This is a genomic window from Vibrio agarivorans (genome assembly GCF_030409635.1).
Lineage (GTDB): Bacteria > Pseudomonadota > Gammaproteobacteria > Enterobacterales > Vibrionaceae > Vibrio > Vibrio agarivorans.
This window is the reverse complement of record NZ_JAUFQF010000004.1, coordinates 1493866-1551536: the sequence shown is the minus strand read 5'-3', so window position 1 is coordinate 1551536 and position 57671 is coordinate 1493866. Positions and strand designations below refer to the sequence as shown.

39 protein-coding genes, 1 tRNA gene and 2 pseudogenes (2 of these 42 only partly in view) are annotated in these 57671 nt (G+C 47.2%); 21 read left to right on the top strand and 21 right to left on the bottom strand.

The window, feature by feature from the left end; all coding sequences use genetic code 11:
* The 6 genes from QWZ05_RS15680 to rlmE form a co-directional block, all read right to left on the bottom strand.
* Positions 1-77 (bottom strand) — tRNA-Leu (locus QWZ05_RS15680) (it extends 7 nt beyond the left edge of the window).
* A 25-nt stretch (positions 78-102) separates the two neighbouring features.
* Entirely contained in the window at positions 103-438 is a 336-nt protein-coding gene (gene secG, locus QWZ05_RS15675) for a preprotein translocase subunit SecG (RefSeq protein ID WP_290299344.1), read from the bottom strand.
* Positions 439-717: 279 nt separating this feature from the next.
* Positions 718-2058: a phosphoglucosamine mutase gene (gene glmM / locus QWZ05_RS15670; protein ID WP_289960583.1), complete on the bottom strand. Its 1341-nt coding sequence runs from the start codon at positions 2056-2058 to the stop codon at positions 718-720.
* Positions 2059-2110: 52 nt separating this feature from the next.
* A complete protein-coding gene (gene folP, locus QWZ05_RS15665; RefSeq protein ID WP_290299341.1) occupies positions 2111-2947 on the bottom strand; it encodes a dihydropteroate synthase in 837 nt (278 codons plus the stop codon).
* Between the two features lie 67 nt (positions 2948-3014).
* Positions 3015-4997 (bottom strand): ATP-dependent zinc metalloprotease FtsH, encoded by a 1983-nt coding sequence (ftsH, locus tag QWZ05_RS15660; protein WP_290299338.1) that lies wholly within the window; start codon positions 4995-4997, stop codon positions 3015-3017.
* A 108-nt stretch (positions 4998-5105) separates the two neighbouring features.
* Positions 5106-5735, bottom strand: coding sequence for a 23S rRNA (uridine(2552)-2'-O)-methyltransferase RlmE (gene rlmE, locus QWZ05_RS15655; RefSeq protein ID WP_264877962.1), 630 nt, complete (start codon positions 5733-5735; stop codon positions 5106-5108).
* Positions 5736-6002: 267 nt separating this feature from the next.
* On the opposite strand from rlmE, the gene yhbY reads away from it, so the two are divergent.
* Positions 6003-6299, top strand: coding sequence for a ribosome assembly RNA-binding protein YhbY (gene yhbY / locus QWZ05_RS15650; protein WP_264877961.1), 297 nt, complete (start codon positions 6003-6005; stop codon positions 6297-6299).
* Between the two features lie 98 nt (positions 6300-6397).
* Here yhbY and greA read toward each other — a convergent pair whose 3' ends face one another.
* Positions 6398-6871 (bottom strand): transcription elongation factor GreA, encoded by a 474-nt coding sequence (greA, locus tag QWZ05_RS15645; RefSeq protein ID WP_264877960.1) that lies wholly within the window; start codon positions 6869-6871, stop codon positions 6398-6400.
* Between the two features lie 553 nt (positions 6872-7424).
* Here greA and QWZ05_RS15640 point away from each other — a divergent pair.
* Together QWZ05_RS15640 and dacB are read left to right on the top strand one after the other, a co-directional pair.
* A complete protein-coding gene (locus QWZ05_RS15640; RefSeq protein ID WP_290299335.1) occupies positions 7425-8393 on the top strand; it encodes a porin in 969 nt (322 codons plus the stop codon).
* A gap of 141 nt (positions 8394-8534) precedes the next feature.
* The gene (gene dacB, locus QWZ05_RS15635; protein ID WP_264878221.1) at positions 8535-9974 is read left to right on the top strand and encodes a serine-type D-Ala-D-Ala carboxypeptidase; all 1440 of its coding nucleotides are present in this window, start codon (positions 8535-8537) and stop codon (positions 9972-9974) included.
* On the opposite strand, the gene QWZ05_RS15630 is transcribed toward dacB, so the two are convergent.
* Together QWZ05_RS15630 and tyrS are read right to left on the bottom strand one after the other, a co-directional pair.
* Positions 9953-10798, bottom strand: coding sequence for a magnesium transporter (locus tag QWZ05_RS15630; RefSeq protein ID WP_289962413.1), 846 nt, complete (start codon positions 10796-10798; stop codon positions 9953-9955). The two genes, dacB and QWZ05_RS15630, sit on opposite strands and share 22 nt — an antisense overlap.
* A gap of 416 nt (positions 10799-11214) precedes the next feature.
* On the bottom strand, positions 11215-12402 hold the full coding sequence (tyrS, locus tag QWZ05_RS15625) for a tyrosine--tRNA ligase (protein ID WP_264877958.1): 1188 nt from the start codon (positions 12400-12402) through the stop codon (positions 11215-11217).
* A 128-nt stretch (positions 12403-12530) separates the two neighbouring features.
* Between tyrS and shyC the strand changes: the two genes are divergently transcribed.
* Positions 12531-13820 (top strand): peptidoglycan DD-endopeptidase ShyC, encoded by a 1290-nt coding sequence (gene shyC / locus QWZ05_RS15620; RefSeq protein WP_290299332.1) that lies wholly within the window; start codon positions 12531-12533, stop codon positions 13818-13820.
* Positions 13821-13823: 3 nt separating this feature from the next.
* On the opposite strand, the gene QWZ05_RS15615 is transcribed toward shyC, so the two are convergent.
* From QWZ05_RS15615 to erpA, 3 genes are all read right to left on the bottom strand, one after another.
* On the bottom strand, positions 13824-16910 hold the full coding sequence (locus QWZ05_RS15615) for an efflux RND transporter permease subunit (protein ID WP_290299330.1): 3087 nt from the start codon (positions 16908-16910) through the stop codon (positions 13824-13826).
* 8 nt (positions 16911-16918) lie between these two features.
* Entirely contained in the window at positions 16919-18019 is a 1101-nt protein-coding gene (locus tag QWZ05_RS15610; RefSeq protein WP_290299328.1) for an efflux RND transporter periplasmic adaptor subunit, read from the bottom strand.
* A gap of 142 nt (positions 18020-18161) precedes the next feature.
* Positions 18162-18503, bottom strand: coding sequence for an iron-sulfur cluster insertion protein ErpA (erpA, locus tag QWZ05_RS15605; protein ID WP_164649076.1), 342 nt, complete (start codon positions 18501-18503; stop codon positions 18162-18164).
* 306 nt (positions 18504-18809) lie between these two features.
* On the opposite strand from erpA, the gene hemL reads away from it, so the two are divergent.
* The 14 genes from hemL (at position 18810) to QWZ05_RS15535 (ending at position 41452) form a co-directional block, all read left to right on the top strand.
* Positions 18810-20102 (top strand): glutamate-1-semialdehyde 2,1-aminomutase, encoded by a 1293-nt coding sequence (gene hemL, locus QWZ05_RS15600; protein WP_264877954.1) that lies wholly within the window; start codon positions 18810-18812, stop codon positions 20100-20102.
* Positions 20103-20437: 335 nt separating this feature from the next.
* The gene (locus tag QWZ05_RS15595) at positions 20438-21523 is read left to right on the top strand and encodes an AI-2E family transporter (RefSeq protein ID WP_264877953.1); all 1086 of its coding nucleotides are present in this window, start codon (positions 20438-20440) and stop codon (positions 21521-21523) included.
* Between the two features lie 79 nt (positions 21524-21602).
* Positions 21603-22625: a 16S rRNA (guanine(1207)-N(2))-methyltransferase RsmC gene (gene rsmC, locus QWZ05_RS15590; RefSeq protein WP_264877952.1), complete on the top strand. Its 1023-nt coding sequence runs from the start codon at positions 21603-21605 to the stop codon at positions 22623-22625.
* 287 nt (positions 22626-22912) lie between these two features.
* Positions 22913-26296, top strand: coding sequence for a response regulator (locus QWZ05_RS15585; protein WP_290299324.1), 3384 nt, complete (start codon positions 22913-22915; stop codon positions 26294-26296).
* 751 nt (positions 26297-27047) lie between these two features.
* Positions 27048-28730: an ABC transporter substrate-binding protein gene (locus QWZ05_RS15580; RefSeq protein WP_264877950.1), complete on the top strand. Its 1683-nt coding sequence runs from the start codon at positions 27048-27050 to the stop codon at positions 28728-28730.
* A gap of 159 nt (positions 28731-28889) precedes the next feature.
* Entirely contained in the window at positions 28890-29876 is a 987-nt protein-coding gene (locus QWZ05_RS15575) for an ABC transporter permease (protein WP_264877949.1), read from the top strand.
* Between the two features lie 2 nt (positions 29877-29878).
* Positions 29879-30904 carry an ABC transporter permease gene (locus tag QWZ05_RS15570; RefSeq protein ID WP_264877948.1) on the top strand — a complete coding sequence of 342 codons (1026 nt, stop codon included), beginning with the start codon at positions 29879-29881 and terminating at the stop codon, positions 30902-30904.
* A 2-nt stretch (positions 30905-30906) separates the two neighbouring features.
* Positions 30907-31890 (top strand): ABC transporter ATP-binding protein, encoded by a 984-nt coding sequence (locus tag QWZ05_RS15565; protein ID WP_290299320.1) that lies wholly within the window; start codon positions 30907-30909, stop codon positions 31888-31890.
* A 34-nt stretch (positions 31891-31924) separates the two neighbouring features.
* Positions 31925-32920: an ABC transporter ATP-binding protein gene (locus tag QWZ05_RS15560; protein ID WP_289960567.1), complete on the top strand. Its 996-nt coding sequence runs from the start codon at positions 31925-31927 to the stop codon at positions 32918-32920.
* Between the two features lie 52 nt (positions 32921-32972).
* Positions 32973-34685, top strand: a complete 1713-nt coding sequence (locus QWZ05_RS15555; protein WP_290299317.1) for a glycoside hydrolase family 9 protein — start codon at positions 32973-32975, stop codon at positions 34683-34685.
* Complete coding sequence (locus tag QWZ05_RS15550; protein ID WP_290299314.1) at positions 34685-35560, top strand: glucosamine kinase nucleotide-binding domain-containing protein; 876 nt, start codon at positions 34685-34687, stop codon at positions 35558-35560. Before QWZ05_RS15555 ends, QWZ05_RS15550 begins: the two co-directional genes overlap by 1 nt.
* 8 nt (positions 35561-35568) lie before the next feature.
* Positions 35569-37488, top strand: a complete 1920-nt coding sequence (locus QWZ05_RS15545; protein WP_290299313.1) for a beta-N-acetylhexosaminidase — start codon at positions 35569-35571, stop codon at positions 37486-37488.
* A gap of 91 nt (positions 37489-37579) precedes the next feature.
* Positions 37580-39985 carry a glycoside hydrolase family 94 protein gene (locus QWZ05_RS15540; RefSeq protein WP_290299311.1) on the top strand — a complete coding sequence of 802 codons (2406 nt, stop codon included), beginning with the start codon at positions 37580-37582 and terminating at the stop codon, positions 39983-39985.
* Between the two features lie 54 nt (positions 39986-40039).
* The gene (locus tag QWZ05_RS15535) at positions 40040-41452 is read left to right on the top strand and encodes a phosphoglucomutase/phosphomannomutase family protein (RefSeq protein ID WP_290299309.1); all 1413 of its coding nucleotides are present in this window, start codon (positions 40040-40042) and stop codon (positions 41450-41452) included.
* A 75-nt stretch (positions 41453-41527) separates the two neighbouring features.
* Here the strand turns inward: QWZ05_RS15535 and QWZ05_RS15530 are convergent, their stop codons facing one another.
* The 6 genes and pseudogenes from QWZ05_RS15530 to QWZ05_RS15505 all read right to left on the bottom strand — a co-directional run bounded on the left by QWZ05_RS15530 (position 41528) and on the right by QWZ05_RS15505 (position 47645).
* Complete coding sequence (locus tag QWZ05_RS15530; protein ID WP_290299307.1) at positions 41528-42568, bottom strand: ABC transporter ATP-binding protein; 1041 nt, start codon at positions 42566-42568, stop codon at positions 41528-41530.
* 18 nt (positions 42569-42586) lie between these two features.
* A pseudogene (locus QWZ05_RS15525) lies at positions 42587-44213 on the bottom strand (ABC transporter permease).
* Between the two features lie 86 nt (positions 44214-44299).
* Positions 44300-45313 (bottom strand): Fe(3+) ABC transporter substrate-binding protein, encoded by a 1014-nt coding sequence (locus QWZ05_RS15520; RefSeq protein ID WP_290299305.1) that lies wholly within the window; start codon positions 45311-45313, stop codon positions 44300-44302.
* A 168-nt stretch (positions 45314-45481) separates the two neighbouring features.
* The gene (locus QWZ05_RS15515; protein WP_264877938.1) at positions 45482-46711 is read right to left on the bottom strand and encodes an ammonium transporter; all 1230 of its coding nucleotides are present in this window, start codon (positions 46709-46711) and stop codon (positions 45482-45484) included.
* Positions 46712-46736: 25 nt separating this feature from the next.
* The gene (locus tag QWZ05_RS15510) at positions 46737-47075 is read right to left on the bottom strand and encodes a P-II family nitrogen regulator (RefSeq protein WP_164649095.1); all 339 of its coding nucleotides are present in this window, start codon (positions 47073-47075) and stop codon (positions 46737-46739) included.
* A 204-nt stretch (positions 47076-47279) separates the two neighbouring features.
* A complete protein-coding gene (locus QWZ05_RS15505) occupies positions 47280-47645 on the bottom strand; it encodes a YacL family protein (protein WP_264877937.1) in 366 nt (121 codons plus the stop codon).
* Between the two features lie 134 nt (positions 47646-47779).
* Between QWZ05_RS15505 and QWZ05_RS15500 the strand changes: the two genes are divergently transcribed.
* The 3 genes from QWZ05_RS15500 (at position 47780) to QWZ05_RS15490 (ending at position 51481) form a co-directional block, all read left to right on the top strand.
* Complete coding sequence (locus tag QWZ05_RS15500; protein WP_264877936.1) at positions 47780-48934, top strand: sugar diacid recognition domain-containing protein; 1155 nt, start codon at positions 47780-47782, stop codon at positions 48932-48934.
* Positions 48935-49061: 127 nt separating this feature from the next.
* Positions 49062-50327, top strand: coding sequence for a GntP family permease (locus QWZ05_RS15495; protein ID WP_290299302.1), 1266 nt, complete (start codon positions 49062-49064; stop codon positions 50325-50327).
* Positions 50328-50344: 17 nt separating this feature from the next.
* Entirely contained in the window at positions 50345-51481 is a 1137-nt protein-coding gene (locus QWZ05_RS15490) for a glycerate kinase (protein WP_290299300.1), read from the top strand.
* Positions 51482-51563: 82 nt separating this feature from the next.
* Here the strand turns inward: QWZ05_RS15490 and acnB are convergent.
* The 3 genes and pseudogenes from acnB to mrcB all read right to left on the bottom strand — a co-directional run.
* A pseudogene (gene acnB / locus QWZ05_RS15485) lies at positions 51564-54153 on the bottom strand (bifunctional aconitate hydratase 2/2-methylisocitrate dehydratase).
* Between the two features lie 245 nt (positions 54154-54398).
* The gene (locus QWZ05_RS15480) at positions 54399-56717 is read right to left on the bottom strand and encodes a patatin-like phospholipase family protein (RefSeq protein WP_290299299.1); all 2319 of its coding nucleotides are present in this window, start codon (positions 56715-56717) and stop codon (positions 54399-54401) included.
* Between the two features lie 49 nt (positions 56718-56766).
* Positions 56767-57671: the final stretch of a penicillin-binding protein 1B gene (gene mrcB / locus QWZ05_RS15475; RefSeq protein ID WP_390216782.1), read on the bottom strand. Its footprint extends 1513 nt past the window's final position; 905 of the gene's 2418 nt are visible here — the last part of the coding sequence; its start codon lies beyond the right edge, outside the window; its stop codon occupies positions 56767-56769.

Sequence of the window (57671 nt, the reverse complement as noted above, 5' to 3'; positions counted from 1 at the left end):
GAGAGAGGGACTCGAACCCTCACACCAAAGGCACCAGCACCTCATGCTGGCGTGTCTACCAATTTCACCATCTCGGCAAAGAGTTAATTAAAACTCAAATTCTTATTGTGGGATCTCATCACCGCTTTCAGCAGGAATATCACTCACAGCGTCACCAGCTTGTTGGATAACTTGACCTTGAGTTGGGTCAACCCAATCTGATTCAGGCTTATGCGTTGACATATTGCCTAGAACCAAGCTAATCACGAAAAATACTGTCGCACAAAGTGCTGTCATACGTGTTAGGAAGTTACCTGAACCTGAAGCACCAAACACTGTGTTTGAAGCACCAGAGCCAAAAGAAGCTCCCATATCTGCGCCTTTACCTTGTTGAATCAACACAAGGCCAATGACACCAAGCGCCGCCAACAGATAAATCACAAGTAGAACCTGAAACATATTTTCCACCTATGTCTAAATTGTTCAGCTAAATACGCTTTGTGTTCGAATCGAACGTCAGCGTCAATCAAGCGACCTCCTCATCGAAGGCGGAGGCAATACTAGCCGAACCTTTTTTCTCTGACAAGAGATATTTAACAAAAAAGCGGGATATTACCGTCAACCGCTCAAAAATACAGCCAAGCGCTCAAAATAACAACGGCGCAACTCTTATCTATGCAAAAGTGCACCGCAAATTATCATTAAACGCTTAATGACTAAGGCTTAAGTCACTCAGTTTTAGAAGCTCGCTTTTACTGCATCGGCGATCTTAGTCGCACTCGCTTGAACGAGGGCGGCATCTTCACCTTCTACCATCACTCGAATCAATGGCTCAGTGCCTGACTTACGCAGCAATACGCGACCTTTGTCGCCCAGCTCAGCTTCCACTTCTTTAGTCGCAGCCACAACCGCATCGGCTTCAAGTGGGTTTGAATCACCCGAGAAGCGCACGTTCTCTAACACTTGTGGGTATAGCGTCATACCTTGTGACAGTTCATTAAGTGACATTTCACTGCCCACAACCGAGGCCAATACTTGCAATGCAGCAACAATAGCATCACCCGTCGTCACTTTATCTAACAAGATAACATGGCCCGAGTTCTCTGCACCAATCTTCCAGCCTTTCGCTAGTAGTTGCTCCATTACGTAGCGATCGCCTACAGCGGCGCGAACAAATGGGATGCCTAGCTGTTTTAGGCCATTCTCCATACCAAGGTTGGTCATTAGCGTACCAACCACACCACCTTTTAGTTCACCACGGCGCAGAGCGTCACGAGCGATAATGTAGGCGATTTGGTCACCGTCGACCTTATTACCAAGATGATCAACCATGATGATACGGTCACCGTCACCATCAAAGGCCAAACCTAGGTGAGCTTGCTCTTCAACCACGCGTTTCTGAAGCGCACGTACATCCGTCGCACCCACTTCGTGGTTGATATTGGTGCCATTTGGCTCAACACCCATCGCAATCACTTCAGCGCCCAGCTCTGAAAATACTGCCGGGGCAATATGGTAGGTTGCGCCATGAGCGCAATCGACGACGATTTTCAGCGCTTTCAGACTAAGATCTGAAGGGAAGGTACTCTTACAAAACTCAATGTAACGACCTGCTGCATCATTAAGGCGTGTTGCTTTACCTAACAGAGACGATTCAACACATTCGATCTCTTTATCGAGTTCTGCTTCGATGGCGAGCTCAACATCATCAGGCAGTTTCGTACCTTCCGCTGAGAAGAACTTGATACCATTATCGTAGTATGGGTTATGCGAGGCAGAAATCACAATCCCTGCTTCTGCACGGAAAGTTTGAGTCAAATAAGCCACTGCCGGTGTTGGCATAGGGCCAGTAAAGGTTGCCTTCAAGCCAGCAGCAGCAAGACCTGCTTCTAGTGCCGATTCCAACATGTAGCCAGAGATACGGGTATCTTTACCAATAATGACTTTTTTCGTGCCTTGTTTAGCAAGTACACGACCTGCTGCCCAGCCAAGCTTGAGTACAAAATCAGGGGTGATAGGGTATTGCCCCACTTTGCCACGCACACCATCTGTACCGAAATAACGTCTTGAATTAGACATATGTATAAACCTTCGTTGTTTTTATCTGTTGTTACGACTAAACGATACGCGTTTAGTTCGCATTTTGCTCTAACATAGCGACAATCTTCATTGCCTCTATGGTTTCATTCACATCGTGCACTCGAATAATCTGTGCACCTTTCATGGCGGCTATTGTGGCACAAACCACGCTACCGTTCACACTCTCTGCCGGGGTCTTATCCAATAATTTGAAAATCATCGACTTACGCGACATCCCCGCCAATATAGGTAAACCAAGTTGATGAAATTTATCCAGTTGCGCTAGAAGCTGATAATTATGCTCTAGCGTTTTTCCAAAGCCAAAGCCTGGGTCCAAGATAAGCTTATCTTTCGTCAGCCCAACGGCTTCACAGGCCGCAACTCGCTCATTGAGAAACGCCTGCACATCATCAAGTAGGTCATCATATTGAGGCGCGTGTTGCATCGTTCTTGGTTGTCCCTGCATGTGCATCAGACACACTGGTACCTGATATTCAGCGGCTATCTCTAGTGCCCCTGGCTCTTGCAGTGCACGCACGTCATTAATCAAGTCTGCGCCACTGTCTAATGCCTGCTTCATGACTTCTGCTTTGCTAGTATCAATCGAGATCCAGACGTCAGGAAAGCGTTCACGAATCGCTTCAATCGCCGGAATCACACGTTGCAGTTCATCTTGCAACGAGACCTCTGGCGCGCCTGGGCGGGTTGATTCACCACCGATATCAATAATGCTGACGCCCACATCAATCATCGACTGTGCTTGAGTTAAGGCGGCATCTAAAGAGTTGAATTGACCACCATCAGAGAAAGAGTCTGGGGTGACGTTGAGGATGCCCATCACGCGTGGTGTAGATAGGTCTAACTGCTTGTTTTTAGAATGGATAAACATAATCACTAAATAGACAAAAACCCCGAACAAGTTCGGGGTTTATTAGATAGATTAACCTGAGAGAGGCTTATTCACCATCTTGGTCGCTCGAAGGCTCTTTTGATGGTTCTTGAGACTTAGGTTTAGACTCTGCATCAGCGTCAGCGTCAGCTTCTTGCTTCTTCTCTTCCGCTTTCGCTTTCGCTTTCGCTTCTTGAGGTTTTGCTTCAGGCGCTGCTTTAACTTGATCGCCCCAACCTGCTGGCTCACGGATATCGTCTTTACGTTCCATTAGGTCGTCAATCTGACCCGCATCAATGGTTTCGTATTTCATCAATGCATCTTTCATTGAATGCATGATATCCATGTTCTCTTCAAGGATCTTTTTAGCACGCTCATAGTTGCGGTCGATGATTTGACGAACTTCGTTGTCAATCAGTTTCGCGGTGTCGTCAGACATGTGTTTAGTCTGAGTTACGCTACGACCAAGGAACACCTCACCTTCTTCCTCTGCGTATAGCAGTGGACCAAGTTTTTCAGAGAAGCCCCATTGAGTCACCATCTTACGTGCGATATCAGTTGCACGTTCGATGTCGTTCGATGCACCCGTCGATACCTTGTCAGCACCGTAGATTAGCTCTTCCGCTAGACGACCACCGTACAAGCTAGAGATCATTGACTCTAGGTGCTGGCGAGACATACTTACGCGGTCTTGCTCAGGTAGGTACATAGTGACACCCAATGCACGGCCACGTGGAATGATAGACACCTTGTACACCGGATCGTGCTCTGGCACTAAACGACCCACAATCGCGTGACCCGCTTCGTGGTATGCCGTTGACTCTTTCGTATCTTCCGACATCACCATTGAGCGGCGCTCTGCACCCATCATGATTTTGTCTTTTGCCAGTTCAAACTCGACCATAGACACATTACGCTTGTTACCGCGAGCAGCAAATAGAGCAGCTTCGTTAACAAGGTTAGCTAAGTCTGCACCAGAGAAGCCTGGTGTACCACGTGCAATCAGTGATGGTTCAACATCACCCGCTAGCGGCACTTTACGCATGTGTACTTTAAGGATCTGCTCACGACCACGAACGTCTGGTAGACCAACCACAACTTGACGGTCAAAACGACCAGGACGAAGAAGTGCAGGGTCAAGAACGTCAGGACGGTTAGTTGCTGCAATAACGATGATACCTTCGTTACCTTCAAAACCATCCATTTCAACCAGCATTTGGTTCAGTGTTTGCTCACGCTCATCGTGACCACCACCAACACCCGCGCCACGTTGGCGACCTACGGCATCGATTTCATCGATAAAGATGATACACGGAGCGGCTTTCTTCGCTTGCTCGAACATGTCACGAACACGCGATGCGCCCACACCGACAAACATTTCTACGAAGTCAGAGCCTGAAATAGTAAAGAACGGTACTTTCGCTTCACCAGCAATCGCTTTTGCAAGCAGCGTCTTACCTGTACCAGGAGGACCGACTAGCAGCACACCTGTTGGGATTTTACCGCCTAGCTTTTGGAATCGGCTTGGATCACGTAGGTAATCCACCAACTCTTTCACGTCTTCTTTTGCTTCGTCACAGCCAGCTACGTCAGAGAAAAGCGTTTTGATTTGCTCTTCACTCATCATACGCGCTTTGCTCTTACCGAAGGACATCGCGCCCTTGCCGCCGCCACCTTGCATCTGACGCATGAAGAAAATCCATACACCAATCAGCAAGATCATCGGGAACCACGAGATGAAGATTGAACCTAGTAGGCTCTGCTCTTCCGGTGGTGTACCTTGAACTTTAACGTTCTGGTTAATCAAATCGTCTAAGACTTTTTGGTCGTAGACCGGCATGTAGGTTACGAAACGGGAGCCGCCACCTCTGCGAGTGAAAGTGATTTCACTATCTTTGAAGGTCGCTTCTTGAATCTGGCCTTGGCCAACTTCCTGTACAAACGTGGTGTAATCCACTGTTCTGCCACTACTTTCCCCAGGGCCAAAGCTCTGGAATACTGACATTAAAACAACAGCGATGACTAGCCACAGAATTAAATTTTTTGCCATGTCACTCAAGGTGTCAGCCTCTCGATAACTAATTGTAATTAAAGGTAGGGTACTACAGTTTATTGGCTGTAGCTATACTGTTAACTTTTGCTGAATGCAGCAAAATAGTTAACCTTTGTAACCAGTGGCTACGATAAAGACTTCACGAGAACGTGCTCGAGAAGAGTCAGGTTTTCTCACTTTAACGGTGGTGAACATTTCACGTACATCCTTGACGTATTGATCAAACCCTTCGCCTTGGAAGACTTTAACCACAAAGCTACCATTAGTCGCTAGAACTTGTCGACACATATCCAGTGCCAGCTCTACCAAATACATAGCGCGTGGTTGGTCTACCGAGTTATTACCCGCAATATTTGGCGCCATATCAGACATTACTACGTCAACCATAGAAGGTTGGATTCTTTCGAGTAACGCTTCTAGTACCGCATCATCACGGAAATCGCCTTGTAGGAAGCTCACCCCAGCAATCGGATCCATCGGTAACAAATCACAAGCAATCACTTGCCCTTGCTCGCCGAGAATTTTTGCCGCGTATTGTGACCAACCTCCGGGTGCCGCACCAAGGTCGACAACTGTCATACCTGGTTTTAGCAGTTTATCTTTTGTTTGGATCTCTTCCATCTTGAAGTAGGCACGAGAACGGTAACCCTTTTTTCTCGCTTCATTTGCATACTTGTCGTCGAAGTGTTCCTTCAACCAACGACCAGAACTGGCCGAATGTTTTTGTTTACTCATTCTAATCCCAATAAGCCACAAATAGGAGCTATTGCTTTAATAGGCCTAACCTATCTCCCAAATAAATCGAAACGCCGCGATAGGTCATTTCTCCTCCTCACTTAAGTAGCATAGGCTAACTCTGTGATTATTGGGAAAAAATGAAAATAATTTTCGCTGACGCTTCCACTATGAGGGGGATATTGCTTAATAAATTATAGTCTTCCACCATAGATGGCGGTAAAATAGGTGTTTTCAACCCTTATAGTAAAGAAAATTGGCCGCGTAATGAACCTAAGCACAAAACAAAAGCAGCATCTAAAAGGCCTAGCACACTCTCTAAAACCAGTAGTGCTACTTGGCGCAAATGGACTGACAGAGGCTGTTCTAGCGGAAATTGAAATCGCTCTAAATCACCACGAGCTGATTAAGGTAAAAGTTGCATCGGAAGACCGTGAAACGAAAAACCTAATCATTGACGCTATCGTGCGTGAAACTGGTGCTGAAAAAGTACAAACGATCGGTAAGACGCTAGTTCTGTACCGTCAAACTGAAGAGCGCAAAATCGAAATTCCACGCAAGTAACTCATACTCTGTATCGACTTATTCTGTGTAGATATCGAATAAAAAAGGTCGCAGCTGCGACCTTTTTTTGTAGCCATTACTCGGCACAATCGAACAGTTTATAGATACTCTACGCTGTCGATTTCAAAATCTTTAGCACCACCTGGTGTGGTGATCATCACTTCGTCGCCTTCCATCTTACCGATTAGACCACGTGCGATTGGTGAGCTGACAGAAATGCGGCCTGCTTTAATGTCCGCTTCATCATCACCAACGATTTGGTATGTTTTCTCTTCTTCAGTATCAACGTCAATAAGCGTGACCGTTGAGCCGAAGATAACTTTACCCGTGTTATCCATTTGCGTCACATCAATGATCTGCGCAACTGAAAGCTTGTATTCGATATCACGGATTTGTGCTTCACAGATTCCCTGCTCTTCACGAGCCGCGTGGTATTCTGCATTCTCTTTCAGGTCACCTAGCTCGCGTGCCTCTGCAATTGCTTCAGAGATCTGTGGGCGAAGTTTAAGTAGACGATCAAGCTCTTGGCGCAGCAAATCTGCACCGCGAACAGTCATTGGAACCTTTTCCATTGTAATTACCCCTAAGCCAAAGCTGTCTTTGGACAAAAAAACACCCCCCAGCGGTATAACTAGGTTGTGTGTTGAATTTGGTTGATGGAATGAGTGTAAACAAACTCTCGCCGTAAATCACCTAAATTGATCAAACTCGCGAGGTGATTTGCTATCTATGCGATGTGATCTTGATTCCATGCAAAAAAACCACGCCCAGCAATATGCATCAAAACACACAAAATGAAACTAAATCAGAACTTTGTGGTCACGTTTTAGCTCCTTTTTACTTTTCAGGCATAAAGTCATATTTAACAGTAACTTGAGCTTTTTTTACAATAAATAAAACAGCGTTCAAAACTGAAATTTATATCATTTTACTAGCGATTTTACTATTGAACAGTGTACAAATAGGTCTCCAAACGGCGTTTTCATATTTATGCAATGAATTTGACACAATTCTGACATAACTCGCTTGAATGGAGATGGGTATGCAACCATGCTTACCCCTGCGAAGGGTGACCCTTCGCACAATAATTACATGATTTATGGACAGTAAATTAGGACTTATAAGATGAACAAAACTCTGATTACTCTAGCAGTTTCGGCTGCAGCAGTGGCTACTGGCGCTAACGCAGCTAACGTATACAGCAGCGAAGGCACTGAACTAAACATCGGCGGTCGCGCGGAATTCCGTGGTGACTTTATTGGCAACGGCGGTGAAGAAATTGACGGTACTATGGCAGACAATAGTCGCTTCCGTCTAAACGTTGGCGGTGAAACTCAAATCGCTAATGGCCTATCAGGCTTTGGCTTCTATGAAGCAGAGCAGACAACAAGCGATAACGAATTCAAACAACGTTACCTATTTGCAGGCCTTAAAGGTGACTTCGGCGCAATCTCATTTGGTCGCCAAGATACTGCTGCTGTGCAAATCTCACAAATGTCTGACGTAACAACCTTTACAGGTGCTCAGAAGACATTTATCGGTGCTTCAGATGAGCAACAAAAGAACTCTATTGTTTACTCTGGTGACTTCGATGCACTAACTGTAAAAGCGAGTGCTATCCTAGGTGAAGAAAAAGACACTAACGGCTACGGTATCTCTGCTATTTATAACTTACCAATGGGTCTTGGTCTTGGTCTTGGTTACTCTGCTGGTGATAACGGCGAAGGTAATGGTTCAGGTGATGCAATCATTGCTGGTGTAAACTATACGTATGAGTCTCTATACCTTGCAGGTACTTACACTACAGGTGAAGTAGATGATAAAGATGGTTCTGACTTCAATGGTGTCGAACTTTCTGCTGTGTACGGCTTTGGTAATGGCTTCTCTATCATGGGTGCCTACCAGCTTACCGACCAAAAAGTGAACGGCAAAAAAGAAGACAAGAGTGACTTCTTTGAAATCACCGGTGATTACGCGTTCAACAAAAACCTTAACGCGTACGTTGCATACCTTATCAACAACATCGATAAAGACTCGCCATACGCTGTTGATGCAGAAGACACACTACGTTTAGGTCTAAAATACTCTTTCTAAGAGCTAGTTTAACCTAACGCATTGATGAAGCTAGGCTACGGTCTAGCTTCTTTTTTATATGCAATCTCACACCGCATGACAAAACACGCTATGATAAACGGGCATCAATAATTTTGCTCATGGAAGAACGATATGGCCCAAATGCGATTTACTACTCGCTGCACAATTCTTAGCATTCTATCAGCGGCATCATTTATATCTCCGCTTACCCATGCTCTTCCACCCGTTGAAGCTCTGCCCTCTGGCAGCCGTGTCTCCACTCAAGTAGAAAGCCTCACCACCAACCAGTCGGTGCAAAGCTATGGCGATACCGAACAACTATTTCCCCCAGCTAGCACACTTAAAGTCGTAACTGCTCTGGCAGCGAAACTGGAACTGCCTGAAACTTTCCGCTTCGAGACTCAGATAAACCAAAGCAACAAAGACTGGGTTATCAAATTTAGTGGCGATCCGCTACTGAAAAACCAACACCTCTCGGCGATGTTCAAACAGATCAAGGCCGATGGTATTAGCGAAATCAAAGGGGATATTTGGTTAGATAACAGCGTGTTTAGTGGCTATGAGCGCGCCGTCGGTTGGCCTTGGGATAATCTTGGCGTGTGCTATAGCGCCCCTTCAAGCGCGATTAGCATAGACAAAAACTGTGTTCAGGCCTCTATCTATACCAACAACAATGGCTCAACGCGTGTTTACGTACCTGAGCATCAGCCTATCTATGTTGAGACCCGTGCAAGAACCGTCACTAAAGTAGAAAAAGAGAGTTCGCAGTGCACCCTTGAGCTCACGACAGGCGATGATAATCACTTCGTGATCGATGGTTGTTTGTTAGCGCGTGAAAAACCTTTACCACTGCGCTTTGCGGTGCAAGATACTTCTTTATATGTCTCACGCGTGATTCAACGCCTACTCACCCAGCAGGGTATTCGTTTTGATGGCCAAGTCCGAGTCGGCGCAAAACCCAATAGCGGCAAATTAAAACTGCTGGCGACTCATCAATCCCCGAGCCTAGATGAGATGCTTGAGAAGATGCTCAAGTCATCCAATAACTTGATTGCTGATAATCTCACCAAAACACTCGGCCACCATTTCTATCTGCAACCGGGCAGCTTCGCCAATGGCACTGCAGCAATTAAGCAGATTATCTTTGCTAACACGGGAATCGATTTGAGTCGCGCGCAATTCGCCGATGGCTCAGGGTTATCACGCAATAACCGTATGACTAATCACAGTATGAGCCAAGTCTTGCGCTATGTGTGGGAGAATGAAAATCAACTTGGGTTGATCGATATTATGCCTACAGCGGGTGAATCAGGCACATTGCAATATCGTCGCAGCATGCGCAAATCACCGGTGAAAGGCAATATTATTGCGAAGAGTGGCTCGGTGTACGGCTCTTACAATATGGCGGGTTATGGCTTAGATGCCCAAGGCAAACCACAAACCCTGTTTGTCCAATTTGTCGCTGATTATTATCCTAATAAAAAGCGCGACAGCCAACCGACTGTCGCGCCTATTACGCAATTTGAAACTCAGTTCTATCAACAGATAGTCGAATTTTCTCAGGCAATACCTAAGAAGTGATTGACCACTGTAAAGTAGATCCACATCCCTGAAATATCGACGATCGAAGCCAATACTGGGCTGACTAGCACTGCCGGATCAAGCTTAAACGCACGAGCAAGAATCGGCAGTAAACCACCTAAGATGGTCGAGATCGTTACCTGAATAAACAGCGCTACCGCAATCGCTAGAGCGATAGTATTCAGATCAAAGCCCCCTGTTGAGCTACTGTCACTGAACACAAGAATACGCCCAACGATCACCAGCGCGATCACTGCGGCAATACAGATTGCAACGCGACTCTCTTTCCACAACACATCGACCCACTGACGCTTTTTCAGCTCGCCGGTTGCCAGCGCCCTGATCACCAAGGTCGCCGCCTGCGTACCGGTGTTACCCCCCGCAGCCGCAATCACTGGCATATAGATAGCGAGTAGCACCAGCTGACTTAACGTGTCTTCATATTGAGCAATGATCAAGCCCGATACGATACCCAGCAGTGCTAACGCCACAATCCAGCCGATACGCTGCTTGAAGTGGCCAAACACCGAGGTTGATAGGTAGCTGTTTGCTGGTTCAACTTCAGAGTGGATTAATCCCAAATGGTGCGCAAAGTGACGCGCCAGTTTGTCATATCCATCGATATCTAGTTGATTAATTAAATCTTGTACATGGCCTAACGAGCAGTAGTGCAAAATAGCCACCGCTTCTTCCATAGGCATTACAGTCAGCAGTTCAACCTGTTTCTCTTGGTTGTACTGTAAAAAGGCATTCCTTGCCGCCCCGATCTCTTCACGAGAATAACGTGGCGCTTGCTCCAAAGTAGTATTGCTCATTACCGTCATGGCGAATCTCCCGATTGGCAACAGGTAACGACCATCAAAGACAAACGCGCCTTTATGCCACATAGCCAAACGCTAAACGTGACAAAGCGAATATCTTTAACTAGATAAACAGGAGAAAAATAAGAGAGGGACTTTTAGAAAATGTCTTACAAAAGTGAGTTCTCTACCACAATGGTAGAGACAGAGATCGCCAATACCGAAGCGGGTTATCTTTCTCCCTTCATACTAGGAGGATGGTCGGTATTGTTCATAGTTATCTCCAAAATTACTGCAACGATTGCAGCGGGCGGGAGTATATCAATTGACGCCGTGAATTTATATGACAAACCAGTTACAGGTCACAAAAAAAGTGGGTCAAAATGTTTCCATCTTGACCCACTCATTGATAATTCAGCCGTTAAGCTCTATTTACTGCATTACTTAATAGTAATACGAGCAAATTTACGCTTACCGACTTGGATTACGTAGGTGCCAGCTTCCGGTGCGAATTTCGCATCAGCAACTTTCTCACCGTCAATTTTCGCAGCGCCCTGCTTGACCATGCGCATCGCTTCTGAGGTTGAAGCACATAGGCCCGCCCCTTTCAGGATGTTGCTCATTGGTAGGCCAGCATCGAAATCGAACTCCGGCATTTCATCTGGAATCTGGTTTTTTGCAAAACGGTTCACAAACTCTTGCTCAGCTGCATCTGCATCTGCTTCTGAATGGAAGCGTGCGATGATCTCTTTCGCTAGTAGCACTTTCACGTCACGAGGGTTTTTACCCGCTTCAACGCCCGCTTTAAACTCTGCAATTTGTTCAAGAGGACGGAATGACAGTAGCTCGTAGTAGCTCCACATTAGGTCATCAGAGATCGACATGATTTTACCGAACATTTCGCTCGGTGCTTCGCTGACACCAATGTAGTTGTGTGCCGACTTCGACATCTTCTTCACGCCATCAAGGCCAACAAGAAGTGGCATCGTCAATACAACCTGTGGTTTTTGACCGTTGGCTTTTTGCAATTCACGACCCATCAACAGGTTGAACTTCTGGTCAGTACCGCCCAACTCAACGTCGGTTTCCATTGCTACTGAGTCATAACCTTGTAGGAGTGGGTACATAAACTCATGGATAGCGATAGGTTGGTTGTTGCCGTAACGCTTCTTAAAGTCATCACGCTCAAGCATACGAGCCACAGTTTGGCTTGCTGCAAGACGAATCATGCCTTCTGCACCAAGTTCAGATAACCACTCTGAGTTAAATTGAATCTTAGTCTTGGCAGGATCAAGGATCTTAAATACCTGCTCTTTATACGTTTCAGCGTTACGCAGCACGTCTTCACGAGTTAGTGGTGGACGAGTTGTGTTTTTACCTGTTGGATCCCCTACCATGCCTGTGAAGTCACCAATTAGGAACGTCACATCATGACCCAGTTCTTGGAAAGCACGTAGCTTGTTCAAGATAACTGTGTGGCCTAGGTGGATATCCGGCGCCGTAGGATCGGCACCCAGTTTGATGCGAAGAGGACGACCCTCTTTCAGTTTTGCGATCAGTTCTTCTTCAGGAATCAGTTCGTCAACACCGCGCTTAATCTCGGCTAGTGCAGCTTCAATGCTCGCCATTCTTGTTCACTCCCACAGATTTGGCAAAATTTAATAATCTGACAGTGTACTTGAATAGCACCAACTTTTGAAACCAGTTAGACTGTTGTTACAACAAAAAAACTCAACGACCAGCAATCACGCGTATTATGTTGTCTATTTTCAAACGCCTACCATGGCTACATCGTCTTCTTATTGGCTTATCGTCAGCGCTAATCACCTTTGCGCTGTTCTTTCTTCCTGAGCCGCATACACTCATCGATGAAAGTAACAACTATGAGATTGGGAAACCTTACGCTCTCACGGTTGAGCCTCGCCTACTGTCACCAGAACTGACATTACCAGACAGTGTTGGCCTCAATTGGAAAAGCCATACCGTCGGCAACGGTGAAAGTGCCGCTATTCTATTTCAGCGACTTGGACTCTCTTCCCGCCAACTCTATCAACTCACATCCACCAATAAAGAGATTGAAAACCAGCTATCAAGGCTAAAACCGGGTGATGTGTTGGAGTTTGGTTTCGACGTAGAGGGAGAGCTGATTGAACTGCGCAGGCCACAAAGTGCTTTTGAGACATTTGTCGTTACTAAAACGGCACAGGGTTTTCAATCACAATTGGCCAAAAAGAAAGTGGCCTATCAATACAACTATGCCGAGGCGAGCATCTCATCAAACTTTTGGAATGCTGGGCGCTCTGCTGGCTTAACCGCGAATCAAATCATGGAGCTTGCAGGTATTTTCGGTTGGGATATCGACTTTGCTCTCGACATTCGTAAAGACGACCATTTCCAATTGCTCTATCAAGAGCAGGTCGTGGAGGGCGAAGTAATTGCTCGTGGTAAAATCATCGCGGCAACCTTCAAGAACCAAGGTGACACCTTTACCGCAATCCTCGACGACAAAACTGGAAACTACTTTGACCAAAATGGTCGTGCGATGAAAAAAGCCTTCTTGCGCTCACCACTCGATTTCCGCCGAGTCACCTCTAACTTCAACCCTACTCGTCGCCACCCAGTTACTGGGAAAGTGCGAGCGCACCGAGGCACTGACTATGCAGCACCGGTTGGCACCCCTATTTGGGCTGCGGGCGATGGCGTGGTGGAGAAGTCCGGCTATAACAAGTTCAACGGCAACTACGTTTTTATTCGTCACAGCAATACGTACATGACCAAATATCTGCACCTACAGAAACGTAAAGTCAAAACCGGACAGCGCGTTAAACAAGGGCAGACAATTGGTACGCTCGGTGGCACGGGCCGAGTGACTGGCCCACACCTACACTACGAATTTTTGGTCAATGGGGTCCATAAGAACCCCCGCACCGTCAAACTGCCACAATCTAAGTCATTATCAGGCGGTGCGAAAACCACCTTTATTGCCAACGCAGAAAACAAGCTGGCGAAGCTAGAGCGCTATAGCGACCTGCTTTACACCAATTAATTGTTAATCACTTTTGTGCTTGCGCCCTATCATTAGTAGACAAGGCGTGAGCACGAGGGTTAATACTGTTGCAAAAGCCAGTCCACCAGCTACCGCAGTGGCAAGCTGTGACCACCACTGCGTGCTTGGCGCACCAAACTCAATCTTCTGGTTCATCAAGTCGATATTCATCTCCAATACCATAGGTAACAGGCCAAGAATTGTGGTCACGGTTGTTAGCAGAACAGGACGTAGACGCTGTACGCCCGTACGGAGTATCGCTTCGTGTTTATCTAAACCTCGCTTGAGGAGTTGGTTATAGGTGTCAATCAACACGATATTGTTGTTCACCACAATCCCGGCCAGCGCAATGACCCCAATCCCCGACATGATGATGCCAAACGGCTTTTGGAAAATCAGCAGACCCGCAAACACGCCCACGGTCGAGAACAGCACCGCACTCAATATCAAGAAGGCTTGATAGAAGCTATTGAACTGAGTAATCAATATCAATGCCATTACCGCCAAAGCGACAATAAAGGCGGACTGCAAGAAAGCAGATGAGTTCTCTTGCTCTTCATTCTGACCACGTATTTTAAACTCTACGCCCTCCGGTAGCGGCAACTGTGCGATCGCCTTCTGAATCTTTGGTAGTTCTAGGGCGAGGTTAAACCCTTCACGCATATCCGCTTGAACGTTAATCACCCGTTCACCGTCAATACGTGTAATCGTATCCTGCTTGTGGTCTGGTGTAATCTGAGCAAAGTTGGTGATCGGTACTAAACCCGCTGGCGTTTTGACTCGCAGCTCATCAAAACGGCCGATATCTCGCTTCTCTTCAGGGTAGCGAACCAAGATATCCACTTCTTCATCTGCATCGTCAGGTAAGTACTCACCAATCTTTAGACCATTGGTAACAAACTGCACGGTGTTACCCACTAATGTCGCATCAGCAGCAAAACGCGCAGCATCGTCACGCTGAATATCTATCTGCCAGTCAATACCCGGCTTACTCGAGGTATCACTGATATTGGTGAACGCGTTATAGCCATCAGCCCATGCACGTACCTGTTTTGCGGCTCCATCTAACACTGAGTTATCATTTGATGTCATCTCAATGACCAAATCATGCTCGACTGGCGGGCCGGCATCAGGGAACTTAAACTCGATTTCTACCCCAGAGAAGTTGGCCGTCGTTTCCTCAAGCTCTTCAATAATCGCTTTCACTGAGCGGCGATATTGCCAATCAACAGGGGTTATCTGTATTTGACCAATCTCATCATCGCCACCCGTGCGTGTGTACACACTCTCAAACTCATCATGACCTAATACCACTTGTTCAATGTCTGTCATGATGCTGTCTTTCTCGTAAATCGACAGATCGCCATAGGAGCGCACTTTTACCGTGAAAAATGGCGGGTCAACCTCTGGAAAGAACTCTGCCCCAAGCCCTGCTTTGTTGTAAGCAAAGCCAACGCCCACGGCCATTAATATCGCAGCCAACAGAATTTTAAGTGGATGATGAATCGCTACGGCGAGCGTATGGTAATAAAGCTTGGTGATGCCCGTTGCTTTCGAGAAGTCGCCCTCGTGCAGCGCCACCATTTTCTCTCGATTCGCCTCACTGACCTGCTGCGGCTTACCTATTAAGCCGCCTAATACAGGCACAAACAGCATGGCCATAATCAAGGAAGCCGTCAGTGTCGCAATCAGCGTTAAGGGCAAATACTTCATAAACTCGCCAGTCACATCTGGCCAAAACAATAATGGCGCAAATGCGGCGAGGGTTGTTGCGGTTGAAGCAGTAATCGGCCAAGCCATGCGCCTTGCAGCATCGCGATAAGCTTGCTTTCTTGGCGTGCCCTCTTGCATGCGTCGGTCAGCAAACTCTGTCACCACTATCGCACCATCCACCAGCATACCGACAGCCATGATCAAAGCGAACAACACGATAATATTGACGGTGAGCCCAAACACCGATAACACCAACAGTCCAGTTAAGAAAGAGCCCGGTATCGAGATCCCCACCAACAGTGCGGTTCTGACACCTAAGATGGCGATAATTACAATCACCACTAAGATTACGGCAGATAAGATGTTGTTTTGTAGATCATTGAGCATCATTTCAACATCTTCAGATTGGTCGCCTGTGTACTTAACCAAAAGGTTACTCGGCCAATCTTCTCGCTGTTGTGCCCCCGCCATTACAGCCTTAACTAACTCAACGGTTTCAATGATGTTTTCACCCGCGCGTTTTTTAATATCAATAACAACCGCTGACTTACCATCCATTCGTGCGAAAGACTCAGGGTCTCGAAACGCACGGCGCACCGTTGCGACATCACCGAAGGTAATCACCTGCTTGCCATCAACTTTCACCGGTAGCTCTAGCACATCTTTAAGCGAGGAGAACACCGATGGGACTTTTACAGAAAAGCGGCCATACCCGGTATCGACAAACCCTGCCGCCACCACACGGTTGTTCAGTGCGATCAGGTTATAGATATCCCCCTGATCCAATCCGTAGCTTTCCATCAAAAGAGGATCGACAATGATCTCAACAATGTCTTCACGATCACCGGCAATATCGACCTCTAGAATTTGACGATAGCTCTCCAGCTTGTCTCTAAGCTGCCGTGCAATCTGGACAATGGTGCGTTCAGGCACAGTGCCATAGAGAACTACGGATAACACTGGCTCTTCTGACGCCAAGGTCACTTCATTCACCGTCGGCTCATCACTGTCAGACGGTAGTTTGGGTTTCGCTTGGTCGACAGCATCACGTACATCTGCCATCGCCTTGGCAAGGTCGACGCCCACACTGAACTCAAGCATCACAGAAGCGTGTCCTTCTGCCGCCGTTGAGGTCATCTCTTTGACCCCTTCAATTGAGCGTAACTCTTGCTCTATAGGGCGAACCAGTAGGCGTTCGGCATCACCTGGCGAGATGCCTTGATGCCCAACAGAGACATAGATAATCGGGATAGTAATGTCTGGGCTCGACTCTTTGGGAATCGTGATATAGGTCAGCGTGCCTGCAATCAGGATCAAGACCAATAGCGTCAACATCGTGCGCGAGCGAGACAACGCTGCGTCAATAATAGACAACATAACGCCTCCTAGTTCGCAGCTTGAGTAGCAATCACTTGATCACCATCACGCACAAAGCCTTGTCCGGTAGTGATGATGTTGACGTGTTCGCCTAACCCCGACAGCCACACCCCATCTTGCTCAGCTTTGACCAATTGAATCGGCACAAACTTAACGCGATCCTCAATTAAGGTTTTTACACCCAGGTTGCCGCTCTCATCCAAAGCGAGCATTGCTGGGGTCACTTTGACCGCTTGAGTTTCTTTCAAGGCAAGCTCGACTTCAGAGCTTATCCCCGCCGGAATACGTTGGTTTGGGTTATCAATTTCTATTTCAATTGGGAAAGTATTGGTGCTAAGCGACGAGACTCGTGAGATATATCGTACCGTTCCTGTCACACGAGCATCATTCATAAATCGAATCTTGGCTTGCTGTCCAACTTCCAAGTCTTGTACATGTCGTTCACTGACATCGGCTTCGATAACAACTTTTTCTAAATCAATAAGATGCGCGATTGGATCGCCAATACCCACATAGTCACCACGTTCGATGTGCAGGTCATCAACAATGCCATTAAATGGTGCTAACACTCGGGTGTTGCGCAAAGAAAGACGCACCGCACTAACCATTGCTTTCGCTTCCGCCAATGCAGCTTGTGCTGAAGCAAACGCGACTTCCCCCTGCAGCCCTTTATTCTTAAGAGACTGCGCGGCATTGTACTCTTTTTCGCGCACTTTCAGCATAGCGCTGGCACGTGCCATCTGAATGTCCAAGTCGCCTTTGTCTATCTGGGCTATTACCTGCCCTTTTTCAACACGGTCTCCCTTCACCACCGACAGCGAAGTGATTTTTCCCGCATGTTCTGCTCCAAGATTCGCGGCTTTATTTGGCGCAGTTCGTCCATAGAGATCAATACTTTTGAAGGTATTTTCAGCGTGAAAAGATTCAACCACCACTTTCGCGAGAGGGATCGTTTGGGCTTTATTGTCACTGGGTGCAGAGTCTGCTTGTACAGGCCCCATAGCTAGCCACAAAGTGAGGGATATAAGAAGAAATACGGAGATAATCCAAGGTCGCTGGGTAAGCAACGTACCTAGATGCCCCAAGCCAACACAGGGGAGCTTAGACATACAAAATCCTTTTGTTTTCACTTGCGTAATGGATGACGCTTGTTCCGCGCCTTTAGAAAGCCTTTTCCATCCAACCTGTTACGCAAGTGTGGTGCAGTTGGTTTACACCAACTGCTACATCCATTTGTTTTAATTTAAATAATTAAACGCTAAATGATGCGCCACAGCCACATGTTGTGGTTGCGTTTGGGTTGTCAACGAAGAAGCGGCTACCTTCAAGACCTTCAGTGTAATCTACAACACCACCAACAAGGTACTGCAGACTCATCGGATCAACGACCAAGGTCACGCCACAATTTTCAATCGTGGTGTCGCCTTCATTGACCGCTTCATCAAAGGTAAAACCGTATTGAAAGCCACTACAACCACCACCGGTGATATAGACACGCAACTTCAATTCTGGGTTTTCTTCTTCTGCAATCAGAGTTTTCACTCGTGTTGCTGCCGCTTCAGAAAACGACAATGGAATTTTTACTTCGCTCACAACTACTCTCCCGTAGAGCAGGTTTCGCTATCTTCTCACACTCTGATTATCAAGTTTGCGAGAGTACACTCAATGTGTAGAGCGGAACCTAACTATTGTATTTTTCGCGATTATCTAATACCTGACTGTTCCATTCAAGTATTCTGCTGATAAGAGTACTTATCAAACTCTAACGCTATCAATTCAGCACCAACCAAAAGCCTGCGTGATGAGCGCTCTGATTGTCGATAGAAATTCGCCAACAAGCCTATATTGGGGTTACAATGCGCGCTAACTTGGTCCAAGTAATCAGAAGAGGATAGTCGAATGACCAAATCAGCAGAGCTATACGAAAAAGCTCAACAAACCATTCCTGGTGGCGTGAACTCACCAGTACGAGCTTTCAACGGTGTAGGTGGCTCACCGATCTTTATTGAACGCGCCGATGGCCCGTTGATTTTTGATGCTGATGGCAAAGCGTACATCGACTACGTTGGCTCTTGGGGCCCAATGATTCTTGGTCATAACCATACTGCGATTCGTGATGCAGTGATCACAGCAGCTCAGCGCGGCCTTAGCTTTGGTGCGCCGACTGCAACTGAAATTGAGATGGCAGAGCTTGTGAGTGAACTTGTTCCATCAATGGAACAAGTTCGTATGGTGAGCTCTGGTACAGAAGCCACAATGAGCGCAATTCGTCTTGCGCGTGGCTTTACTGGTCGCGACAAGATCATGAAATTTGAGGGTTGCTACCACGGACACGCTGATAGCCTGCTCGTTAAAGCAGGCTCTGGTGCACTGACTCTTGGTCAACCAAGCTCACCGGGCGTGCCTGCTGATTTTGCAAAGTACACACTAACGGCGACATTTAACGACCTAGACTCTGTGCGCGAGCTATTTGCTGCGAACAAAGGTGAGATCGCATGTATCATCGTTGAACCTGTCGCTGGCAACATGAACTGCATCCCACCTGTTGAAGGCTTCCATGAAGGCCTGCGCGAGATCTGTGATCAAGAAGGCGCATTGCTTATCTTTGATGAAGTCATGACTGGCTTCCGTGTTGCTTTGGGTGGCGCACAAGCACACTACAACATCAAACCAGACCTCACTACGTTAGGTAAAGTCATTGGTGGCGGCATGCCAGTCGGTGCTTTTGGTGGCCGTAAAGACGTAATGCAGTACATCGCACCAACCGGTCCTGTTTACCAAGCGGGTACACTATCAGGCAACCCAGTAGCTATGGCCGCAGGTTTGGCTGCCTTGAATATTCTGCGCGAAGAGGGCAATGAAGAGCGCCTAGCGAAGAAAACTAAGCAGCTGGCTGATGGCTTCAAAGCTTTGGCTGACAAACATGGTATCCCACTGCAAGTAAATCAAGTCGGTGGTATGTTCGGCTTCTTCTTTACAGAACAAGAGCAAATCACTTGCTACGATGATGTGACTAAGTGTGATATTGAGCGCTTTAAGCGCTTCTTCCATCTTATGCTTGAGCATGGCGTCTACCTAGCACCATCAGCATTTGAAGCAAGCTTTACCTCACTCGCTCACTCGGGCAAAGAGATTGAAGCTACACTGGAAGCCGCTGATCACTGTTTTGCTCTACTCACTCAAGAGAAGTAACGCCAAACGCAACAGCTTTAAGTATTCACAAGGCCTGCAAATATGCAGGCCTTGTTCGTTTCTGAATAGACCTTGTTAGGCTCACTTTTAAAGCACTATGACTGTCTATTTCTAGTCACTATTTTTACTGCCAATAAATGAGCACTAGCAGTAAAAGTGCGCCCACAGTCAGAGAAAACCAAGGTATTGCTTTGCGTTTCTTAGTCTCACAACAACTTTCTTTTTGATTACAACAACCCATACATTGATAACCCTCTGTTTTGCATCCATTATATAGCCAAGTCGTTTATAAAAGCTGGAAGCTTGTTCCGGCAAACACAGTTGGAACACCTAGTATGCTAGATAACGTCAAAATCACTACCAGTCATAGAGTCTTAATTATCTCCTTACTCGCGGCAGCTTTTGCCTGCTACCTGCTCGTTGAACCTTACATCAATTCCATCGTGATGGCATTTATCATCTCGCTACTGATGTTTCCGATCCACGAGTGGTTTGAGAACAAACTGCCCAAAGCGCCTAACTTTGCCGCCTTTCTCTCTTGTACCGTTTTGACCTTTATTATCGTCATCCCTTTGCTTTTTGTATTCGCTGCCATTGTCCAGCAGGGTTCAAACTTTTCGCAAAATGCCTACCACTGGGTAACGCATGGTGGCATTCAAGAGTTGTTTAATCACCCTTGGGTGGTCAAGGGCTTGGCGTTTGTAAACAGCTACCTGCCATTTGATGATATTGACCCGCAAGGGATCGCACAAAAAGCGGCGCAGCTGGCTTCAACACTGGGCACTAACCTGGTCTCCATTAGTGCCAAGATACTCGGCAATGCCACCAACTTCTTGATGGAGTTTTTCCTGATGCTGTTTGTGCTGTTCTTCTTATTGCGAGATCACGACAAACTCATCACTGCAATGCGCCATATTCTGCCTTTCTCACGCAGCCAAGAAGACAAGCTTTTAGAAGAGATTGAAAAAGTATCTAAATCGGCGGTGATGGGATCATTTTTAACCGCTATCGCTCAAGGTATCGCAGGCGGATTTGGTATGTGGCTCGCAGGCTTCCCGGGATTATTCTGGGGTACCATGATGGGCTTTGCTTCATTTATCCCAGTGGTGGGTACCGCCCTTATCTGGATTCCAGCCACTGCCTATTTGTTCCTAACTGGTGAAATCACTTGGGCTATTTTCTTAGCGGTATGGAGTATTGCGATTGTCGGCTCTATCGACAACATCCTTCGCCCACTGCTGATGCAAGGCAGTGCAGGAATGAACACCCTGATGATATTCTTCTCGCTGTTGGGGGGTATCCATCTATTTGGTTTGATAGGCCTTATTTATGGTCCATTAATCTTCGCGATTACCATTACGCTGTTTAATCTGTATGAAGAAGAGTTCAAGAGCTTCCTTGACTACCAAGACCATAATTAATCAGATTTTCTGTTCGTGACTTCAAGCAGGCGGCGGGTTGTGAGACAATCAGCCGTCTTTTTATTTTGATAGGTTTGCTATGTCTGCTTATATTGCACCAAGCCAAGTAGCTCAGCGTCAGCTAGAGTATTTTTCTGGAAAACATGTTCTCGTGGCAGGGGAAGTGGAAGATCTATTCCCTGTTGAGCTGCAGCAATATTGTGAATCTGTCTCGGTATTTACCACGCACTACGGCTACTACCGTAAAATCAAACAGTACGACACGATCCAAAGTCAGTTTGCTGCTGAATTTACCTTAGAGACACCAGCGGATTTAATTCTGCTCTATTGGCCAAAAGCCAAAGCTGAAGCAGAGTTCTTACTCAATATGCTGCTGTCTAAGCTAGGCAAAGACACAGAAATTGTCGTGGTCGGAGAAAACCGCTCGGGTGTAAAAAGCATCGAAAAAATGTTCAAGCCCTTTGGGCCTATTACCAAGTATGACTCAGCACGCCGCTGTTCATTCTATTGGGGACAATGCCAAGAAGCGCCAGAACACTTTGAGCTTCAAGACTGGTTTAAGCAATACCAAGTGACTTATCAGAATCAGCCTCTCACCATCTGCAGTCTGCCGGGCGTGTTCAGTCACGGGGAATTTGATATTGGCAGCCGCCTACTGCTCGATAATCTGCCTAAGTTGTCTGGTCGCGTTCTCGATTTTGGATGTGGCGCAGGTGTGCTAGGCGCTGTTATGGCGACCCTAAACCCGGGAATTGAGCTATCGATGTGTGACATCAGCGCACTCGCTATCGCCTCATCTCAAGAAACCTTGATAGCCAATGGCCTCGACGGGAAGGTATTTGCCTCTGATGTTTATAGCGATATTGATGGAAAATTGGATTACCTCGTCACCAATCCACCGTTCCACTCAGGATTAGACACCAGCTATAGTGCGACAGAAACCCTTCTGGCAGAGGCACCTAAGCATCTAAACCACCAAGGACAGATGTTTGTCGTGGCAAATAGCTTTTTGAAGTATATCCCAATCATCGAACAAGCCTTTGGCCAATGCCAAACGCTCGACAAGACCAATAAGTTCGCCATTTATCAAGCACACAAGTAACACTCCCTTCTTTTTATAAGCGCAGTTAATCAAAACTGCGCTATCCAACACGCTTTACCAATAACTTACTTGCCAAAGAAAATAAACTCGTTAATTTTGTCAAAATAGTTGCTTAGATCGCAATATTCCCCCCACTGATGAACGCTGTTTCCCCAAGTCGCTTTCAGTGTTTTTGCACATCTGCAACTCCTAGCTAGGTATTATGAATAACGGTTTTTCTTCTACAACTGAAAAATCAAACAACAATCAATACCAGCTCAAGCAATTAATAAATAAGGTATAATTTTATGTTTGGGTTGTATAAAAAACAAAAATATAAGCGATTGCAAAATACTCTCATGCTCGCTTTTCTTACTTTGAGTATCATTCCACTCACCGGGATTGCACTATTTTTCCTGCAATCTCACACCAGCGATTTACGCGATCAAAGCACCTCTCACCTCGTTTCAATTCGCGACACAAAAAAACAACAGGTGATCAATTACTTTGCAGCTAAAGAATCCGAAGTCATGGGTTTTGTTCGCTCAGAGCTGGCCTATGCCAGTGGTGGCCGTTTTTATGGGTTGGTCAATGCATTCCAAAACCTCGGTCTTACTACCGAAGAAGCGCAAGAACATGCACAGCAACGTTACATTCAAGGCTCAGGTGACCAAATAAAAACCTCTATGTTGCCAGATTCTCCCGCATTTAATGGCAGCGAGCGCTACCGCCTTTTACACAAACGTTATCACTGGGCCTACCTCGAACTGCAAAAGCGCTCTGATTTTGACGATATATTGCTGGTTGACCGAGAGGGTAACGTCACCTATTCCATCTATAAAAACTCCGACTACGGCACCAACCTGCTCACAGGGCGATACCGAGATGAAAACTTAGGACAAACTTTCAAACAGCTCAGAGATCTGGTGACAGAGCAACGTCAAACCAATGAAGACTTTACTCCGGTCGTTGTTTCCGACTTTTCAGAGCATGATGGTCAACTCTATGCTTGGTTTGGCGCCCCCATTGTTCAACAAGGCTACTTGCACAGTTACGCTCTATTCCGACTACCCAACAATGCCATCACCAAGTTGATGGCAAATCAAAGCAACGAAAAAGCGGTAAAAACCCTAATTGTGGGTGAAGATTACCTCAGCCGAACCATGGCCTATTCGCAAGACGATATTCAAAACAGTTTGCAGGTCATTTCATACGCGCTCGAAGGGTTAACGAATGTTGGTAGTTATCAAAATGCGCTAAGCCAGAATATGCTCGCCGCCTACACGCCTGTTGAAATTGAGAATACCCATTGGGCTATTGTCGTGGAGCTTGCAGAAAGTGAAGCCTTTGCCGGTGTTCATCAACTAGAGAAAGTCTTTGTTGTCGTGATGCTCATAGCCATCTTGCTCGTCGTCATTGCCTCTCACTACCTCTCAAACTTCATCACCTCACCACTTCTCAAGTTGACTTGGGCAGCAGAGAAAGCCTCGGCCGGCGATCTTGATGAAGCCATGCTCAATACTGAGCGCAAGGATGAAATTGGTCGTCTAGCGGTGAGCTTTGAGCGAATGCGTCGCTCTATCCGAGAAAAGATACAGCTCATTAAAAGCCAGAACGTCGAGCTTGAAGAGAATCTTTCGATCATCAAAAAGCAGAACGAAGACCTTCAGCTAGCCAACAAACTAAAAGATGAGTTTCTCGCAACCACTTCACATGAATTACGCACTCCACTACACGGCATGGTCGGTATCGCTGAGGCCTTAATATCGGGTGCCAATGGCCCTATTTCTGCCGATCATCGTTATCAGCTTGATATTATCGTGAGCAGTGGCCAACGATTATCAAACCTTGTCGATGATCTACTGGACTATCATAAGATGCGCTACGGCACCTTGGATATTCAAACCAGCGCAGTGAACCTCGCCAGTGCAACTCGATTGGTACTGGAGTTATCGAACCATTTGTTAGGCAACAAACCGATTCGTATCATCAACCAAGTTGACGAAGAGTTATGGATTGATGCTGATCCACAAAGACTTGAGCAAGTCCTATACAACCTTGTCGGTAATGCGATCAAATACACCAGCGAGGGGAAAATCGTCATCTCAGCAAACGAAGTCGATGGTAATGTAAGAGTGCAAGTCGTTGATACTGGACAAGGGATCCCGAGTGAGCAACTTGAACATATTTTTGAGCCGCTAACGCAAGCAGGCAAAGATTCGACCCACTACCGACAAGGTGCTGGGCTTGGGCTTTCAATTAGTCGTCAACTGGTTGAGTTGATGCGCGGTGCACTGTTTGTAAGTAGCCAACCGATGGTAGGCACAACCATGAGCTTTACACTGCCCAAAGCCGTACCATCGCAAATAGAAGAAGCCATCCAACAACCTGTGCAACCGCATTTTGATATACCAACGGTAATCGATTTAGAGCAAGAGTCACCAAGCCTACCTATCAATGGTGATAGCCCACTGATATTGATCGCCGATGACGAACCAGTCAATGTACGCGTGCTTGATAGCTTCTTGCGTCTAGAGGGCTATCAAGTGATCACTGCTAAAGATGGTCAGCAAGCATTGGCAATGGTGGAACAACATCAACCTGACCTGTTACTGCTCGACATCATGATGCCAGAGCTCAATGGCTATGAAGTATGTACCGAACTGCGTCAAAACTACGATCATGCTCAGCTGCCAATTATCATGCTCACCGCACTAAACCAAACAGATGACAAGTTGAAAGGCTTTGAAGTGGGTGCCAACGACTTTTTGTCTAAACCATTCAACAAACCTGAGCTCGCGGCACGTATAGTTGCCCATCTTCAAGCAAGCAAGGCTGAAGAGCGCCGACAAGAAAACACTCAGTTGCAACAAGAGTTAAAATTGCGCCTTGTTGCAGAAGCGAATCTACTTGAAACACAAGGGCGCTTGCTTGAGCAACTGGAGTGCGCACCTGAGGCTATCCTTTGCATCAAAGAAGATATGAAGGTCAAATTTGCCAATGAGGCAGCGTCAAGGCTTTTCAAACGCAGCCATGAGCAGCTGCTACGTTCGAGCGCAGATGACTTCATTGCGCCAAAATACCTGCACATTGATCAACCGAGATATTGTGGTGACATTGATATTTTTGTCGAAGATACTCGTCAGTCAATCTCTAGTGACATTTTATCTTTACCCGAAGGTTCTGGCTTACGCACTATGTACATTTTAAATGTGGGTGGTGGCGTCAATACTCATCGTATCCACAACCTTGAATCTGCAGTTGAAGCACTCGCAAGCTATGCCTTTGAAGGCGATAAAGAGAAGCTTCAACAACTGCACGCTTTAGGTGGCGAGTTTACAGAGCTTGCAGCAAAAGCTGTAAAAGAGAACAAGAGCAAGCAAGAGATCATGCGAGAAGTGCTTGTGGAAGCTATGACCAATGGTCTGGACTACTGGGAGAGTGCAACCGGTCAGTCAAAGTTCACCTTTGCCGAAGAGAGTGGGCTTTGGCGTGTCTACCTTGATAGAAGCACCCTACAAACTCGCACACTCGACAAATACTTACGTATCGAGACCCTACCTAAAACGCCACGTTGGCGCACGGTATTAAACTCACTCGATTACATTCTCGACCACTGTGCCGCAGAGACGCCGCAGCGACTCCATATCATCGCGCTTCGAGACAAGCTTCAGCACCTAATTGCTAGCTAGCGTTTACGCCCACAATCATCCATCAAGAGCCCTCCTGGGCTCTTTTTTTGTCACGTCCACTTTAAGATTTAGTCTAGTACCCCTCACTTAAGTACCCGTTTAACGGCCACGACAAGGGCAACAATCACCTGCTTTGTATCACTCGGAGGAGAGGCTAGCTATAGGGCGTCGCTAGCTTTATTTCCACTAAAAAATAAAGCTATTTTAACAGCTCATTGCGTAAAGATAGCCAAATCAAACTCTGTATCAGTCATACTAAAACCTCCAATAAAGATGTTTATTTAACCTATTTGAGAGTTCAATCACAACAAAACGCCAGTATCAAATTCACGTTAAAAAATATCTTGTGACCACTAGAGTGACGAAGATCTTGATTTTCACCATGATCAACAAAGCTAAGTATACCGTTGAGCACACAAGTAAGTGAGTACTAACATAAGTAGCCCTAAAGCAACTAAATTGCGAGTCATATCGCAGCCCTTAGGTATAACAAAAAATAGACAACTAACACATAATAAACGTAATTAACGTGGCATTTTTACGTTTTAACGTTTTTAACGGGAATTCAAATTGCCTATTATCCAGAAACGGTGTTTTCTTACCTTACCTAAGCCCTACAGGCCACTCGAAGTAACGTTGAAATTACCGACAGTGTTACCCCCCCATCGAGGTAGGTCTTAGTGAGAAAGGCTCAGTAGAGTGCTTCTCTTATTCCACATAGTGAAACTAAAGCAAATAGTAAGGAACAGCTATGCTTACCAATATTAAAAAAACAGCACTGGCTACCGCGATTATCGCCACTGCAACAGCAGGATTTACCTCAGTTGCAGCAGCGGCAGAGCGCAGCGAGTTGACCGTCCACCCTAAAGAGTTTACGACGTTTGTTCGTAACTTTAACCCATACCTGGGCGCGACTAACCTACATACAACCACCGACTTCATGTACGAACCGTTGGTTGTATTTAACGAAATGCACGGTAACAAGCCGGTGTTCCGTTTAGCAGAAAACTTCACCATGTCAGACGATCTAATGACCGTTACTTTTGACATTCGCAAAGGCGTGAAGTGGTCTGACGGCGAAACATTTAACGCTGATGACGTAGTGTTCTCTTTCGAGCTAGTAAAAGCCAAGCCAGAGCTTGACCAAAGCGGTATCAACTCTTGGGTAACCAGTGTTGAGAAAGTAAACGACTACCAAGTTCGCTTTAAACTCACTGAAGCTAACTCAAATGTTCCTTACGAGATTGCGAAAGTTCCAGTTGTGCCACAACACGTTTGGAGCAAGGTTGACGACCCATCGACTTTCACCAACGAAAACCCTGTAGGTTCTGGACCATTTACCGTAGTTGATACGTTTACACCACAGCTTTACATCCAATGTCGTAACCCGAACTACTGGGACAACGACAACCTAGACGTTGACTGCCTGCGTGTTCCACAGATCGCCAACAACGATCAGTTCCTAGGTAAAATTGTTAACGGCGAGATGGACTGGACGTCTTCATTTGTTCCAGACATCGACCGCACTTACGCCGCTGCGAGCCCGAACCACCAATACTGGTACCCACCAGCAGGTACGCAAGCGTTTGTCGTAAACTACAAAAACCCAGACCCAGCAAAACAAGAAGCACTAAACAATGTCGACTTCCGTCGTGCATTCTCTATGGCGCTTGACCGTCAAACGATCATTGACATCGCGTTTTACGGTGGCGGTACTGTCAACGACTTCGCTTCTGGTCTTGGCTATGCATTTGAAGCTTGGTCTGACGAAGCAACGCACAAAAAATATCAGAAGTTCAACAGCTACGATGCGGATGGCGCCAAAGCATTACTGGCTAAAGCGGGCTTTAAAGACACCAACAAAGATGGCTTTGTAGAAACACCATCAGGTAAGAAGTTTGAGCTACTGATTCAATCGCCAAACGGTTGGACTGACTTTAACAACACAGTGCAACTCGCGGTTGAGCAACTACAAGAAGTGGGCATTGCTGCTCGTGCACGTACACCTGATTTCTCAGTCTACAACCAGTCTATGCTTGAAGGTTCTTACGACGTTGCATACACCAACTACTTCCATGGTGCCGATCCTTACACTTACTGGAACAGTGGTTACAACTCAACACTGCAATCTGGTGATGGTATGCCTCGTTTCGCGATGCACTTCTACAAGAACGATCAGCTAGATAGCCTACTGGATAGCTTCTATAAAACAGCGAACAAAGATGAGCAGCTAGAGATCGCTCATGGTATCCAGAAGATCATCGCTGCTGACCAAGTAACCATCCCAGTGCTATCGGGTGCGTACATGTTCCAATACAACACAACTCGCTTCACGGGTTGGTGGAACGAAGAAAATCCACAAGGCCGTCCAAACATTTGGGCTGGCATCCCTGAGCGTCTACTGCATGTACTGGACCTAAAACCAGTTAAGTAACGTTCTTTTTCTTGCGGCACACTCCCGTGTGCCGCCTTTAAACCTCTTTTAATAGTTTTATTCATGGCGCTAAGCGTCAGGGGTTTGTTCGCTCAAAATTTCGCTAGGAGCGACCTGAATCCAGAAACAGGAATTATCTGGGTGAGTAAGGTGTGAGTTATGGGTTACTTTTTAAGACGTCTAACGTTCTATTTGATTGCGCTGCTGGTTGCAGCCACGTTGAACTTTATTATTCCACGAGCAATGCCGGGTGATCCGGTCACCATGATGTTTGCTCATACTACGGTGCAAGTGACACCTGAACGTATTGCCGCAATGAAGGAGCTACTTGGCTTCGTTGATGGTGGTTTACTGGTTCAGTACTTCACTTACATGAAAAATATTCTTACCTGGGAGCTAGGAACGTCGATTCAGTTCTACCCGCTTTCAGTTAACGCACTCCTTGGCAGCGCTTTCGGTTGGTCTCTCTTCCTAGCGGGCACAGCAGTGGTACTTTCTTTCTCTATCGGTTCGATTCTGGGCATTTTTGCTGCGTGGAAGCGCGGCAGTAAATACGATGCTTTCGTCACGCCGGGCATGCTGATTCTTCAAGCAGTACCCCAAGTCGTTATCGCGATGTTAGCCCTCTTTACCTTTGCTATCGGACTGAAGTGGTTCCCAACCGGGTATGCCTATACCGCAGGTACGATCCCTGACTGGACAAGCTGGGCATTCATTAAAGATGTCGCTTATCACGCTGTTCTTCCTCTCTTTTGTGCCTCTATCGTGCAAATTGGCGGCTTCCTTGTGAACATGCGTAACAACATGATCAACCTGCTCGCCGAAGACTACATCACGATGGCAAAGGGCAAAGGCTTAAGCGAAAACCGCGTGGTCTTTAACTATGCGGCGCGTAATGCGTTGCTACCAAGTGTGACCGCACTATCTATGTCGCTAGGTATGGCGATTGGCGGTCAGCTTATTATCGAAATCATCTTCAACTACCCAGGTCTTGGGTCCGTGCTGTTCAATGCGATCAATGCTCGTGACTACCAAGTGCTTCAGGGCCAACTGCTTATTATGACTATGTTCATGCTGTTCTTTAACCTTGTGGCCGACATGCTGTATGTCGTGCTGGACCCTCGCCTACGTAAGGGAGGTAAATAATCATGAAAGAACTTGCGAAACTGATTTGGCGAAACCCAATGGCACTGACAGGTGTGATTATTCTTAGTATCTTCATTTTTATCGCTGTGTTTGCTCCCCTACTGACCCAGCATGCCCCCGACAAGCGCACAGGTAAGCCGCATGAGTACCCAGCTTTTGTGGTGAAAGCGGCACAAGACAATCCAACAGGTTGGGTTGCAGAAAACTTAGCCACGGACCGCCGCACTCTTGCGATGTCGAAAAAAGCGGACCATAGCCTTGGCACCACTCGTATGGGGCGTGACGTCTGGTCTCAGGTTGCGCATGGTGCGCGAGTGTCTCTTGCTGTCGGCTTTGGCGCAGGGATTACAGTATGTATTCTTGCCACCATCATCGGTGTCTCAGCGGGTTACTTCGGTGGACGTGTCGATGATGTTCTTACCGCAGCAATGAACATCATGCTGGTGATTCCACAGTTCCCGCTATTGTTCGTCGTTGCAGCCTTTATCGGTGAGGCTGGGCCACTAACCATCACGCTTGTGATCGGCTTGATGTCCTGGGCCTGGGGCGCGAGGGTGATACGCTCTCAAACGCTTGCTCTGCGCGAAAAAGAGTTTGTAAAAGCCGCTGAAGTGCTCGGTGAATCCTCTTGGCGCATCATCTTTGTGGAGATTCTACCAAACCTAATCTCGATTGTTGGAGCAAGCTTCATTGGCTCTGTTATGTACGCCATCATGATGGAAGCAACACTATCGTTCTTGGGTCTTGGCAACCCAAATACCATCAGCTGGGGCATCATGCTCTACAACGTTCAGACCTCTTCTTCAATGCTGATTGGCGCGTGGTGGGAGCTACTAGCACCTTGTGTCGCACTAACACTACTTGTAACCAGTCTTGCTCTGCTTAACTTTGCCGTCGATGAAATTGCTAACCCGCAACTTCGCTCGCACAAAGGAATGAAGCGCTGGAAGAAACTTGCAAAGCAAGACAAAGAAGAACGTGAGCCAGAGTTGGCTCCACAGAATGCACTTTGGAGCGGAGATAAATAATCATGACAGCACCACTCATTTCTATCCGCAACCTTTGCGTAGATTACATTACCGATGCAGGTGACGTACGTGCCTGCAACAATGTCAGCTTTGATATTGCCCCCGGCGAGGTCTTTGGTCTTGCTGGTGAGTCTGGGTGTGGTAAATCCACTGTCGCATTCTCACTCATGCGCCTGCATAAGCCACCCGCGTTTATTACCGGTGGAGAGGTCATCTTCAACGGTGAAGATATCTTAAAGTACAGCGATGAACGTATGCAGTCGTTCCGTTGGAGTGAGATGTCTATGGTGTTCCAAAGTGCGATGAACGCATTGAACCCAGTATTAACCATGGAAGAACAGTTCTGTGACGTCATTATGCGTCACACCAATATGACTCGTGAGCAAGCTAAGCGTCGTGCAGAAGGACTATTGGAAATCGTTGATATCCACCCTAGCCGCCTGAACGACTATCCTCACCAATTCTCTGGTGGCATGCGTCAGCGCCTAGTTATTGCCATTGCTCTCGCACTGAACCCAAAAATGATCATCATGGATGAGCCTACTACCGCGCTAGATGTGGTGGTTCAACGTGAGATCCTGCAAAAAATCTATGCCCTTAAAGAAGAGTTTGGCTTCTCAATTTTGTTCATTACTCATGACCTCTCACTGATGGTGGAGTTTTCTGATCGTATCGGCATCATGTATTCCGGCGAGTTGATTGAAGTCGCGCCTTCGAAACAGATTCTTGAAAGTCCATACCACCCTTATACCAAAGGCTTGGGCAGTTCATTCCCTCCTTTGACTGGGCCAAAAACCAAACTGGCGGGAATTCCTGGCAACCCTTTAAACCTATTGGAAATTCCACAAGGTTGCCGTTTCCAAGCTCGTTGTGAGCGTGTTCACGAGGCTTGCTCTCGCGTTCCAACCCACCTACGTCAAATTGAGCCAGGCCGGTTATCTAACTGCCATCTGTATGGTGAGCCTATCGCTCAAGCACAGGTTTAAGTCTCAGCAGTAATTGAAGATTTTGGAGAAAACAATGAGTACACAATTTGGCGAACTGTTGATTGAAGGCAAAAACCTCGTAAAAGACTTTCCAATCAACAGTAATGCTCTCAATCAACCGATGATGCGCGCAATTAACGACGTGTCGTTCAAAATGTACAAAAGTCGTGGTCTATCTGTGGTGGGCGAATCTGGTTCAGGGAAATCTACCACTGCCAAGATGATTGCGAAAATGTACGCCCCATCGGGTGGCGCGATCGAATACAAAGGTCGCGACATTCAAGATATCAAGTCCAAATCAGACATGATGACTTATCGCGAAGGCGTTCAGATGGTATGGCAAGACCCATTTGGTTCGCTGAATCCTACCCACACGATTTTCCACCACATTGCACGTCCACTGCTGATCCACAAAAAGATCACATCTGGCAATAAGAAAGAGTTGGAAGAGCGGGTCTACGACTTACTCGATCAAGTCGGTCTTATTCCACCAAAAGAGACAGCGGCCAAATACCCTCACCAACTGTCGGGTGGCCAGCGTCAACGCGTTAACTTAGCGCGCAATATTGCCGTTGGTGCGGAAGTCGTACTCGCCGATGAGCCAACTTCCATGCTCGACGTCTCGATTCGTGCTGGGGTTTTAAACCTCATGGAGGAGATGAAGTTTGAAAAGCAGATGTCTCTTCTATACATCACGCATGACATCGCAACCGCTCGTTACATCGCAGAGGACCTCGCGGTGATGTACGTCGGCCATATGGTGGAGTGGGGAGATACGGAAGAAATTATCCATGACCCACAACACCCTTACACCAAGCTATTAGTGTCTGCTGTGCCTGATCCAAGCAAATCGATTCACCAAAAGCTTGAAGGCAACAAAGGGGAAATTCCACTGTGGACGCCTGAATCTGCAGGCTGCCCGTTTGCGGGTCGATGCACCCATGCTTCCGATAGATGCCGTGAAAAGCTGCCTGAAGTAACACAATTATCTGACAACCACTTTGTGCGTTGTTACCTATACGAAAACTAACCCAATAAGGGAGGGTGCCCCCTCCCGCCTTTCATTACCTCGGAGAGGGTAAATGCAGTTACTTATTAATCATATTGGATACGCGCCAGAGAGCCCAAAGCATGCGGTTGTCATGCTTGAGAGTAGCGATGCTATTGAGGTTGTAGAGCTTGTCTGTGCAAAGACGAATCAGGTCATGGCACGTATATCAACTGCGTCAGCGGTTCAATGCGATAACTGGCATCAGGGTCGCTTCGCCGATATCGACTTCTCACATTTTACTCAAACAGGCGAATACTATCTGCAAGCAGGTCAGTGTCAGTCGGCACGTTTTTCTATCGCTCAAGGCTTAGTGTTTAAGCGCACGTTTTCAGATCTGCTGCACTACTTTAAATCACAGCGCTGCTCAGGAAGGTTCGACCAACAAGACCACTCCATCCCTCTTCTCTCCACGCAAGAGACATTGGATGTGCATGGCGGTTGGTATGATGCCTCGGGCGATGTGAGTAAGTACCTTAGCCACCTCTCTTATGCAAACTTCCTCAACCCTCAGCAAACCCCGATGGTGGTTTGGAACATGCTAAAAGCGGCAGCGCTGTTAGAAGATAATCCCGACTTTGCCAACTTTAGCGCCACAAGACTGCTTGATGAGGCCCTGTTTGGCGCCGACTTCTTGTATCGCATGCAGCACCCTGATGGTTTCTTCTGTATGACAGTCTTTGACAAGTGGAGTAAAGAGAGTAATCAGCGTGAAATTTGCGCCTATGCCACCCAAGAGGGGCTCAAGTCTGCGCAATACCAAGCCGGTTTTCGACAAGGGGCAGGAATCAGCATTGCCGCTCTCGCGCTAGCATCTCTCATGCAACAAACTGGCGATTACACCAGTGAAGACTACCTAGTGGCGGCAGAGCAAGGTTACCATCACCTGAAAACGCATAACTTACAATACCTTGATGATGGCTGTGAGAACATCATTGATGAGTACTGTGCTCTGCTTGCCACGACTGAGCTCTACAAAGCGACAGATATCGATTTTTACCTCAATGAAGCACGCTACTGGGCACAAGCACTGATGGAGCGCCAACAGTCCGATCAAGACGTAAAGCATTTTTGGGCAGCAAATGATGATGGCTCTCGACCTTACTACCATGCCTCTGAAGCTGGCCTGCCAGTCATCGCTTTGGTGGAGTTCCTATCGATTGAATCAGGCTCCGAACTCGCCAAGCAGGTCAAGAATGTGATTCGCAACGCCTGTCAGTTTGAACTGAATATCACCCACAAGGTAGCAAACCCTTTCGGCTACCCTCGCCAGTATGTCAAAGGGGTCAATGAAGATAAGCGTGACGCCTTCTTCATCGCCCACGACAACGAATCCGGCTACTGGTGGCAAGGAGAAAATGCCCGTCTCGCATCACTCGCGTCGATGGCATGGCTGGCTCAACCCTATATTGACGACGAGTCGCTATTACAAGGGTTAGAGCACTATGCGCAACACGCCATGAACTGGATTTTAGGCTTGAACCCTTATGACATGTGCATGCTTGATGGTCATGGCCACAACAACCCCGACTACCTTCCTCACCTCGGCTTTTTTAATGCCCGCGGCGGTGTGTGCAACGGGATCACGGCAGGGTTTGAAGATGAGCATGATATCGCGTTTAACCCAGAACCACACAAAGATGACATGTTGCAAAACTGGCGCTGGGGTGAGCAGTGGATCCCGCATGCAGGATGGTTCTTACTCGCGATTAGCGCGCAGCAAACACTCTCTCAAGGAGCCAAGTAATGAACGAATATTTCGTTGGAATCGATGGCGGCGGCACCTCTTGTCGCGCAAGAATTCGTGACCACCAAGGTCGTCTGATTGGTGAATCAAAAACCGGTAGCGCCAACATCTTACTCGGTGCAGAAGTGGCAATGGGAGCGGTAGTTGAAGCGATTGTTCAGGCAGCTGAACAAGGTGGATTGGGCATTGATGACTATCACCATATGCACGTTGGGCTTGCTCTTGCGGGAGCCGAGCAGCGCTGCGCATGGTCTGCATTAAAGAGCCTACCTCACCCATTCAAATCAATCACATTAAACACCGACGCTTACGGTGCCTGTATCGGTGCACACAATGGCGATGATGGCGCGATTATGATTGCTGGAACGGGTTCATGTGGCTTACTCCTTCTCAATGGCGAACAACATGTTGTTGGTGGACGAGAGTTCCCTATCTCAGACCAAGGCAGTGGCGCAGTGATGGGCTTGCACCTTATCCAGCAGGTCTTACTGGCTCAAGACGGTATCGTCGAACATACTCCTCTCGTTGAAGAAGTGATGCATGAGTTTGACTACGACATCGACAATATTGTGTCTTGGTCTAAGTCTGCACTACCTCGCGACTATGGTCAGTTTTGTCCGCGCGTTTTTCATCATACAACTCAAGGAGACTCCTTAGCGATTCAATTACTCAAACAGACCGCACAAGACATCGAAATGTTCTTAATTGCCCTGCATAAAAAAGGCGCGACTCGCATCTGTTTAATGGGCAGTATCGCCGAGCGCATCTTACCTTGGCTGTCTCCGCCAGTGCAGCAGTGGATCGTCAAACCACAATTTGATGCTATCGAAGGCGCCATCATGTTTGCTGGCCGCCCTGAGCATAACTTGTACTGAGGTGTGATATGAGCTTTAGAGTGGATTTAAACGTTATTGCACAACAAGAGCAGCTCAGTCGCTTTGCTCTTACCTTGCATAACCTCAGTGATGATGCCATTACAATTCAGAGCTTTAACTTTATCTTCGACCGTTACGTTACGCCAACTAGCGTACAACACGGAACGTTTACTCAAATCGGGAGTCACTGCCGATTTACACCGAGCTCTGCTCGCTTGGATGCTAACGACAGTATGTATCTCGAATTTGAGGTGAATACTTTTCCGCTACGTTACCTCAGCGACGGCATCAAAGACGCATGCATTGAGACGATTGAGTTTGAAAAGCCTATTGCAGTCACCCGAACACCTATCGTCTTAGTGAACCCGATAGCAACCGAAGAGACCGTCCCAGCAGTTGAGCCGTCCAAACTCGCGTTAATCCCGCAACCGACTCACCTCACACATGCAGATGGCAACCTTATATTAGGCCGCGAGTTCAATCTCGTATCCTGCCACCCTGATGCACAGGCCGCTATTCAATGGTTACAAGAGGAGTCACTTTCTCTGCATGGGCTGTCATTGAGGATTACCCCAACAGACAGCCACCCAAGTATCGATTACATTCATAATCCAATATTCGATCAAGATGCGTATCGCATAACAGTGACTGCTCTAGGTTGCCTTGTTGAAGCGGGAGAGCCTGCTGGTTTTCATAATGCCAGCACAACCTTACTACAATTAATGCAAACTAATAGCATTGGCCATTGCTCACTGCCAGTGGTTACGATTAAAGACAACCCTCGCTTTAGTTATCGAGGTTTTATGCTCGACTGTGCTCGTCATTTCCATCCTATTTCGAGCATAAAGCGCTTAATTAACCAACTTGCTCACTACAAGATAAACACTTTCCACTGGCACCTTACCGACGACGAAGCATGGCGCATCGAAATTAAAGCGTTGCCAAAGCTCACTGATATCGGCGCATGGCGCGGCCCAGGTTTGCCAATTGAGCCTCAATTCAGTCACGCAAGTCAAAAGTATGGTGGTGTCTATACACAGCAGCAGATCAAAGGCCTGATTGAATACGCCCAGCGACGTGGCATCACTATCATTCCTGAAATCGATATCCCGGGCCACTGCCGCGCGGCCATTCGTTCACTGCCTGACATGTTAGTTGATACCGATGACCCATCGCGCTATCGCAGCGTGCAAAACTACTCAGATAACGTTCTTTCTCCAGCACTCAAAGGGACATATCAATTCCTCGATATTGTTTTAGAAGAAATTGCTCAACTGTTTCCAAGCCAATGGGTACATATTGGTGCGGATGAAGTACCTAAAGGTGTCTGGGTCGATAGCGCTGCCTGCCAAGCAATGATGCTAGAACACGGCTATCAATCTCCGGTGGAGCTACAAGGCCACCTGTTGCGTTATGCCGAACAGAAACTGAAATCGCTCGGTAAGCGAATGGTGGGATGGGAGGAGGCTCAACACGGCAACAAGGTCTGTAAAGAAACGGTGATCTACTCCTGGTTGAGTGAAGACGCTGCAATTAACTGCGCCAAACAGGGCTTCGATGTCATCTTACAACCCGCTCAATATACCTACCTCGATATGGCACAAAGTGACATGGCAAGTGAGCCGGGGGTGGACTGGGCAAATTCAATTTCACTCAAGCATGCCTATCACTACAGGCCACTATCAGCAATAGACGAACAAGATCCAATACACAAGCGCGTCTTAGGTATTCAGGCCGCTATTTGGAGTGAAATCATCACTGACCAAAAGAGATTGGATTACATGCTATTCCCACGTATTACGGCACTCGCCGAAGTGATGTGGAGTCGTGAGCAACAAAGGCACTGGCCTGACTATTTAGCAAGACTTAAAGGCCACCTTACACAACTGAAGCGTCAAGGCGTCACTTATCGTGCCACTTGGAATTAACCTATTAACCGTTTGATATCGCGAGAATATCTCGCAGTTTTCACTAGCAGATTTGGCGCTGTCCCCGCAGCGCATCAACAAGGAAATGACAATGAAATACGGCTATTTCGACAACCAAAACCGAGAGTACGTTATCACTCGACCAGATGTTCCTGCACCTTGGACTAACTACTTAGGTACGGAAAAATTCTGTACTGTGATCTCGCATAATGCCGGCGGTTATTCATTCTACAACTCTCCGGAGTACAATCGAGTCACCAAGTTCCGCCCGAACGCAACCTTTGACCGCCCAGGACATTACGTCTATCTGCGTGATGATCAAACGGGTGACTACTGGTCTATCTCATGGCAACCCGTTGCAAAAAGTCTAGATGAAGCCTCTTATGAAGTTCGTCACGGCCTCTCTTACTCAAAATTCCAGTGTGATTACAACGGCATCCACGCCACAAAGACCCTTTTCGTGCCAAAAGGTGAAGATGCCGAAATCTGGGATATCGTGATTAAAAACACCTCTGATAAGCCTCGTACTATCAGTGCTTTCTCATTTGTTGAGTTTTCATTTAGCCATATTCAGTCCGATAACCAGAACCATCAAATGTCTCTCTACTCAGCAGGGACAGAGTACACTGAGGGCGTGATTGAGTATGATCTCTACTACAACACCGATGACTTTGAAGGCTTCTACTATCTCGCGTCAACCTTCTCTCCTGACTCTTACGATGGTCAGCGTGATAGTTTCCTCGGGCTCTACCGTGATGAGGCGAATCCTATTGCGGTTGAGCAAGGTTACTGCTCAAATACAGCACAAACCTGTTACAACCACTGTGGCTCTCTGCACAAGCAGTTCACTCTACAACCGGGTGAGGAGGTGCGCTTTGCATACATACTCGGTATTGGTAAAGGTAACGGAGCGAGACTGCGTGAGAAATACCAAGACCTAAACAACGTAGACGAGGCATTTGCACAAATTAAAGCTCATTGGGATGAACGCTGTGACAAGTTCCAAGTCACCTCACCCAACGAAGGCCTAGATACCATGATCAACACCTGGACTTTATATCAAGCAGAGACGTGTGTCGTCTGGTCACGCTTTGCCTCATTTATTGAAGTCGGCGGCCGTACTGGGTTGGGCTATCGCGACACTGCGCAAGATGCAATTTCAGTTCCCCATTCAAACCCTGCAATGACGCGTAAACGCTTGGTTGATCTGCTACGTGGGCAAGTCAAGGCAGGCTATGGCTTGCACCTGTTTGATCCCGACTGGTTTGATCCAGAAAAGGCCGACATTGCGCCTTCCAAGTCGCCAACGGTTGTTCCAACCCCTTCCGATGAAGACAAGATCCACGGAATCAAAGATACCTGCTCCGACGATCACTTATGGCTAGTTCCAACTATCTGTAACTTCATCAAAGAGACCGGAGAAGAAAGCTTTATTGATCAAGTCATTCCTTATGCCGATGGCGGTGGCGCTACGGTGTATGAGCACATGAAAGCGGCACTCGATTTCTCAGCAGAGTACGTAGGGCAAACCGGTATTTGTAAGGGGCTACGTGCCGACTGGAATGACTGCTTGAACTTAGGCGGTGGCGAATCTGCCATGGTCTCTTTCCTCCACTACTGGGCGCTCGAAGCCTTTATTGAACTGGCGGAATATCGCAGTGAACAAGAAGATGCCGACCACTATCGTACGATAGCTCAAGCGGTTCGAGAAGCCTGTGAAACTCACCTTTGGGATGACGAAGGACAGTGGTATATCCGCGGCTTGACCAAAGATGGCGACAAAATTGGCACCGCCCAGCAAACCGAAGGTCGCGTGCATCTAGAGTCAAACACACTTGCCGTCTTGTCTGGCGCTGTATCACAAGATCGCGGCGAGAAGGCGATGGATGCCGTCGATGAGAACCTGTTCTCAGAGTATGGCCTTCACCTCAACGCCCCTTCTTTTGCCACCCCAAATGATGACATTGGGTTTGTTACCCGAGTTTACCAAGGCGTAAAAGAGAACGGTGCTATCTTCTCACACCCAAACCCTTGGGCATGGGTGGCAGAGGCCAAGCTCGGTCGTGGAGACCGTGCGATGAAGTTCTACGATGCCCTTAACCCATACAATCAAAATGACATGATCGAGAAGCGCATTGCTGAACCTTACTCTTATGTGCAGTTCGTTATGGGTAGAGACCACCAAGATCACGGACGCGCGAACCACCCTTGGCTTACAGGAACCTCAGGATGGGCCTACTATGCTGTCACCAACTTTATCCTCGGCGTGCGTACCGGCTTTGATGGTTTAGTCATAGACCCGTGCATCCCGACTGACTGGCCTGAATTCAATATTACCCGCCAGTGGCGCGGTGCAACCTATCACATCCAAGTGATGAACCCTCATGGCGTGAGCAAAGGCGTGCAGTCTATTGAGGTCAATGGCGATCTTATCAGTGGTGCGGTACCAATTTATGCACCAGGCAGTGTCAATCACGTTGTTGTGACGATGGGCTAAGCGAACTCAAAGAGCGGCACTTAATATGCCGCTCTCGATACAAGGAATTGAATCATGATTAAATTTGGTACTGGAGGCTGGCGTGCCTTTATTGGTGAAGAGTTCACCCGTGACAACGTTGAACTTGTCGCACAGGCGGTTGCAAATATCTTAACCAATGAACAAGTAGCTGAGCGTGGGTTTGTTGTCGGTTATGACCGTCGCTTTCTATCCGATAAAGCGGGTAAATGGTTTGCACAAGTACTGGCAGCCAATCAGATTAAAGTCAGCTTTATCGACAAGTTTGTGCCAACACCCGTTGTCATGTTTAAAGCTAAAGAGATGAACTGCGCGTATTCGGCTTGTATTACAGCCTCTCACAACCCAGCAGACTATAACGGTATTAAGATCTTCATTGAAGGCGGCCGTGATGCCGATGAGATCATTACTCAAAAGATTGAAGATCAGATCGCCTACCTAACCAAAGCCGATGTGCGTACTGTTGACTTCGAGCTTGCTGTCGAGCAGCAATCGATTGAGCTTATCAATCCTATGAACGAGTTTGTCGACTCGATCATCGCCTTTATTGACATTGAAGCTATCAAGCACGCCAACCTTAAAGTTCTGATTGACCCGATGTTTGGGGTGGCAAAAAACGCATTGCAGACCGTGCTGATCAATGGACGTTGTGATGTCGATGTGATCAATGATGGCAAAAACCCAGATTTCGGCGGCTTAATGCCTTCTCCAAGTGCCGCCACCCTTTATCGTCTGAAACACCTAGTGGCCAGTGAAGGTTACGACTTGGGGATCGGCACCGATGGGGATGCTGACCGCTTGGGTATTATTGATGAAAAAGGGCACTTTATTCACCCTAACGAAGTCTTGATGCTGTTGTATTACTACTTACTTGAATACAAAGGCTGGACTGGCTCAGTGGTGCGTAACCTCGCCACAACCCATCTTCTCGACAAGATTGCCGCAGACCATGGTGAGAAGTGTTTTGAGGTGCCCGTTGGGTTCAAGCACATCAGTTCACAAATGGAGCAAGATAACTCGCTTATTGGTGGAGAAAGCTCCGGTGGCTTAACCATTCGTGGCCATATCAAAGGTAAGGATGGCGTATTCGCATCAAGTCTATTGGTTGAGATGATTTCAGTGACAGGCAAAAAGCTCTCTGAAATGCTTGACGAGATTTACGCAAAATATGGTTACGCGTACATGGCCGAGGGTGACTGTCAGTTCAAACCCGCCGAAAAGCAGGTGATATACGACAAGATTTACGTCGAACAAGCCTTACCGTCGTTTGATTTTGAGATTGAAAGAGTCAGCTATGACGATGGCGCAAAGGTGTATTTCAAAAACGGGGGGTGGGTGATTGCTCGCTTCTCCGGCACTGAGCCACTACTAAGAATTTTTGCTGAGATGCAAGATAAAGACACTGCCGAATGTGTTCTTCAACAATTTAAAGACTTCTTATCTCTTTAGAGATAAAAGTCTTTTTCCTGGCATACTCCTATAGGTGAAGAACACTTTGCCCAGCCTCAAGGCTGGGCTTTTTTGTTACTTCGCTGGGTGATAAGCCAGAATGCCCTGCATATCCACTTCAACAGACACAGATTGCCCACGTTGCAGTGGTTGCGGTGACGTAGCGAGCAGGCGGTGTCCGTCTATACTGATCACATAGCGACAGTGATCCCCCATAAACTGCTGCTCTAACACTTCAATTTTGCTCTCTTCAGAAGCCGTAATCACAATATGCTGAGGACGTAATAGCAGCTCGCAAGCCTCACCAACAGCGATGCTATCTTGCGCCTTGGCCTCAAGGTTGCCTAAGCTGGTTGCAAATACATCATCTGCCACACGCTCTGCTGGAAGATAACTTCCCCCGCCTAAGAAGTCGGCGACAAATTTGCTTGAAGGCTCAAAGTAGAGTTCGGAAGCGGTGCCGTATTGCTCAATCACACCTTGGTTCATTACCGCCATCTTGTCGGCAAAAGCAAACGCCTCTTCACGCGAGTGGGTAACAAAAATCGCGGTCACACCCTGCTTTTTGAACAAACGGCGGATCTCACCAATTAACTCGTGACGAACCTGAGTATCAATGTTTGAAAACGGCTCATCCAGTAGTAATAAGTCTGGCTTGTAGGCAAGTGCACGCGCTATCGCCACTCGCTGCTGTTGACCTCCCGACAATTGGTGAGGGAAACGATCGCCATACGGCTGCAGGTGAACGAGCTCGAGCATCTCTGCGACTTTGCTCTGCTGCTCTGTCTTGCTCAGCTCTCGTAAACCAAATGCGATGTTTTGCGCTACGGTTAAGTGCGGAAACAGCGCATAGTCTTGAAAAATCATACCGATATTGCGCTGCTCTGGTGGTAACCAGTTCTGACCATCATCAATAGTCATGCAGTTCAAACTCATTTGCCCAGATGACAAGGGGATCAAACCTGCAATCGCTTTTAACAGCGTCGTTTTTCCGCAACCACTGGCTCCCAGAAGACACACAATTTCACCATGTTCAACCGCGAGAGATAGACTCTCAAGTACCGTTTGATCATCGTACTGACAGGTGAGGTTATTGACCGATAATGCACAGCTCATAGCATCGACTCCAACGTGTTAATGGGTATGCTCTAATGAGCGGTTGACGACAACAAGTGGGATCAGCCCCACAACAACAAGTAAAATAGCTGGCAGAGCCGCGAGCTCTAAATGCTCATCCGAGGCGAAGTTATAGACATACGTAGCCAAGGTTTCAAAGTTGAATGGACGCAGTAATATCGCCGCATTGAGCTCTTTCATCGACTCAATAAAGACCAGCAAACCTGCAATCAATGCGCCACGGCGGATTAATGGTAGGTGAATACGCCATAGCATTAGGTTTGAGTTGCACCCCATCGTGCGTGACGCCATATCCAAGGACGGCGAGACCTTATTTAGGCTACTCTCAACACTACCAATCGCCACAGCTGAAAAGCGCACGACTAAGGCGAAGATTAGCGCAAACATTGAACCTGAGAAGATCAGTCCGGGCCTGCCCCACTCCATCCAACGAGCAAAGTCATTCACCATGTGGTCCATCGCTATAACGGGCACAAGAATACCAATCGCAAGTACAGTTCCGGGGGACGGCATAACCCATTGACGATAAACGAATCGCGGCGACATTCGAGGTATTGGCTTTAAGGCGGTAGTTAAAGTTCACCACTATTGCCACTATGGTAGCGATCACTGCTGCCACGACCGAGACATACAAACTATTAAAGGCGTACTGCCTAAACTCTGCTGTCCAACTCTGTTCAAAGTAGATGAATGCGTATTTCACCAACTGCCCTAAAGGCAGAATAAAGGCGATAAGCACTAACCCCCAACACCATACGACTGCAAGCCACTTCTTCCAGCCATGCAGTTCATAGCGAAAATCTTCGTGGCTACTGAAAGTCGTTTGGAACAGCTTTTGGCGACGGCGACTGTAACGTTCCGCACTTAATAGCAACAGAACAAAAACTAGCATCACAGCAGAAATTTTTGCCGCGGCTGACAAGCTTGAGTAGCCTAACCAAGTATCGTAAACCGCGGTAGTTAGCGTGCTAACAGCAAAATAATTCACTGCGCCAAAATCACCAATCGTCTCCATAGCCACCAAAGATAAGCCCACTGCGATAGACGGACGAGCCAATGGTAAGGAGATACGCAAGAAGCTCTCCCATGGAGAACATTTCAGCAAGCGTGCAGATTGCAACAGGGAAACATTTTGCTCCATAAATGCCGCGCGTGCTAATAGATAAACGTAGGGGTAAAGAACCAGTGACAATACCCAAGTGGCGCCCGCTAAGGTGCGTATGTCTGGGAACCAATACTCCCCAGGCCCCCAGCCCGTGATATCACGCAAGAAAACTTGTACAGGGCCGGCAAAGTCAAACCAGTCAGTAAAAATGTAACCAACGATGTATCCCGGCATAGCCAGCGGTAAAACCAACGCCCATTGCAGCACTTTTTCTCCTGGCACTCGACACATGGCCATTAGCCAAGCAGAGGGAATACCGAAAAGTAGGGAGAGCAGCATCACGCCAGCAACAAGAAGCAGCGTATTGGAGATATAGGTAGGCATCACCGTAGCCATCAGGTGACCAAAGATGTCATCTGCTTCACTAACGGCGGTATAAAAGATGGCTAAAATAGGCAAAACCAGCAGCAATGCTAATGCGAAGCTACTGGTTTTCCACAAATAATGACTTTGTTTCATTGATAAGTATGAGAGTTTGATGCTAGTGAGAATAACTCTCATAGACCTTTATAAAATTAGGGGTACATTTATACCCCTAGATACTATTAAAGGTCAAACTTCACTTCGTCTAGCAGACGGATTGCTGCTGAATGATATGAAGCAATTTCGTCTAGAGAAATCTTGTCTGCTTTGAAATCCCCCCAAGATTCAACGAGCTCAGAACGCTTAACACCCTCTTTCACTGGGTATTCGTAGTTTACTTCTGCGTAAAGTTGCTGAGCTTTATCTGCCGTTAGAAACTCCATTAGCTTCACGGCGTTGTCACGGTTAGGAGAGTATTTCGCCATCGCCATACCAGAAACGTTTACGTGAGTCCCTTCTGTTTCTTGGTTAGGGAAGTTGATGTAAACCGCGTCAGCCCACGCTTTCTGTTCAGCGTCGTTAACCATCTTACCTAGGTAGTAGCTGTTACCTAGTGATACATCACACAAACCTTCACGAATCGCTTTTACTTGCGCGCGATCGTTACCTTGAGGTTTACGAGCTAGGTTTGCTTTCACGCCTTCTAGCCACGCTTTTGCTTCTGCTTCACCATGGTGAGCAATCATAGAAGAGACGAGAGATACGTTATATGGGTGCTTACCTTGACGAGTACAGATTTTGCCTTTGAACTCTGGCTTGGCGAGATCAGCGTAGTTGAAATCTGCACCTAGCTTACCAACTCGGTCACGTGACGAATAAACATTACGCGTACGCAGGGTCAAAGCAAACCATTCATTCTCATCATCACGGTATTGTGCAGGTACGTTACCTTCAATCACTTCGCTATCGACAGCTTGAACTAAGCCTCTATCTGTTAGCTCTGCAAGGCGGCTAATATCCGTAGTAAGAAGCACGTCAGCCGGGCTGTATTCACCCTCTTGCGCTAGCTTTTCTGCGATACCTTGCTTTGCAAACATGACGTTAACTTTAATGCCAGTCTCTTTCGTAAACTCATTGAACATTGGTTCTACCAAGAAGGGTTGGCGGTAAGAGTAAACATTCACCTCACCAGCAGCAATTGCTGAAGGTGCGATTGATGCACATGCTAGTGCAGAAAGAGTAAGCAATTTTTTCATTGTCTGTCGTCCATATAGTAATTATCAGCGAAACGCGCTGAATTTAATTGTTAATGATAATGTTTATCAATTTCGTTATTATATTTAGTAAACTTTGTTTTGCAATGATCAAAAACAAAAAAAGCCTGCCGTTATACGGCAGACTTTAGAATAAAAAGTAATATCGTTTTACTTAACAGTAACAAACTCTGGGTAAGCACCAACACCACAGTCGTGCATATCCATACCTTCTAGCTCTTCTTCTTCTGTTACTCGGATACCGATTGTCGCTTTTAGTACACCCCATACTGCAAGGCTTGCTGCGAACACCCACCCAAAGATAACGACTGCACCTAGAAGCTGCGCACCGAATGTTGCATCACCATTGCTTAGTGGCACAACCATTAGGCCGAAGAAACCACATACACCGTGTACCGAGATAGCGCCTACTGGATCATCAATCTTAAGCTTGTCTAGGCCGATGATACTGAATACTACCAATGCACCTGATACTGCACCGACGCTCACTGCTGCCAGCGGTGATGGTGATAGAGGGTCTGCTGTGATAGCAACAAGACCAGCTAACGCACCGTTAAGAATCATAGTTAGGTCAGCTTTACCCCAAGTGGTTTTACACACTAGTAGTGCTGCGATTGCACCTGCTGCTGCTGCTGCATTCGTATTTAGGAAGATTTGACCAACGGCTGTCGCGTTCTCAAAATCAGATACCATTAACTGAGAGCCACCGTTGAAGCCGAACCAACCGAACCAAAGGATGAATGTACCCAATGTCGCTAGCGGCATGTTCGAACCAGGAATTGGGAAGATCTCGCCGTTTTTACCGTATTTACCCTTACGAGCACCAAGAAGTATGACACCTGATAGCGCTGCTGCTGCACCCGCCATGTGTACAATACCTGAGCCAGCAAAGTCACTGAAACCAGCTTCTGCTAGGAAACCACCGCCCCAAGTCCAGTAGCCTTCCATTGGGTAAATAAAGCCTGTTAATACCACCGTAAAGATGAGGAATGACCAAAGCTTCATACGCTCAGCAACCGCGCCAGAAACCACTGACATTGCTGTTGCAACAAAAACCACCTGGAAGAAGAAGTCCGACTCTAGTGAGTGGTCTGCGCCTTCACCTTGAGTGCCGATGAGTGCACCAAATGATGGCAACCAACCGCCCTCACCGTTGCCTACATACATGATGTTGTAGCCAACAATCAGGTACATAGTACATGCGATTGCGTATAGACATACGTTCTTAGTTAAGATTTCTGTCGTGTTCTTTGAACGAACAAGACCCGCTTCAAGCATGGCGAAACCTGCTGCCATCCACATCACTAACGCACCCGAAATGAGGAAGAAAAAGGTGTCTAGTGCGTAACGTAGTTCAGATACTGTTACTGAAAGTTCCATAATTGTTCTCCAATCCTTTGAATTCTTAAAGTGCTTCTGTGTCCATCTCACCAGTACGGATACGCACGGCTTGACTTAGGTCATACACGAAAATTTTACCGTCACCAATTTTGCCGGTATGCGCAGCTTTAGTAATGGCTTCAATCACTCGGTCTACATTTTCTGCTTGTGTGGCAATCTCTAGCTTCACTTTTGGCAAAAAGTCTACTTGGTACTCTGCACCACGGTAGAGCTCAGTGTGACCTTTCTGACGACCAAAGCCTTTGACCTCAGATACCGTCATCCCTTCGATACCTACGTCAGCGAGCGCTTCACGCACGTCGTCTAATTTAAATGGTTTTACAATCGCATTGATTAGTTTCATCGCTTCCTCTCCGAAAACATTCATCTTTGGTATGAGCTAACTAATCCAATCTACGTGCCAACTTTTTTAATCCTTATTTTTCAATTACTTACACAAAAACAGTATGACCACTGCAAATGCAACGCACCAAACCAGTGCAACACACTCACAAAAATGAAGCAAAATATTAACAACTCACCATTTCAGTGCATTGACCAGTCGTACCTAGCCGATAAAGTCACGCCACTGCACAAGTAAAGACTCAAAATCATCCAGTCCGCACACTGACTCTGTCTCATTGGAATAGCTTCCTAACTCTTCATCATGCCAATCATCACTCTCATCTTGCACAGTATTGGCTTTTATCGTGACCTCATTGTCATAGATTGAAAGGCTATAACCTTGGCCTAGAAGGTTGATTTCTTTAAATGGGCTAATGCGCGCTTGCTCCAGAAGATCTAAGTGCTTATCAATATTTGTGATTTCGGTGCCTAGTTCAGACTCTACCCATTGAGCGACAGCTTCATGTCCCATACTGCAATAGACAGTATAAGTCCCTAGTAAGGTGTTCTTTTTAAATTCAAAATCCATCATTTGGCCTTTATTGAGGGTCTACTAAACGAGAAAAAGTCGTCCATTATACCATTTTCTCTTTTGTCACGAGCAGCAGAACACAATTGTGGTTATCATCAAGGGTAACCGCTAGGCAGATATTTGGAACCAACATGCAGCTAAATGAAATGATCGCACGACAAATCGTTGAACGAACAATGAAAATCATTCCTTACTCCATCAATGTGATGGACGACAAAGGCAGAATCATTGGCTCGGGTGATCAAGATCGCTTACATCAAAAGCACGAAGGCGCCGTTCTCGCGATTACCGAGGCTCGTGTGGTTGAGATAGATGACGCAACCGCTGCTCACCTCAAGGGAGTGAAACCCGGGATTAACCTGCCTATTTTCTATCAAGAGCAGATCATTGGCGTGATAGGCATATCTGGCACGCCCGAAGATGTGCATCATTTTGGTGAGCTAGTTAAAATGACCGCCGAACTGATCGTCGAGCAAGCTGCGCTCATGTCACAGGTTCAATGGAATAAGCGTCACAGAGAAGAGTTGGTGTTGCAGCTAATAAAGGGCACCACTCTCAACGAAATGCAGCTTAATGCGATTGCCGACAGGCTTGATCTCGACTTGAATCAACCTCGCATCGCTGCGGTCGTCAAAGTGCTACCTAAAAAAGACAAGCCACTGTCACTAGAGCACTTACAACAACTGGTTCATCTGCTCGAGTATCCAGAGCGAGATAACCTTGTCGGGATTTTGTCGGTTTCACTTAATGAGGTGGTAGTCTTAAAACCTATCACATTAACCACGAATGGCTGGTCACAAGAGGCAGAAACGAAACGAATTAATCAGCTGTTACGCCGCGTCAAGAAAGAGGCTAACTTTCAGATTAAGATTGCGCTTGGCGACTACTTTCCTGGGCTCAGTGGGTTGGCACGCTCATACGATACCGCGCAGCTAACACTAAATAGTGTGGCAAATCGCCTTGGGGAAGTGTTCTTTTATCAAGATTATCGTCTGCCAGTGATGATGAGCAGCCTGCTCAATGAGCCTTGGCGACGTGAACAGCTTGAATTGCCATACAAACAGTTACAAAGTGGCGATAGTAAAGGGCTATTGATCAAAACCCTAAAGACCTATTTTGCTCAAAACTGCGATTCAGCTCTCACTTGTGAAAAGCTTCATATTCATCGTAACACTCTCCGTTACCGAATGGACAAGATTGAGCAAGTAACATCATTAAATATCAATAATATAGATAACCTAATGCAACTCTACATTGCGATAAACTTGTTTCACTGGGCCAAGTAGTTTTGTGCATTCGCACAACAAACTAACCGTTATTCCGTTAAAAATTTGTCACTTCTGCTAAAGACTCAACACCGTTCTCTGTCTATATTTGGCGAAAAATAACGCTTAACTATTCTGGACATAGAACATGATTGAAGTCTCTACACTGGGTGCCCTATCCGCTCTTGTTGTTGCGATAGCCCTGATCCTGAAAAAAGTACCGCCCGCCTACGGTATGATCATCGGTGCTCTAGTCGGTGGTATTGTCGGTGGTGTATCACTGACTGATACCGTTAGTTTAATGATTGGCGGTGCGCAAGGTATTGTTACTGCGGTACTGCGTATTCTTGCAGCAGGCGTATTGGCTGGTGTATTGATTGAATCAGGCGCTGCCACATCGATTGCTGAAACCATAGTGAAGAAGGTCGGAGAGACACGTGCCCTGCTTGCGCTTGCGCTCGCGACAATGATTCTGACTGCGGTCGGTGTTTTCGTTGACGTTGCTGTTATCACAGTATCACCGATTGCACTGGCGATTGCTCGTCGTGCTGATATTTCCAAGACAGCCATTTTGTTAGCAATGATTGGTGGTGGTAAAGCCGGTAACGTAATGTCACCAAATCCAAATGCGATTGCTGCGTCTGACGCGTTTAACGTACCGCTGACTTCAGTGATGGCAGCAGGTGTGATCCCTGGTCTATGCGGCATGCTACTGGCTTATTTCATCGCAAAGCGTTTGGTGAATAAAGGCACTAAGGTTGCTGAATCTGAAGTTGTCGCTGTTGACCATAGTCGCTTGCCTTCTTTTGCTGCCGCTATCGTGGCACCACTTGTCGCAATTGCCCTACTTGCGCTTCGTCCAATTGCTGGTATCAACGTTGATCCACTTATCGCCCTGCCTCTCGGTGGCCTACTTGGCGCAGTTGTCATGGGTCGCTTCAGAGACACAAATCACTTTGCTGTATCAGGCTTGAACCGTATGGCACCAGTAGCCGTTATGCTTCTGGGTACGGGTACGCTAGCGGGCATCGTGGCCAACTCTGCATTAAAGGACGGACTGATAGACCTGCTTACTGCATCGGGGCTGCCTTCGTACTTACTTGCTCCTATCTCAGGTGCAATGATGGCGCTTGCTACAGCTTCAACGACAGCAGGTACTGCCGTGGCTTCTAGCGTATTTAGCCACACTATTCTTGAACTTGGTGTCCCAGCTCTTGCTGGCGCAGCAATGATTCACTCAGGTGCAACCGTACTTGACCACATGCCGCACGGCAGCTTCTTCCACGCAACCGGTGGTGCAGTTCACATGGATATCCGTGAACGTCTCAAACTGATCCCTTACGAGTCGGCTGTAGGTCTAATGATCGCCTTCGTTTCCGTCATGATGTTCGGTGTGTTCGGACTGTTTGTTTAAAGATTTAAGGTATTGAAATGAAAATTGTAATTGCTCCTGATTCATACAAAGAAAGCCTAACTGCAATGGGCGTGGCACAAGCGATTGAAAAAGGCTTTAAACAGGTCCTTCCAGACGCTGAATACATTAAACTACCTATGGCAGATGGTGGCGAGGGCACGGTTCAGTCATTGGTCGACGCTACCGGTGGCTCAATCATTCCCCACCCAGTGATTGGCCCACTTGGGCAAATCGTTGAAGGCTTTTATGGCCTATTAGGCGATGGCAAGACCGCGGTGATTGAGATGGCAGCCGCATCAGGCCTGCACCTTGCAGAGCCTGAACAACGTAATCCACTAAAGACCACGACATACGGCACTGGTGAACTGATCAAAGCGGTACTGGATAAAGGCGTTGAGCATATCATCATCGGTATTGGTGGCAGCGCGACTAACGATGGCGGCCTTGGTATGGCGCAGGCTCTTGGTATTCGTATGCTAGATAGCGATGAAAAAGAGCTCGGATTTGGTGGTGGTGAATTGGCTCGCCTCAACACCATCGACCTGACAAACCTAGACCCTCGCTTAGCGAAGGTGCGCCTTGAGGTAGCATGTGATGTTGATAACCCACTTTGCGGCCCGAAAGGTGCGTCACAGGTGTTTGGCCCGCAAAAAGGGGCGACACCTGAAATGGTTGAAGTGTTGGATGCAAACCTTGCACACTATGCTGCCGTTATGAAAGCACAACTAGAAAAAGATGTGATTGATATGCCCGGTGCTGGTGCAGCGGGTGGACTAGGTGCAGCTTTAGTTGGCTTGCTCAGTGCCGAGCTTCGCCCTGGTATTAACATCGTGATGGACGCGGTAAATCTTAGCGAAGTTGTCGCTGATGCCGATCTCGTCATTACTGGTGAAGGTCGTATTGATAGCCAAACTATCCATGGTAAGACACCGATTGGTGTTGCGCGCACTGCGAAAAAATTTGACCTTCCGGTAATTGGTATTGCTGGCTGCTTGTCGGCAGATTGTGGTGTGGTTCACGAGCACGGTATTGATTCTGTCTTCGCTGTGGTTAATCGTTCCGTAGACTTGCCAACTGCACTAGCGGAAGCAGCTGAGAATGTTGAAATCACAGCTCGCAACGTCGCAGCGATAATGAGTTTAACGCGTAAATAATATTCCCCAGCTAGAAACACAAGGGCCGCTATCAATAGCGGCCCATATTCATATCAGCTGAAAAAGTGTTCAAACGCCAGATTTATGCTGGCTCTTGAAAGATCACTTCATCCGCTTTCTTGGTGTACTGTTCCATTTTATGGAAGTTCAAGTAACGGTATGTATCGGCTGCAGTTGCATCGATTTGTTGTGCGTATTCAAGGTACTCACCCATGGTTGGGATTCGACCTAGAATTGCGCCCACTGCGGCAAGCTCAGCAGATGACAGATAGACATTTGCTCCTGTACCCAAGCGGTTCGGGAAGTTACGTGTCGATGTCGACATAACCGTGGCTTTATCAGCTACGCGTGCTTGGTTACCCATACACAATGAACACCCTGGCGTTTCAATGCGAACCCCAGCGCGGCCAAAGATGCCATAGTAACCTTCTTCCGTTAGTTGGTCTTTATCCATCTTAGTTGGCGGTGCCACCCACAAGCGAGTATCAAGCTGGCCAGAGAACTTATCTAATAGTTTACCCGCAGCGCGGAAGTGACCAATGTTCGTCATACAAGAGCCGATGAACACCTCATCGATCTTGGTGCCTTGCACGTCAGACAGTAGGCGAGCGTCATCTGGGTCATTTGGCGCACAAAGAATTGGCTCGTTGATCTCAGCCAAGTCAATCTCGATAACGTGCGCGTATTCTGCATCGCTATCCGCTTCCATAAGCTCTGGGTTTGCCAGCCACTCTTGCATTGCTGTGATACGACGCTCAATGGTACGACGATCGCCATAACCTTCAGAGATCATCCACTTAAGCATGGTGATATTTGAGTTGAGATACTCTTCGATAGACTCTTGTGACAGTTTCACTGTACAACCTGCCGCCGAGCGCTCTGCTGACGCATCTGACAACTCAAATGCTTGCTCAACCGTCAGGTGCTCTACACCTTCAATTTCAAGTACACGGCCCGAGAATTCGTTAATCTTGCCCGCTTTTTCTACCGTCAGTAGCCCTTGTTTAATTCCGTAGTAAGGGATCGCATGAACAAGATCGCGCAACGTAATACCCGGCTGCATTTCACCTTTGAAGCGAACCAAAATAGATTCAGGCATATCTAGCGGCATCACACCCGTTGCAGCTGCAAACGCCACTAGACCCGAGCCTGCTGGGAATGAAATACCAAGCGGGAAACGAGTATGTGAATCACCACCTGTACCAACCGTATCTGGCAGAAGCATGCGGTTTAACCATGAGTGGATAACACCATCACCTGGGCGCAGTGACACACCGCCACGGTTCATAATAAAGTCAGGAAGAGTGTGGTGAGTATTGACATCAACCGGCTTTGGGTAAGCCGATGTATGACAGAATGACTGCATCACAAGGTCAGCAGAGAAGCCAAGACATGCAAGATCTTTCAGCTCATCACGCGTCATAGGGCCAGTAGTATCTTGCGAGCCTACCGTGGTCATTTTCGGTTCACAGTATTGACCGGCGCGCACACCTTCTGCGCCACACGCTTTACCGACCATTTTCTGAGCGAGCGTGTAGCCCTTATCAGAAGCAGATGGATCCACTGGTTTGGCAAATAAGTCGGTATCTTCAAGACCCAGAGCTGTACGTGCACGACTCGTTAAGCCTCGACCGATGATCAGTGGAATGCGACCACCAGCACGTACTTCATCTAGCAGTACTTTGCTAAGTTCAAAACTTGAAATCTCAGCGCCGTCTTTACGAACCACACCTTCATAAGGGTAGATGTCAATTACGTCACCCATATTCATATCTTGAACATTGAGTTCGATCGGCAATGCGCCAGAGTCTTCCATTGTGTTATAGAAAATTGGGGCAATTTTGCCACCTAAACAGATACCGCCAGTGCGCTTGTTTGGAACATAAGGAATATCTTCACCCATAAACCACAGCACAGAGTTTGTCGCTGATTTACGTGAAGAACCTGTCCCGACAACATCGCCAACATAGGCGAGTGGGATACCGTCTTTCTGTAGGTCTTCAATCTGTTTGATTGGACCAACGCTGCCCGGCTCATCAGGATTAATGCCATCACGTTCCATCTTCAGCATCGCTTTCGCATGTACTGGAATATCTGGGCGTGACCACGCATCAGGTGCAGGAGAGAGGTCATCGGTATTGGTTTCACCGGTGACTTTAAAGACTTTAACGGTAATTTTTTCTGCGACTTTCTCTTTCGAGGTGAACCACTCAGCGTCGGCCCAAGACTGCAGAACTTGCTGCGCATGAGTGTTACCCGCTTTTGCTTTCTCTTCTACATCATAGAAAGCGTCAAACATCAAAAGCGTGTGAGAAAGGGCTTTGACAGCGATAGGCGCGAGCAGTTCGTCTTCTAAGAACTCGACCAATGGTGCGATGTTGTAACCGCCTTGCATTGTGCCTAATAGCTGCGCCGCTTTTTCACGGCTGACCAGTGGAGATACCACGTCGCCTTTCGCGACAGCAGTCAGGAACCCGGCTTTTACATACGCCGCTTCATCTACACCTGGTGGGATACGATTCTCTAATAGGTCAAGAATAAACGCTTCTTCACCTTGTGGGGGGGGTCTTTAGAAGTTCAACAAGTCCAGCCACTTGCTCAGCGTCTAGTGGTTTAGGGACAACTCCTTCAGAAGCACGCTCTTCGACGTGTTTACGGTAGGCTTCAAGCACGACTATTTCCTCTCATTGCGGTCCATCCTTATAGTTAGAATAGGATTGGACATCCTTGGAAAACTTGGCAACTCCTTCGCCTTTTCAATCATTTAGCTAAATTGAGGTCACTCTATAAATAAGAATGAACAGCGCCAGAGAGGCCAAACTGTGGGACGTAAGATAGCAAATTTAACGATAAATTAAAATCTCACCACTTTGACCAACATAGCAAGTTGGAACAAAAAGTGATGTTTTTTCAATCGCTACTTAAACGACGTCCCGAGAATTAGATAAACCGAGTCTTTGTTCTCTTCGGTTCGTCCGTAAGCAAACATAATAGGTCCAATTGGGCTATCAATTCCGGCAAAAACTGAACCAGCAACATACAGTGGCGCTTCATCAAAGCGAAGGTCTGTGTCATTCCACACACCACCATATTCCACCGAACCACCAAGATAGACAGGGGACTGGAACATACCAAAATCGTTATCAAACCAGCGGTAGCGGTAGGCTAGGCTACCAAACAGTAAGTTATTACCAATCATACTGTTACGTGAGATACCCGACAAGCTCAAGAAGCCACCGAGCTCTTTAGGATCAACAGGAAAATCCCCACTGGTATTTTCTACAACGCCGTAATCAAAATTCCCAACGATAGTATGTCGCTCAAAACTGTGGGCTGCACTGCCCTGAATTGAAAACTCTTGCACTCGATCGTTGCTAATCTCATCAATAATACCTACTGATTCATTTGGAGTGACATTATCAAGCGAATACAAATACTCTACGCTTAGGTAATAGCCTTTTGTTGGTAATGAAAAACTATCTAACGTATCCAGTCTAAAGTTCACAAACGCGCCAATTCGATCAAAATCCACCTTGCCTGCAGAGCTCACCGTAGAGAATTCAGCTTGTCCTTTAGTGTAGCGACCGCCGAGTTTCATTAAGCGCCACAACTCCGTTTGGAACCCTACAGCTAACTCAGCCTCTATCTTCTTGTAAGAAACAGGAATGAAGTCATCAATAGTATCCAAGCTTGGCTCAGGAATTTCACCTGTATCAAAGTCTAATGGCATGTGACGCTGTTCATCGGTGTATCTCACAGATGACGTAGAAAACCAGTTTAAGCTAGGAGACAGAGGCGTATAAAAGTTGCCCTCTAGCAATTTATCTGTCCCCATCTCCATATTGGTGGTCAGCTCAGCACCATGTTCATTGAGATCGGTAAAATTTATCGAAGCACCGAGCGCATATTGGCTACTCGTGTCAAAGTCATCTTCCAAGAAAAAGCGGAAATTCAGATAGTTTGGTCCCCAGCGCTTCTCTTCAACATTCACTTTTAACACGTTCTCGTCTTCGCGCTTGTCATACTGGTAGGTAACGCGTTCAAAGCGATCCAACACATAAAGCCTATCCACACTCTCTTCAAGCTCTTCAAAGGTCAGTGGACCACCCTCTTCAATCGCTAAGCGGTGCTCAATAACTTTATCACTGTAGTGTGAGCTATTAGCAAGTTCGATGCGATCGACCGAGAGCTCATGTCCAAAGTCGAGTGCATTGCGACGCTGTTGTTTTTGGTCGATATACTTTTGGTATTCTGCGCTAGAAACCGATAGCTTTGCCAATGCAGCATTATTGGCATGAGCGATTTCATACCCTCTATCAAAAGCGGAAGGCATACGGTCAAACTCGGTGGTTTGCATGTCACCCACTTCTGGGTGCATGTAGATATCACCCTCACGCAGCAGAGCTTTTTGCTCTCGAGTGCTACGGCGTACCATATAGTTTGAGAGCTGGTCAGCGACGGTAAATAAGCTGGTAAATTCATCTAACTCTTTGTAGTCACTACTGATATCGACAGCAATCACCACATCTGCACCCATTTGATAGGCAACATCGACGGGCATGTTATTTGTGACGCCGCCATCGACTAGCAAGCGACCATCGATTTCATAAGGAGGGAGTGCACCAGGAACAGACATACTGGCCATCATGGCATCAATCAAATAGCCATCACCGATTACCACAGGCTCAAGCTCCACAATATCACTGGCAACAGAGCGGTAGGGAATCGCTAGCTCATCAAAGGAGTCTAAACGTGAAACGTTACCTGTGGTCTCACGCAAAATTCTCAGCATGCCTTGCCCTTGAACCAATCCTCTCGGGGAGCGGAACTCACCAAAGCCGATACCCAATTCTGGGTTTAGCGTGTAGCGGTCTTCGTACTCTTTATCGCGCACTCGCCTTTCGCTGCGTGCAACACGGTCGCGATAACCATCATTCCATTCAACACTATAGATAAAGCTCTCTATTTCATCCGCCGACATGCCGGTTGCATACAGGCCGCCGACAAAGGAGCCCATGCTGGTACCGGTGACAATATCGATGGGGATCTGCATCTCTTCAAGGGCTTTAATCACACCGATGTGCGCAGCACCTTTCGCACCACCACCAGCAAGCACAAGAGCAATGGTTGGGCGCTCTTTCTCTGATGTGACACGACTCTCTTCACTTGCCGTTGCGACAAGGGGAGAAACCCAAGCCGCAACCGCAGTCAATGTTAAGCAAAAATGACGCAGCATAACTATCCTTGTTGTTTTCATGTAAGGTGCTGATTACGCGTTATATCATCTACCACGTAAACAGCTTTTTCAACCAATCCGTTGGTTGTGATTCACAGCCTTTCTTAAAGTGACCTTGCGGGTCCCAAACCGGCAATGTGGTTTTACTTCGGCAGTCATATTCAAGCGCACCGCTATTTTCTCGGCGAAAGCCAACCGTTGATATTTGTTGCGGCCAAGGCAACACCAACTGCTGTGGAATGCGATCGTTTAAGTAATGAGCATAAACACGCAGTGCACCACTCGAACCGGTGAGCTTTGTCGGTTTATTGTCATCACGCCCCAGCCAAACCGTTGTCACCTCGCGCCCATCAACACCGACAAACCAACTGTCACGGGTATCATTACTTGTGCCGGTTTTGCCGGCTAGTTGCGCCCAGGCAAACTGTGACTGTAAGAAACGCCCTGTGCCGCTTGCGACACCTTGCTTCATTGCGAATGTAGTCAGCCATGCCGCTTGCTCAGGCACTGCGCGTGAGACATGAGGCAATGAATCAAACAGAACCTTACCCTCGTTATCCACCACCGAGCGCAACGCTGACAGCGGCGCAATACGGCCGCTATTGGTCAAGGTTTGATACATCTGAGCAACCTGATAAGGCGTCAGGGTAAATGACCCTAACAACATAGAAGGTACAGGGCGAATTTCTTGTCTATCGACGCCTAACTTTTCAAAAGTGTCGATGACTGCAGGTAAACCCAATGCCATGCCCAATTGTACGGTCGGAACGTTGAGAGACTTTGACAACGCCTCATACAATGGCACGTCACCGCGATACTGACGATCATAATTTCGCGGAGACCAAACATTTCCTTGGCTACCTTTGAGTGATATTGGCTTATCTTGTAGCGTTGTCGCCAGTTGATACTCCTCTGGCTTCTCCAGTGCAGTCAGGTATACCGCAGGCTTGGCCA

What these genes read in the sequence shown, in the direction of transcription:
- QWZ05_RS15570 (WP_264877948.1), top strand. Translation starts at nt 29,879, where the DNA reads ATGAAAGAACTTGCGAAACTGATTTGGCGAAACCCAATGGCACTGACA.
- rsmC (WP_264877952.1), top strand. Translation starts at nt 21,603, where the DNA reads ATGTCTGCTTATATTGCACCAAGCCAAGTAGCTCAGCGTCAGCTAGAG.
- QWZ05_RS15520 (WP_290299305.1), bottom strand. Translation starts at nt 45,313, where the DNA reads ATGAAAAAATTGCTTACTCTTTCTGCACTAGCATGTGCATCAATCGCA.
- QWZ05_RS15575 (WP_264877949.1), top strand. Translation starts at nt 28,890, where the DNA reads ATGGGTTACTTTTTAAGACGTCTAACGTTCTATTTGATTGCGCTGCTG.
- QWZ05_RS15505 (WP_264877937.1), bottom strand. Translation starts at nt 47,645, where the DNA reads ATGGATTTTGAATTTAAAAAGAACACCTTACTAGGGACTTATACTGTC.
- yhbY (WP_264877961.1), top strand. Translation starts at nt 6,003, where the DNA reads ATGAACCTAAGCACAAAACAAAAGCAGCATCTAAAAGGCCTAGCACAC.
- QWZ05_RS15640 (WP_290299335.1), top strand. Translation starts at nt 7,425, where the DNA reads ATGAACAAAACTCTGATTACTCTAGCAGTTTCGGCTGCAGCAGTGGCT.
- QWZ05_RS15515 (WP_264877938.1), bottom strand. Translation starts at nt 46,711, where the DNA reads ATGGAACTTTCAGTAACAGTATCTGAACTACGTTACGCACTAGACACC.
- ftsH (WP_290299338.1), bottom strand. Translation starts at nt 4,997, where the DNA reads ATGGCAAAAAATTTAATTCTGTGGCTAGTCATCGCTGTTGTTTTAATG.
- QWZ05_RS15580 (WP_264877950.1), top strand. Translation starts at nt 27,048, where the DNA reads ATGCTTACCAATATTAAAAAAACAGCACTGGCTACCGCGATTATCGCC.
- QWZ05_RS15535 (WP_290299309.1), top strand. Translation starts at nt 40,040, where the DNA reads ATGATTAAATTTGGTACTGGAGGCTGGCGTGCCTTTATTGGTGAAGAG.
- QWZ05_RS15540 (WP_290299311.1), top strand. Translation starts at nt 37,580, where the DNA reads ATGAAATACGGCTATTTCGACAACCAAAACCGAGAGTACGTTATCACT.
- QWZ05_RS15595 (WP_264877953.1), top strand. Translation starts at nt 20,438, where the DNA reads ATGCTAGATAACGTCAAAATCACTACCAGTCATAGAGTCTTAATTATC.
- QWZ05_RS15610 (WP_290299328.1), bottom strand. Translation starts at nt 18,019, where the DNA reads ATGTCTAAGCTCCCCTGTGTTGGCTTGGGGCATCTAGGTACGTTGCTT.
- secG (WP_290299344.1), bottom strand. Translation starts at nt 438, where the DNA reads ATGTTTCAGGTTCTACTTGTGATTTATCTGTTGGCGGCGCTTGGTGTC.
- hemL (WP_264877954.1), top strand. Translation starts at nt 18,810, where the DNA reads ATGACCAAATCAGCAGAGCTATACGAAAAAGCTCAACAAACCATTCCT.
- QWZ05_RS15565 (WP_290299320.1), top strand. Translation starts at nt 30,907, where the DNA reads ATGACAGCACCACTCATTTCTATCCGCAACCTTTGCGTAGATTACATT.
- QWZ05_RS15555 (WP_290299317.1), top strand. Translation starts at nt 32,973, where the DNA reads ATGCAGTTACTTATTAATCATATTGGATACGCGCCAGAGAGCCCAAAG.
- QWZ05_RS15545 (WP_290299313.1), top strand. Translation starts at nt 35,569, where the DNA reads ATGAGCTTTAGAGTGGATTTAAACGTTATTGCACAACAAGAGCAGCTC.
- greA (WP_264877960.1), bottom strand. Translation starts at nt 6,871, where the DNA reads ATGGAAAAGGTTCCAATGACTGTTCGCGGTGCAGATTTGCTGCGCCAA.
- QWZ05_RS15615 (WP_290299330.1), bottom strand. Translation starts at nt 16,910, where the DNA reads ATGTTGTCTATTATTGACGCAGCGTTGTCTCGCTCGCGCACGATGTTG.
- glmM (WP_289960583.1), bottom strand. Translation starts at nt 2,058, where the DNA reads ATGTCTAATTCAAGACGTTATTTCGGTACAGATGGTGTGCGTGGCAAA.
- dacB (WP_264878221.1), top strand. Translation starts at nt 8,535, where the DNA reads ATGCGATTTACTACTCGCTGCACAATTCTTAGCATTCTATCAGCGGCA.
- QWZ05_RS15480 (WP_290299299.1), bottom strand. Translation starts at nt 56,717, where the DNA reads ATGCTGCGTCATTTTTGCTTAACATTGACTGCGGTTGCGGCTTGGGTT.
- QWZ05_RS15560 (WP_289960567.1), top strand. Translation starts at nt 31,925, where the DNA reads ATGAGTACACAATTTGGCGAACTGTTGATTGAAGGCAAAAACCTCGTA.
- QWZ05_RS15500 (WP_264877936.1), top strand. Translation starts at nt 47,780, where the DNA reads ATGCAGCTAAATGAAATGATCGCACGACAAATCGTTGAACGAACAATG.
- QWZ05_RS15585 (WP_290299324.1), top strand. Translation starts at nt 22,913, where the DNA reads ATGTTTGGGTTGTATAAAAAACAAAAATATAAGCGATTGCAAAATACT.
- tyrS (WP_264877958.1), bottom strand. Translation starts at nt 12,402, where the DNA reads ATGGCGAGCATTGAAGCTGCACTAGCCGAGATTAAGCGCGGTGTTGAC.
- rlmE (WP_264877962.1), bottom strand. Translation starts at nt 5,735, where the DNA reads ATGAGTAAACAAAAACATTCGGCCAGTTCTGGTCGTTGGTTGAAGGAA.
- shyC (WP_290299332.1), top strand. Translation starts at nt 12,531, where the DNA reads ATGTTGTCTATTTTCAAACGCCTACCATGGCTACATCGTCTTCTTATT.
- QWZ05_RS15530 (WP_290299307.1), bottom strand. Translation starts at nt 42,568, where the DNA reads ATGAGCTGTGCATTATCGGTCAATAACCTCACCTGTCAGTACGATGAT.
- QWZ05_RS15510 (WP_164649095.1), bottom strand. Translation starts at nt 47,075, where the DNA reads ATGAAACTAATCAATGCGATTGTAAAACCATTTAAATTAGACGACGTG.
- QWZ05_RS15495 (WP_290299302.1), top strand. Translation starts at nt 49,062, where the DNA reads ATGATTGAAGTCTCTACACTGGGTGCCCTATCCGCTCTTGTTGTTGCG.
- QWZ05_RS15630 (WP_289962413.1), bottom strand. Translation starts at nt 10,798, where the DNA reads ATGACGGTAATGAGCAATACTACTTTGGAGCAAGCGCCACGTTATTCT.
- QWZ05_RS15490 (WP_290299300.1), top strand. Translation starts at nt 50,345, where the DNA reads ATGAAAATTGTAATTGCTCCTGATTCATACAAAGAAAGCCTAACTGCA.
- QWZ05_RS15550 (WP_290299314.1), top strand. Translation starts at nt 34,685, where the DNA reads ATGAACGAATATTTCGTTGGAATCGATGGCGGCGGCACCTCTTGTCGC.
- folP (WP_290299341.1), bottom strand. Translation starts at nt 2,947, where the DNA reads ATGTTTATCCATTCTAAAAACAAGCAGTTAGACCTATCTACACCACGC.